Source organism: Lentzea atacamensis (assembly GCF_003269295.1).
GTDB lineage: Bacteria > Actinomycetota > Actinomycetes > Mycobacteriales > Pseudonocardiaceae > Lentzea > Lentzea atacamensis.
Map to the genome: position 1 here is coordinate 57958 of NZ_QLTT01000010.1, position 54103 is coordinate 112060.

Here is a 54103-nt window from a genome sequence, read left to right on the forward strand (position 1 = left end):
CTTCGCGTCCCTGATCAACGACGTGGAGGACCGCCTGTTCGCCGTCCTGCCCGACGACACCTGGTTCTACCCGGGCCACGGCGACGACTCGACGCTGGGCAAGGAACGCCCGTCGCTCGCGGAGTGGCGCGCCCGCGGCTGGTGAGCTCGGCCGACCGAGGGGGCCGGTCACCGCGGGCTTCCTCGGTCACAATCAGACTTCGATGATCGTGACCATGCCGTCGAGCCCTTTGAAGTCATCGGCGTTACGCGTGTAGAGCGGTATTCCTCGCGATGACGCGACGGCGGCGATCATCAGGTCCATCCGCCGGGGTTTCGGATTTCGATTCGCCGCCATCGTCAGCGCCACCAGCGTGCCGTACCGGGCGGCCGCTTGAGCATCGAATGGCAGTGGTTCGAAGTCGACGATCGCTGCACCGAGTTTCTCGGTGCGAGCAGCCCTGGATGCGGTGTCCTTGGCCATCGCCACACTTTGATGCAACTCAGCCATCGTGATCGCTGTGAGCTCCGGCACCTCCGGCAGCGCCGCCGGATCCAACAGGCCGAGGTCGATGTACGCACACGTGTCGAGCACTCCAGACTCGGGGCGCTCAGTCACGACTGCGCTCCCACGGGTCGAAGTCACCCACGCGGTCTTCATCGCCGAAGAACTCATCGGCTTCCCGACGCATGCGAGCATGGTCGACCCGAGGCAGAGTCCTGTGGCGTTCGACAAGCTCTTCGGCCGTCAGCCGACGACGACGAGGCAAGGGCCGAAGTTCGGCAATCTCAACACCATTGCGCGTCACGTGGTATGTCTCGCCCGCCTCCACCGCGTCCATGACGGCGGCGGAGTGGTTGCGGAACTCCCGCTGACTGATGACCTTCACATCCCAAGTGTAGCCCCGCGTAGCACACCACGCTACAGCAGCTGGACTTGTTCACCGCTGGCGTGATTCACTCTTTCCGGGGGGAGTGGGAAAGACCACGTCCCCGGACAATTTCGCGTCCCTGATCAACGACGTGGAGGACCGCCTGTTCGCCGTCCTGCCCGACGACACCTGGTTCTACCCGGGCCACGGCGACGACTCGACGCTGGGCGCAAGGAACGCCCGTCGCTCGCGGAGTGGCGCGCCCGCGGCTGGTGAGCTCGGCCGAGCGGGGCCTTCTGCCGACGACGTGGGCCGCTCCTCGGTGAACGTTTCCGCGCTAGGCGTGAGCCTGTGCGTCCAGCAGGTCGAGGTAGCCGGTGGTCGTGCGCCACAGCGCGTCCGAGTACGGGGTGAGCTTGCCGGGACTCCAGCGTCGGTCGGTGTAGTCCTGGTTCGCCCGCCGCAACGCCCGCAAGCTCACCTCCAGCTCGTCCTCGACCCGCCGTCGGAGCTCCTCCGGCGACGGCGCGGCCTGACGCACGAGCTCGGCCGTGCCGTCACTCACCGCCACAAGGGCTTCCTCGTCGATGCCGTCCGCGGCACTCCAGATCAGCGCGGGCCGCTCGACGCGGTGGTTCCACACCGGTGCGTCCTTCGACCGCCACACCGCCTCGAACGGGTTGCGCGACAACCGCGTGGAGTTGGCCCAGTGCTCGGCCCCGACCGGCTCGCTGAGCCACGGCACCTCGTCCACCGGCAGGTCCGTCACCAGGGCGACCTCGATGACGTCGAGATCTTTCGGCACGTCGAGCAGGCCACCGAAGACCCACAGCTCGACCACCTGGAACCGGAAGAACGAGGCAGGCAGCTCACCGCACTTCTCCGCGAGCTCAGCCAGGTGGTGCACAGCGCGAGTCCATTTCACGAGGTGGATCATGCCTGACCTGGTTCGTGCGGCCTTGGCCCGGCTGGATCGCGTGGAACCGGCGCTGTGTGCATTCCACGAGGTCTTCCGCTCCTTCGCTCCGGTGGATCCCTCGTTGCCGCTGGCCGGCCTGCCCATCGCGGTGAAGCGCGGCGAGCGCCGCAGCCACCGCGAGTCGTTGATGGCTCTCGGTTGCGTCCCCATCGGCCTGACAACCACGCCCGATGGCAGCACCCCGTGGCAGACGTGGGGCCGCAACTCTCGCGGCGTCACACGCAACCCGTGGAACCTCGACCGGACGCCGGGAGGCTCGTCCGCCGGGTCTGCCGTGGCTGTGGCTTCAGGGGTCGTGCCGCTGGCCACGGGCGTCGACGGGGCGGGCTCGATCCGCATCCCGGCGGCGTGGTGCGGGGTGTTCGGCCTGAAGACCACTTCCGCGGAAAGGGCTGCGGTCGGGGTGTTCACCCGCGACCCCGACCTGCTCGCGGCCTACCTGGGCACGTCGGAAGTCGGCTCGCCGACCGCGGTCTGGTCACCTGACCTCGGTTTCGCCTCGGTGGACGCGGAGCAGGCCGAGATCGCCTGGCGGGCGGCGGCGAAGCTGCGTCCGCGCCCCGTGGACCTGGTGCTGCCGAACCCCGCCGAGGACTGGTTCGCGAACCGCTGCGGCCCGAATCCCGCGCTGGACGAGCTGTTCGGGAGCACCGACCTGCTGCTCACCCCGGCAACGCCCGGTCCGCCGCACGGGCACGACGGGCCGGGTACGCGGATCAACACCTCACTGACGTGGGCGTTCAACCTCAGCGGGCATCCGGCGATCAGCATCCCGGCGGGTTTCGACTCCTGCGGCCTGCCGGTCGGGCTGCAGGCCGTGGCGCGGCGCGGACGGGAAGCCGACCTGGTGGCGGCGGCGCGCTTGATCTCCGGTGCGGTCGGGGTCGCACCCTTCGCGAACTGAGCCGATCGGGTGGTTTGACCCCGATCCACCTCGCGCGCCACACCACGTGCGGTCTCCTCGTCGCTCGAGGAGGCCACGGATGGCGCGACGAATCGGCGGCAAGGGCGGCGGATCGGATCCCGGCGCGGGCAAGGCGGGCGCGGTGGTGGCGGCGGGCGTGCTGGCGGTGTCCGTCGCGGCGGGCAGCGGAGGTCTGTCGGCCGGAGGTGGTGCGACTGCCGTGGACGCCGTCGGGACGAACCTGACGAGAGCGAAGTCCGAGGGCGGGAAGGCCGCCCGCAAAGGGGACGCGGACGGCGCGTGGCGGCAGCTGAACATGCGCACCCTGAAACGCACCGCCAAGCCGGCGCTGGAGTGCGTGTCGCATTCGTTCGGCCAGGTGCGGGACCACTTCGTGCGCAACCCGTGCCGGTCGCTCGACCGCACGCTGTTCGCGATCGGCGACGACCGGGGCAACGTCGCGGTCGTGTCCGTGGCCCACGTCGGCTTCCGGAACCGCCGCGACGCCGGCGAGTTCAAGAAGCTGATCGACGTGCACGGCACCGGTGACATCACCCCGCTCGGGGCCCCTCTGCTCGGCCTGGCGGACATCCGCTTCACCGGCCTGCACTACCAGTCCCGGCCGTCCGGCAGCACCGTGGTGATCGCCGAGGCCGAGACCGCGTCCGGGCAGGTCAGCGGCGAGACGCTGGACGCGGTGGCCGACATGGCCAGCTGGCTGCCGCGCTAGGCCTTCCGGCACCATGTAGAGAACCGACGACCGGCTGCGACACAGGGCTATGAGCACCGATCCGTGCGTTGACGACTACATCGCCGGGCTGCCGGACTGGCAACAGCACATCTGCTGCGAGGTCCGCAGGCTCGTCCACGAGGCCGACCCCGGCGTCGAGGAGACGATCAAGTTCACCAACCGGCCGTACTTCGTGCTGGACGGCAACATCTGCGCGTTGCTCGGCACCAAGGACCACGTGAACGTGTTCCTCTACGACAAGGCGATCGTGCCGGACCCGGAGAACATCATCACGAGCGGCCACGCGAACAAGACGGCGCGCATGATCTCCGTGTACCGCGACCAGCCCATCAACGGGCCGGCTCTGGTCGAGATGTTCCGCCGCATCATCGCCAACAACCGTCGGCGGAGGAGTGTCGGACCCCGTCGGTAATCTCCTGGCGCATGGAGGTCGAGATCTACACCGACGGTGCGTGCAGCCCCAATCCCGGTCCGGGTGGCTGGGGTGCCGTGTTGCGCTACGGCGAGCACGAGAAGGACATGTACGGCGGTGACATCGGCCCTACGACGAACAACCGCATGGAACTGATGGCGCCCATCGTGGCGTTGGAGAGCCTCACGCGACCATCCACCGTGAGGCTCTACACGGACAGCACGTACGTCCGCAACGGCATCACCTCATGGGTGCACGGGTGGAAGGCGAACGGCTGGCTCACGAAGGCACGTGAGCCGGTCAAGAACGTCGACCTGTGGCGCCGCCTGGAAGAAGCTGCCAACAGGCACGAGGTGGAGTGGCATTGGGTGAAAGGCCATGCGGGCCATCCGGAGAACGAGCGCGCGGACAGGCTGGCCGTGCGCGGAGTGGAGGAGGTGACGGGGCGGGAGATCACGCAGCCCCAGGCAAAACCGAAGAAAGCTGCCAAGCAGAAGCAACCGCGCGAGCTGAGCGGCGAACCGTGTGGCGCGGCCACGAAGAAGGGCACGCCGTGTCCGATCACCGCTGGGGCGAACGGACTGTGTCACGTGCACGACCCGGCGTTGCAGTGCGGTGCCGTCACGAAGAAGGGCACGCCCTGCACGATCGCGACCGGCGGCGGCCGGTGCGAGTACCACCAGGACGCACTGGAGCTGTTCACGTGACGGCGAGAGAAGCCAGTAGCCGCAACGCTTCCTCCGACGGGCTACCAGGCGCGGCCACGTAGGTCACCAACGCCTGCCCCGCGTCCGAGGTCAGCGTCTCCACGGCCAGTTCGAGCGGCCCCAGCTGCGGGTGGTTCATGCGCTTGAACATGGGCTCTCGCGCGCGCACCGGATGCTCCGCCCACAGCGCGCGGAACAACGGCGACGCCTCGGACATCTCCTCGACCAGCGCCAGCAGCGCCGGGTCGTCCGGGTGGATGCCGTAGTCCGCCCGCAGGTAGCCGACGTTCTCACGCGCGCAGTCCGTCCAGCCGGGGTAGAGCTCCCGCGCGGCCGGGTCGGTGAACATGTACCGCACCATGTTCGGCTGCTCGCGGAAGTCCGTCACGAGCGCCGCGGCCAGCGGGTTCCAGGCGAGCACGTCGAGCCGCCGCCCGAGGACCATCGCGGGCACGCCCTGCAGCGCGTCGAGCAACCACCGCAACGCCGGCCGCACCTCCTCCGACGGCGCCTCCACCCGAGCGGGCCGCGCCAGCCGGTAAAGATGCGCGCGCTCAGCGCTGTCCAGCCCGAGCGCCTGGGCCAGCGCGTCCAGGATCGAGTCGGACGCGTTGGACGCGCGTCCCTGCTCCATGCGCGTGTAGTAGTCGACGCTGATCCCGGCCAGCTGCGCCAGCTCCTCACGCCGCAGGCCCGGCACCCGCCTCCGCGAAGCCCGCTCGGGCGGGTCCAGCGCCGCACGACGAGCCCGCAGGAACTCCCCCAACTCGCTCACGGCTCCCATCATGCCGGGATCGCTCCGACCAGTCCGCCGTCCACGACGAAGTCCTGCCCCGTCACATATCCCGCACGCTCCGACAGCAGGAACGCCACGACGTGCGCCACGTCCTCCGGCTCCCCCAGCCGCCCCATCGCCACCTGCCGCCGGTACGGCTCGTCGTCGACGACGTTGTCGCGGAACATGTCCGTCGCGATGTACCCGGGACTCACCGTGTTGACCCGAACCCCGGGCAGCTCGGCCCCGAGCGTCCGCGCCAGGCTGTGCACCGCAGCCTTGCTGGCCGTGTAGAGCGACGCGCCGGTCAGCCCGCGATGCACCGTCCACGACGCGTTGATCACCACCGACGCCCCCGGCTTCAACCGCGCCCGCTGCACCGTGAAGTACACGCCCTTGAAGTTCGTGGCGAGGACCAGGTCCACGTCCTCCTCGGTGACCTTCCCGAACTCCCGGAACACCCCGATCCCCGCGTTCGCGAAGACCCCGTCCACCTCCCCGGCCTGCTCCATCAACGCCTCGACGTCGGCCGCCTTCGACACGTCCGCGACACGGTCTCAACACCGAGCTCCTGACGCGCCACCGCCAACCGCTCCGGCGAACGCCCGGCCACCACGACCCGCGCACCGTCCTCGACCAGCACCCGCGCCGTCGCCAGGCCGATGCCGCTACCGCCACCCGTGATCAGAAACGTCTTCACGGCTCCGAGACTCCAGCCCGCAGCGTCCTCCAACCAGACCCGCCGTTTCCTGGGTCTGCCAAGACCAGGCTGACCCGCGCGAACCGGCGTAGCGTCGCCGGCATGCTTCCCGAATCCGCCGGGGCGGTGCTCGAGTCCAACGCGCTCGCCCACCTCGTGACGCTGGGCCAGGACGGCGCACCACAGGTCACCATCGTCTGGGTGGGCCTGGACGGCGACGAGATCGTCTCCGGTCACCTCTCCGAACACCAGAAGGTCCGCAACATCCGCAACGACAGCCGCGTGGTGCTCTCCCTGGAAACCCCGAACATCAACGACATGGGCCTGCAGGAGTACCTGGTCATCTACGGCACCGCCCGCATCACCGAGGGCGGGGCGCCGGAGCTGCTCCAACGCCTCGCGCACACCTACCTCGGCCCGGACGTGAAGTTCCCGCCCTTCGACAACCCGCCGCCCGGCTTCATCACGCGCATCAAGGTCGACCGCGTGACCGGCGTCGGCCCCTGGGCCTCCTAGACCTCGTCGTGCAGGAGTGGACGGCGGTAGCTCGCCAGGCCTCGGTCCCGGTTCATCCAGCAGTTCGCGACAACCGGGGAACGCCACAGCGTCTCGTCGTCCAGCAGGCTCACCGGAACACCTTCGCCAGGCGAGCCATGCCCTCCGCGATCTCGTCCGGTGTGTTGGTGGTGAACGACATTCGGAACGTCGCGTGGTCCGGCGTGGTGGCGAAGAACGGCGCCCCCGGCACGAACGCGACGTCGTGCCGCAGCGCCTCCTGCAACAGCTCGGCAGTGTCCACGTCACCCGGCAACCGCAGCCACACGAACATGCCACCGTCCGGATCGGTCCACGTCGTGTCAACGGGAACCGTGCCCGGCAGCGCCTCGATCATCGCATCGCGGCGCGCCCCGTACTCGACGCACAGCCTGGCGACGTGCGCGTCGAGGTCGTTGTCCTTCAGGTAAACCGCGGCGGCGGCTTGGTCCACTGTGGACGTGTGCAGATCTGCGGCCTGCTTCACGATCACCAACGTCCGGAGCAGGTCCTCTGGCGCCCGCAGCCAGCCGAGCCGCATCCCGGGGGCGCCGATCTTCGAGAAGCTGCCCAGGTAGACGGTTCGATCGCTGATGGATGCGAGCGGCGCGACAGCGGAACCCCGATACCGCAGCTCTCCGTAAGGATCGTCCTCGACGACCCAGAACGAGTGCTCCTCGGCCAGAGCGGCGATCTCCGCGCGACGTGCGGCGGACAACGTCCGGCCGGTCGGGTTCGCGAACGTCGGCACGAGGTACAGCATCGCCGGGCGTTCGGCTTCCACAACGGATCGCAGTGCCGCGGGATCCAGGCCGTCGGCATCACCGGCAACGGGCACGATGCGGGCACCGGCCATCTGGAAACACTGCAGCGCGGCCAAATACGTCGGCTCCTCCACGGCCACGACGGCGCCCGGTTCCAGCAGCGCGGTGGCCACGAGGGTCAGCGCCTGCTGCGAGCCGGTGGTGATCAGGACGTCCGAAGTGGGCAGACCGCGACCCGTCAGACGTGCGGCGACCAGCGATCGCAGGGCGCGGTTTCCTTCTGTGGGAGCGTATTGCAGCACTGAGCGGTCCCGCAACGCGACGTCGTAGGCGGCGCGCACACCGTCCAGGTCGAACAGTTCGGGGGCGGGAAGTCCACCCGCGAAGGAAATCACCTCGGGACGCGAGGTCAGCGCGAGCAGGTCGCGCACCGGAGAGCTGGCCACGGAGAGGGTGCGGTGCATGAACGCACGCTAATCGGCGTGGTCTCCAGCCGGACTCGGATTTTCTGTCGGTGGTCGTGGCCAGCGTGGCGGGCATGGACATCGAGACCCGCGGCCGCCGGCGAGGTGTTCACGGCCACGCTGCCCGGCGGTCAGTACGCGGTGGAGGTGCACGAGGGCCACCCGGACGGGCTGATCGCCGTCACCGGGCGCATCCTCGCCGACGAGAGCCTGCGGTTCGACCGCGCCGGCGACGGCTGGGGTGCCCGGCTGGCGACGTTCTTCACCGACCCCGAGGTCGAGCCCGACCCGGCCAAGTGGACGACGGAGGTGGCCATCCGGCTCGCGGACCGAGTTCGTGCTTATATGCCGTATGAGCTATATTGCTGGCATGGCATCAACGTTCGCCGTGCTGGCCGACCCGAGTCGCCGGGAGATCCTCGACCTGCTGCGTGAACGCGAGCGGCCGGTCGGCGACCTCGTCGACCGGCTGACACTGACCCAGCCGACCGTCTCGAAGCACCTCAAGGTGCTGCGCGAGGCCGGTCTGGTCGAGGTGCGCACCGACGCCCAGCGGCGCTGGTACCGGCTCGCCCCAGGCCCGCTGGCGGAGGTCGACGCCTGGCTCGCGCCCTACCGGCGGATGTGGGAGCAGAGCCTGGACGCGCTCGAACGACGACTTGACGAGATCGAAGGGGACTGACCCGTGGACGCCGAACTGCAGATGATCGAGGGCAAGCCCGTCCTGCGCTTCGAGCGCAGGCTGCGGCACTCGCCGGAGAAGGTCTGGCGGGTGGTCACGGAGCCGGGCGAGATGAAGCACTGGTTCCCGGCGGAGGTCGAGATCGACGGCCGGACGATGCGCTTCACGTTCCCGGACGCGGCCCCTGTCGACGCCGACGGTGGCGAGGGCGAGCTGCTCGAGTCCGACCCGCCGAAGGTCTTCGCGTTCCGCTGGATCAACGACGTGCTGCGCTTCGAGATCCTGCCGCGCGAGGACGGCTGCCTGCTGGTCTTCACCGCCGTGGTCACCAACAAGCTCTCCGTCGGCCGCGACGCGCCCGGCTGGACCACCTGCCTGGACGCACTGGTCGCCCACGCCGACGGCAGGAAGTTCGAGCCACCGACGGACTGGCTGCCGCGCATCGAGCACTACATCGCCAAGTTCGGCCTGGACGAGGGCACCGACGGGCCCGACGGCGTGCTGTTCGTCCGCGACCTGGTCTGGAAGCCGCTCGACGAGGTCTGGCAGCTGCTCACCGAGGGCACCGAGAACGAGGTTCCGGTGCGCGCCGCCCACCCCGGTCTCACGCCGGGCAGGATCACGCGGTCCGAGGCGCCGCGCCTGCTGGAGTTCGAGTGGCTCCAGGACGGTGCACCGAAGGGCGTCGTGCGCTGGGAGTTCGAGCACATCCCGTTGCAGGGCACCACTGTCACGCTGTTCCAGGAGAACGCCCACGGTCCAGAGGCCCTCGCCGCGTGGCACGTGCACCTGGAGTTGTTCTTCGCCGCCACGCAGGGCGAGATCCGCTGCCCGTGGCCGAAGGGAGCGGGAGGACGAACTGACGAAGCGCTACGCCGAGCGCTGAAGAGCGAAACCGGCGCGGCCGCTGGGGAGAACGGCCGCGCCAACAGGTGTCACTCGTGCTGCACGCGATCGACGAGCCGGGCCCAATCCGGCGCAGAGCGGCCCAGCCGCCTCGGCGCCGTCGACTCGTGCTCGAGCACCGCACGCCGCCGATCCCCCGGATCCGGCGCGAGGGCTTCGAGCTGACCGAGGTCGGCGGCGGTGAGGGGAACGTCGGTCACCTGCGAGGCGTCGTACTTCGCGATCGTCCACCAGCACATGTCGGCGGCGTAGTCGCAGCCGAGCCTGCGGAACGACTCCTCCGCGGCGATGAGATCGCGCACCGCCGCGGCTCTCTTCCTGGTGGCGAGCATGAGGTCGGCCCGCACCTGCCGGGCCCTCGCCACAACCTCGGGGAAGTCCGCCGTGGCGATAACGGCCGTGGCCAGCTTCTTGCCCTCGTCGTACCTCTTGTCCGCGAGGCACAGCCGGGCCTGGAGCACGGTGACCCAGTGGTACGGCTCCGTACCAGGAGTCAGCAGTTTCTCGGCCTCCTGGGCTCGTCGCACCGCTGCGTCGAGCAGGTCGCGTTCACCCGTCTCGTCGTACCGCAGCAACTGCATCTCGGCGTGCAGCGAGGCGCACACCCCGAGCTCCTCGCTCGCCGGCCCACCGATCGAGCGGAACAGCGTCTTGGCGACCATGAGCAGGTGTTCGCACTTGGCCAGGTAGTGCGCGCGGTCCTGCCCCCGCCCCGCTGCCGCGATGTGCAGCGCAACCCGTGCCTGGGCACGTTTCCCGCGCGCGACCGTCTTCAGATCGCGGCATTTCTCCGCGATCAGCGTCCCGTCCTCGGCCACCGAGACCGCCAGGCTGAAGCGGCGCTCGCGGAGCAGGTGCCAGGACTGCCCGGCGATGAGCACTTTCGCCTCAAGCTCCCCCTTGCCCTTCAGCGGCGGCATCGACGACAACGTCCGCAGGCACAGCTCGGACAAACGCCGGACCAGCCGCACGTCCCCGTGTGCCTTGGCCACGGCCACCACCGACTCGAACGCCCAGACCAGTTCGAAATCGCCAGTGCCGCGCTCCGCCAGTTCCTGCGCCAGCGCGTGGGCATGATCTGAGAAGGGCGGCAGGGCCTGCAGGGCGCTCAGGATCGTGCGGGTGTGCCGTACCCCCTCACCTTCCGTCACCGCGGACGGTGCGTCTCCGTTCTGCCCCTCGAGTGCTCTGAGACTCCGCACCAGTTCCTCCTCACCGCTGCGAGTGCCCGGATCGAACGAGTGAGCCACCAGCTGCTGGAGCACGGCCGGCAGTGAGTTCATCTCGATACCCGGCGGCACGACCACCACAACGCCACACCCGTTCGCGCTGTCGTGGTGGTAGAGCTTCTGGCGAATCAGGCCCAACTCGTAGCGCACCCCGCGGCGCTCAACGAAGTCGTTGGACAGCAACGCTTTCAGGTAGGCTGGCGACACGATGACCACCACGATCCGGTCCCGGACAGCGGTTTCCATCCAGGCCTGAATGGACATCGGGTGGATGGCGCTCAGATCAGCGTCCCAGAGCACGTCGAAAGTGTGCTCTCGCAACACGTCGACCACCGCGGCCGCGGCGGGACGTCCATCGCTACAGCTGTAGCTAACGAATATGGCCATCGCAGCGGCCTCTCCCGTCACAGGCACGGGGAACGAGGGGCTGGATGAGCTTTCTGGTGCTGTTGAACATGGTGCGCCTCCAGGGGTGGGGTCGGCGAACAGATCCGGCTGGATCGGTGCGGCGAGGACCACAGGACCAATCACCTGAACGGGACCTGGATGGCGGCACTCATCAGGGGTCGAACGTCATACGCTGACGGACGGCGACATCGCCTCGCCTCACTGGACTTGGGGTTCGGTTGCGGTTGCCACCGGGCGGGCGGCTGTTGGCGCAGCCACCCGCCCTGTCACATCGGTCAATGTCCTCCCAGTTCTGCCAGTCGTCGGTCGATCACGTTCGGGGTCTCGTTCGCGGGCAGAGCGAACTTCTCCAGCTGGTAGAAGTAGTTCAGGAACTCCTTGAGCTCCGGCCCCGCGGTGAGCAGCGCGTCCTTGTACGGCTGCTCGATCAGCAGAGCGAAGTCCTCCTCGCCCTCGGAAAATTCGAGGATGGAGAACGAGCTCTTCATCGCCGGGTGGAAGCCCGCGGAGAACGGCAGGATCTGGATCGTCACGTGCGGCAGTGCGGCGACCTCCTTGATCCTCAGCAGCTGGCGCCGCATGATGTCCTCGCTGCCGATCACCCGGTGCAGCACGGCTTCGTCCATGATGATGAAGATCTCGGGACCATCCGGCTCCAAGACCACCTGGCGGTGCAGGCGGATCTCGACGCCGCGCGCGACGCTCTCCTCGCTTTGGGCGTTGGCCCCGACCAGGACGCGTGCGTAGTCCGAGATCTGGACCAAACCGGGGATGACGTTCAGCTGACACTGCCGGACTCGAATGGCCGAGGTCTCCAGCTCCACGAACTTCGCGAACTGCTCGGTGAAGAAGCCCTTGTACTTGTCCATCCACGCCGAACGCGAGCGTTTGATGGCTCTGGCCAGGCCGACGAGCTCGTCAACGCGCTCTTTGTCCGTCACCCCGTAGTGCAGCAGGAGGGCTTGGACGTCGGTGACCGAGATCTTGTTCTCGCCCTTCTCGACCCTGATGAGCTTCGACACGGACCAGTCAAGCGCGTCCGCGACCGCCTGCTGGGTGAGGCCAAGATCGTCCCTCGTCTGCTTCAGCTCGCCGAGCAGGCGTTTCTGCAGAACAACGGGACTGTCCACGGTGGGCAACACGTCTCCCTTCATTCTGCTACATAGCAGAATGGTACCTGCACATAGCGTAGTCGCGTAGTGCAGTCAACTGTTTGGCGGATAGCAGAAGGAGAGCTATCAAAGACGGGGTCAAATGAAGAGATGACACGCCGGTGATCGAGACATCACCCGTCGATCGGGTAATGCCGTCAGACCAGGGTGGCCAAGAACGCGAGCCAGCTCACGAGCGGCACCGCGAGCCGGGTACCGGCATCCTTGGAGTCTCGAACCCACACGGTGGTGCCGTCACTCGCACACTCAAGGCAATTCGAACCGGTCGAACCGCTGTACGAACTGCGGATCCACCTGAACTCTGCCGCCATCGTCGTCCTCCTCGCACGGTCCCCGACCACAACCGCCGCGTTCGGCCCGGTTCCCCCGTGCGCCCCGGAAGAGGGGCGGAGGGAACGCCTCCGGCCCGACGAGGCCCACATCTGAGGGTAAATCGGCGAAGTTGATCCCCACACCGCCAGAGGTGCGCCACCCAGTAGACAGAAAGGGGTCATTTCGATGACATAGCAGGCCCAAAACCTGTTGGCATCACATGGAATCAGAGCGTGGCGAGCCGGTCAACGCCGAGACCGGTGATCAGCAGCCGCTCCTTGCGGTTGCCCGTCAGCCGTTGCGTCCAGTCGGCGAACCCGCCGTCGCCGATCTCCACGCCGTCGCGGAAAACCTTGTAGCACAAGCCTTTGTAGTACCCGGTGCGCCGCGACGGGTCCGCGGGCAGGTCACCGCGCACCACCTCGAACCGGGGATCCAGCACCGTCACCCGCACCTCGACGTCCCCGCACGCCTCACGCAGGAACTCGACGTGTTCCTGAAAGTGCTGTCGCTCAAAGGCGAGCGACCCCCGGTCACGTCCGGCGGACACCGCGGCGAACAACGTGAAGTGCGCGAACCGGCCCGCGCCCTCGAACAGCTGCGCGCGCACCACCCGCTGCACCGCGGCGAGCCGCACGTCCTCACCCGAAGCCTGCCTGCGCACCGCGGCTTCAAGCGCCAGCGCGTTGGTCGTGTCGGCCGCGACCTCGGTGCCGCGGATCGTCGTCAGGACGTTGTTCTGGTCCATCTCGGCGACCGCGGAACACGTCCCGAGCGGCACCACCGGCGCGAGTCCCAGCACCTCGAACGACGAGGGCAGCGCGTCCAGCAGCCGGTCCTCCGCCGCCCGCAGCACGCCGAACGGCACCGCGGCCGGCGCCACGAAGCGGTCGGACCGGTACTGCCGCAGCACATTCGGCCCGGACAACGCACTCGCACGACGCCGCATCAGTTCGAGCAGCACGCTGGTGAGGTCGCTACCGCGCAACCGCGCCAGCCGCTCCAACGCCTCCTCGCCACCCAACGACCGCAGCACCCGCGTCAAGAGAGCCATGTTCACCATGATCCGCACAACGGCCAGTGGATTTCGCAAGCGCCGCGGTGGATCACCTGACTAGGGTCGCGGGCATGACCCGCGATCTCGGCGACGCCACCCGTTTCCTGCCCGGCGAGCTCGTCGTGGGCACGGACGCACGGATCCGGTTCGCCGACCGCGTCGAGATGATCCACCCGTGGGACGGCAGGGTGTTCTTCTCGGTCGAGATCACCGCTCCCCGGTTCGGCGCACGCCTCGACCGCGTCACCACCTTCGCGGACGGGCAGGCGCTCGCGGACTTCCTGGCCTGCCGCGAGGACGGGGAGTGGGTCAGCCCGAACCGCGACCTCGCCGTCACGGCCGGCCGCGACGAGCTGACGTGGCGGATCCAGACCGCCGGGTGCCGGGCGGAGGTCACCACGATCTGGCCGGCGGACCTCGCCGATCAGCTGCGCGAGTTCCTGATCGACACCGGCACCGTGGACACCACGTCGATCAGCGAGGGCGGGCTGTGGGGACGGCGGGCGGCGCAACGGGCCGCGCTCGGCGCGAAGATGTCCCTGCCCGCCTGGCGAACCGCCGTCGCGCGCACGAAGATCAGCGAAGGCACGACAGTGCTCGACCTGGCGTGCGGCAGCGGTGAGTTCTGCGCTCTGGCAACGGAAGCAGGCGCGAGAGCAACCGGGATCGACGCGTCGCACGAGATGATCGAGCTGGCCCGGCGCACCGCGCCCGAAGCCGAGTTCCACGTGTGGCCACTGGGGCGGTTGCCTTGGGACGACGGCACGTTCGACGTCGTCACGGCGTTCAACGCGCTGTTCTTCGCGGCGGACCCCGAAACCGCGTTCGCCGAGGCCGTCAGGGTCAGCAGGGACCACGTGGTCGTGTGCGACTGGCACCCGGAGCACCCGAGCGACATCCTCACCGTCGGGCGGGCCGTCCTGGGATCAGGCGGACGCAGGCGCGCGAAGATGCCGGAACCACAGGAAGAACTCGCGATCGACATTCCTCAGGATCATCCCGACGAGGACACGATGCTGCGTGCCTTCCTGAGCACAGGCGGCTACCAGCGGCTCATCGAGAGCGAAGGTGAAGAAAGTGTCGCGGAGAAGATCAGGATTGCGGCTGAACCGTTCCGGACCGCGGACGGCGGTTATCGGTTCGCGAACAAGTACCTGATGTCCATCTTCTGCAAGAACCCCAGAATGTGAATCAAGCCGCGGCGAGGACCTCGTAGCCGGCTGTGGTGAGCGCTGCCGGCCCTGGACGTGCGCTGATCAGGCCCGCTGAGGTCAGGCGCAGGCCGACGAACTGGTCGGCGCAGCACAGGCCGTCGACGAGCAGTGAGCTTCCGGCGATCTCGCAACGGCCGTCGGCAACGGCTCTGAGAACCGCGCGGTCGCGGTGTGTGAGCGATGAGGCGGTCATCTTCTTCTCCTAGCGGTAAAGCTTCTGCTTACTGATACGTCGAAGAAGAAGGCTTCGGTTCGACATCATCGCCGGAGAATTCCGCGCGTACCCCCAAAAGACGTACCGCACGGCCGTGTTCGAAGCGGTCCAGCACGGTCAGCGCGGCCTCCGCCAGATCGTCCGCGGACGACGTCGGCGCAGGCAGCTTCATCAAACGCACCTTCGTGAAGAAGGGCACGAAGCGCACCTTCACCCCCACCCGCACGACCGGGCGGCCCTCGGCGGCCACGTCCGCGGCCACCTGGCGGGCCAGCGCCACGACCTCGCGCCGGATGTCGTCGAGCGAGACGAGGTCCTGCTGATAGGTCTTCTCGCGGCTGCGGGACTTCACCACCCACGGCGTCGCGCTCACGACCGTGTCGCCCGCTCCCAGCGCCAGGGTCCGGTAGTACGGGCCCATCCGCGGGCCGAACCGCGCGGCCAGGGCGTCCGGTGACGCGGCTGCCAGGTCCGTCACCGTCGAGAAGCCGAGCTCGGCCAGCTTGCGCTCGGTCTTCGCGCCGATGCCCCACAACGCGGACGTCGGCCGGTGCCCCATCACCTCGACCCAGTTCGCACGGGTCAGCTGGAACACGCCGGCGGGCTTGCCGAAGTCGGTCGCGAGCTTGGCGCGCAGCTTGTTGTCGCCGATGCCGACCGAGCAGTGCAGCCCGGTCGACTCGAGCACCGCGGCCTGCAGCGACCGGGCCAGTTCGAAGGGATCGTCGACGCAGGCACCGACGAACGCCTCGTCCCAGCCCATCACCTCGACGACGACCGGGAACGACCTCAGCACGGCCATCACGTCCGCCGACGCCGCCTCGTACAGGGCGTGGTCGGCAGGCAGGAACACAGCGTCGGGCAGCTTCTTGAACGCGGTCCGCAACGGCATCCCGGAGCGCACGCCGAACTCGCGCGCCTCGTAGGAGGCGGTGGCGACGACCGCGCGCTCGGTCGGATCGCCGTTGCCGCCGACGACCACGGGCCTGCCGCGCAGCGACGGATCGCGGAGGACCTCCACCGCCGCGATGAACTGGTCGAGGTCCACGTGCAGGACCCAGTCCGCCATGCTGGACAGTATGAAACGGTCGGCGGGAATCCTGCTCTTCAGGCGAAACGAGCAGCTGGAGGTCCTTCTCGGGCACATGGGCGGCCCGTTCTGGGCCCGCAAGGACGCCGGCGCGTGGTCGGTGCCGAAGGGCGAGTACACCGACGACGAGACGCCGGAGGCGGCGGCGAGGCGAGAGTTCGAGGAAGAGCTCGGGCTCCCGGTGCCCGAGGGCGAGCTGATCCCGCTCGGCGAGGCCAAGGGCTCCGGCAAGGTCATCACGGTGTGGGCACTGGAGGGCGACCTGGATCCGGAGGCCGTCACGCCGGGCACGTTCGAGCTGGAGTGGCCGCCGAAGTCGGGTCAGCGCAAGACGTTCCCCGAGGTGGACCGGGTGCGGTGGTTCAGCGTGGAAGAGGCGAGCGCGAAGATCGTCTCCGCGCAACGCCCCTTCCTCGACCGGCTCAGCTCCAGATGAGGCTCGCCCACTCCGGGTGATCGATGAACGGGTTGCGGTTGCGCTGGTAGTTCTCGTAGATCATCTTGTTGCGCCGCTGCTCGAACGCGTCCACCGGGTCCTCGGCGTGCCACTGCAGCAGCACCGACAGCTTGCCGTGGTAGGGCGCGGTGCCGTTGGACACGGAGTTGTTGAGTTCCAGGTTCGCGAAGCCGTCCGTGCCCTCGTAGCGCACAGCCATGTAGAACAGCATGCGTGCGACGTCGCCCTTCACGGCGTCACGCGGCTCGAACGAGTCGCCGTCGGCGAAGCTGCCCGATGCCTCGCTGACCGCCGAACCGCCGTTGTCGAAGTCCAGGTTGCCGCGCGCCGCGTTCACGGACACGTCCTCAGGGCGCAGGTGGTGGATGTCGGTGCCCGGACCGGTGGCCGTGCCGAAGTCACCGTGCGACTTGGCCCAGACGTGCTCGCGGTTCCAGTCGTCGGCGCCGCCTCCGTTGGTCGACTTCGGCTGCGAACGGCCGCTGTACAGCAGGATCACGTTGTTCGAGTTGTTCGGATCCTCGTCCGTCACCTTCAGCGCGTCCCAGACCGCCTCGTAGCTCAGCTTGGTCTGGTCGCGGATGATGCTGTTCAGAGCGTTCTTCAACGCCGAGCCGGTCTTGTTGCAGGCCGCCGCGTAGTAGCCGGCGCAGGCCGGTGGTGTTGTTGTCGACGAGGTGGGCGGGGCCGACGAGGTGGGTGTCGCGCTGGTGAACGCGAACGCCGTGGACGAGACCAGGCCGGGATGCGAGAAGTACGAGCTCAACGAGCCCGTGACGTCGATCCGCCTGCCCAGCAACGACGGGTTGGACCTGAGCCCCCACGAAGCGCGGAACGCCGTCGGGATCTGCACGTAGATCATGCGCGACGTGCCGGTCTCGGACGCCGAGTCGGCCAGCGCGAGCGCGTAGTCGCTGGGGTAGTTCGAACGAACGACCGTGTTCGTGGCCGTGGGCTGACCGACGACGTACCCGCTCACGGTCGCCGACGACCCGTTCTGCTGACTGATCGCCTGAGCAACGGTGAGCGGAGCTGCTGCGGAAGCGGCGGTCGACCCGTACAGGCCGACCGCCGCCAACAAACCGATGATCAACGCCAGTGGACTCCACCGCGCCATTTGCTCTCCCCGATCGTGTGAATGTTTCGCACACAATCAGGTGCAATGGTCAACGCGCGGTAAACGCAGTGTCACGGCACCAGGACGACCTTGCCCGTGGTCCTCTTCGACTCGACGAGCTCGTGCGCCTTCGCGGCGTCCGCGAGCGGCACCACGTGGTCGAGCTGCACCTTGACCTGCGGCAACGCCTCCAGATCGGCGCCGGAGGCGGACACGCTGCCGAAGAGCTCGAACCGGATGCCGAGGTCGGCAGCTCGGTCAACGTCAAAACCCGGGTTGCCGGGAATGGTCGACACGAGCACGCCGCCGGGCTTCAGCACCTTGGCGGACCGCTCGGCGTACTCACCGCCGACGAGGTCGAACACCACGTCGACCGGCTCGATCTCGGTGAAGTCCTGGTGCCGGTAGTCGACGACCTCGTCGGCGCCGAGCGAGCGCACGAAGTCGTGCTTGGCCGCGGAGGCCGTGCCGATCACGTACGCGCCGCGCGCCTTGGCGAGCTGCACCGCCACGTGCCCGACGCCACCGGCCGCCGCGTGGATCAACACGCGCTGACCGGCGGAGACACCGCCCCGCCCGAGAAGCGCCTGCCACGCCGTGAGCGCCACCAACGGCAGCGCGCCCGCTTCCTCGACGGTCAGCCACGAGGGCCGGCGGGCGAGGTCGGACTCGTCCGCCACGACGTACTCGGCGTAGCCACCGCCCGTGCCGGGGAAGGGAAGCATCCCGTACGCGTCGTCGCCGGCCGCGAACCCCCGCACGCCCTCACCGGCCTGCTCCACGGTGCCCGCAACGTCCCAGCCCAGCGTGAACGGCGGCTCCCCGAGCGCCGGGAACCCGCCGGCCCGGATGTAGGTGTCGACCGGGTTCACACCGGCCGCGCCCACCTTGACCAGCACCTGACCCGGTCCTGGCACGGGCTTCGCGACTTCCGCGACCTCCAGCACGGACGCGCCCCCGACGGTCTTCTGCGTGATGACTCGCATCTTGATCCCCTTCGATGTTCTCGATGCGGATCATCTTGCAGTTAGCGCCAACTTCTAGAAAGTAGGCACTTCTGAGTAACTAACTCTCCCTCAGGTAGAGATCACGAAGCAGGGCGATCTCCGCGCCGTGGTGGATCACCTCCCGGTTGATGTGCAGCACCAGCGTGGCCATCGGCTCCTCGGCGAACGGCCCTTCCGCCGGACCGACAGCAAGCGAGAGATCCGCCTTGCGCGCACCGTCCATCCACGCCGCATAGGCGTCGTCCAACTGCTTCAACGCCTCGTCCGCGCTCAGCGCGTACTGCCACGTCCTGTAGTCGGCGGACGGGCCACCGAAGTGTGAGGCCGTGCGCATGTTGAACACGCCCACGATGATGTGCGCCATTCGCCACGCGATCGTGGTCACCGGCTCCGGCGAGGGCAGCGGGAGCTCCCAGTCGATCGAGCCGTCCCGCCGCACCGTCCACACGTCGGACACGGGCTCCCAGAAGTACTCGTCGTCGGTCAGGCCCTCCAGCCGCGGCCGCAACTGCATCTGCCAATGCCAGTCGAGCTGGTCCGTCAACTGCTTGTTCCAGTCCATGCCGGCGACGGTAGGCCCGACTGCGGACAACCACTGTCCTGAAACTAATAAACCGAGCGCTCGGTCTAGTATTGAGCACATGACGACTGTGCAGGAGACCGCGGCGGTCCGGTACGGCATCTGGGTGTTGTGCCCGGTGCTGGGAGCGGCTGTGGTGTGGGGGCTCAAGCTGGCAGCCGTGTGGATCACGACGTTGAGGTGGTTCCCGTTTCAGGGCGTGTTCGAGCTGGTCACGGACATCCCGGAGCCGTGGGTGACGATCGCGGCGCTCGCCGTGGGCGCACTCGGCGGCGGGGTGCTCGCTCTGTTGTGGGCCGCCGAGATGATGTCGGTCGAGGTCTCACACGACCGCGTCAGGCTGAAGAAGGACGACAAGATCTTCGACTTCGGCCGCAACCAGATCGAGTCGGTGTTCACCGAAGGCAAGCAACTCGTGCTGCTGTCACCCAGCGGAGCCGAGCTCGCCCGCGAGAGTTCGGACCTGAGCAGGGCCAGGCTCGAACAGGCCTTCACCGGCCAGGGCTACCGGTGGCTCGACGCGGACCCGTTCGCGGACGACTACCGCATGTGGGTCGAGCACGCGCCCGATCTTCCGGCGGACGTGAACGCCCTGTTCACGGCGCGGCGGAAGGCCATCTCGAAGTACGAGCACGAGGAGGCCGCAGAATTGGCGCGGGAGATCCGCAAGCGCGGAGTCTGCGTCAAGGACGAGAAGAAGAGGCAGTACTACAGGTGCGAACGGTAGATCCGGTCAAGCACGCCGCGAAGAAGCGCCACATCACCGACACGGCCGCGGGCCTGTTCGCGGAGAAGGGCTTCGATCGGACGACCGTCGCGGACATCTGCAAGGCCGCCGACATCAGCACCGGCAGCCTGTTCCACTACTTCCCCACCAAGCGGGCGATCTTCCGCGAGATCTTCGAGCAGGACGGCAAGGACAACGCGGAGATCCTGGCGCGGGCCGGGGAGCTGAGCCCGTGGGACGGCGTGCTGATGGTGATCGACCACCTGTGCGTGCCCGCGCTCGACCGGTCCGTGGCCGGGCTGGTGCTGGAGGTCGTGGCGCAGGCGAGCCGTGATCCAGAGCTGTGGGAGCTGGTCGCCCGCAACGAACAGGCGGTGCGCGACGAACTGGCCGTCCTGCTGCAGCGGGCGCACGACGCGGGCCAGATCAAGCTCCCGGTGAGCGCTCGGACGGCCGCGACCTGGGCGCAGGGTCTGGTCGACGGCCTGTACGGCAGGCTCGTCGACCCGGACTTCGACGCGACCGCTCAGGTGAGCACCCTCCGGTTGATCCTTTCCCGGTTCGTGGGTGCTCAAGCACCATGAGGACATGGCCTACGACGTCGCCGCGGTCCGCGCCCACTTCCCCGCGTTGCGCGAGGGTGCCGCGCACTTCGACGGACCCGGCGGCTCGCAGACGCCGGACGTCGTCGCCGACGCGGTCAGGGAAACCCTGACCTCGGCGATCGCCAACCGCGGCAGCGTCACTGCCGCCGAGCGCAGGGCCGAGGAGATCGTCCGGACCGCGCGCCGCACGATGAGCGAGTTCCTCAACGCGGGCAGCATCGTGTTCGGGCGCAGCATGACCCAGCTGACCTACGACATCTCCCGCACGCTCGCGAAGAACTGGCGGCCCGGCGACGAGATCATCGTGACCAGGCTCGACCACGACGCCAACGTACGGCCGTGGGTGCAGGCGGCCGAGTCGGCACGGGCCACGGTGCGCTGGGCGCCGTTCGACCGCACCACCGGCGAACTGCCCGTCGAAGCGGTGACGAACCTGCTGTCCGACCGCACCCGCGTCGTCGCGATCACGGCGGCGTCGAACCTGCTCGGCACGCGTCCGGACGTGGCGGCGATCGCGGCGGCGGCGCACGAGATGGCGGCGTTCGTGTACGTCGACGGCGTGCACTACACACCACATCTACCGGTCGACGTCGAGGCGATGGACGCGGACTTCTTCGTGTGCTCGCCGTACAAGTTCCTCGGCCCGCACCTCGGCGTGCTGGCGGCCGCGCCGGAACTGCTGGAGACGCTGCGGCCGGACAAGCTGCTGCCGTCGACGAACGCCGTGCCGGAACGGTTCGAGCTGGGCACGCTGCCGTACGAGCTGCTGGCGGGCACAACCGCGGCGGTGGAGTTCATGCGCGGCCTCGACGGGCTGGAGGAGCACGAGTCCGGGCTGCGCGACCAGCTCGAGGCGGGCCTGCGCGAGCTCGGCGTGCGGATCTACAGCAAGGCGTCCGCGCGCACTCCGACCGTGCTGTTCTCGGTCGACGGGCTGGAGCCGGCCGAGGTGTACCGCAGGCTCGGAGCCGAGGGTGTCAACGCGCCCGCTGGCCACTTCTACGCGATCGAGTGCTCGCGGTGGCTCGGCCTCGGCGACAAGGGCGCCGTGCGGGCCGGCATCGGGCCGTACAACGACGAGTCCGATGTGGACCGTCTGCTCAAGGCCGTCGCGAAACTCAGATGAACAGGATCAACCCGACGTAGGCGATCCCGACGAGCACGCTGATGTTGAGCTTGCGGCCGACGCGCTCGCCGGGGTGGTCGGCGATCAACGACCGTGCACGGGCCCACATCAGCTTCTCGCCCGCCTGCCGGTCCGGCAGGTGCGGTGTTGTGATCACGTCGCCGTGCGGGCCGAACGCGAGCATGAGCTGCGGACCGGCGCGACGGACCCCGTGCAGCTGCGCCCACGGCACGCGGTAGGTCCAGATGCCGGTGTACAGCACGACCGAGCGGTGGTCGAAGCGCAGCAGCGGCTGGAACCGTGTCACCGCGGCCAGCACGCACTGCACGCCGATCAGGCCGACGACGAACAGGTCCGGGTACTGCTTCAGCACGATCAGCGCGCCGGCCGCGCCCAGCAGCAGCAACACGCCCTCGGTCCGTCGCCGGTCACCCGGCCACATCGCGTGCGGCAGCTCGACGGGCGTACCGGCGGTGACCGGCTCCCCCGGAAGATGTGCACTGTGGACGGTGTGGCGCGGGCGCACCCGGCTGAGGGTGCTGGTGGCCACGACCTCCCCCTCGACCAGGAGCGCGACCTGACCGCCGTGGTGCCACTCACCCGCGACGAGGATCTCCGCGGGCTCGAGCCTCACCGGCGGGTCCTCCTCACCGCGCCACACCCGGCCGAACTGCTCGGTGTCGTGGTAGAGCGGCGACTCAAGCCCGAGGTCGGCGAACGTGGTGACGGTCGCGATGTCGTCCTTGTTGTGCCGCAACAGGATTCGCCGCTGGCCGACGGGGTGGGCCTGCAGCCGGACCGCCTTCACCGGACCGGTCCACAACGCGCGGCGGCGACGTTCCCGCGCGGCCAGCAGGATCGCGAGGAACACGGCCGCGCCGCCCAGCGCCAGCCACCAGGTGAAGTCCTCGGGCTCGCTCACCATCTGCACCCACGCGCCGTCCTCCAGCATCGGGACCTTGTCGCCGACCTGGTACTCCTCCGGCGCGAGCGGATGGAGCTCGATCCGCCGGTGGCCGGGCAGTTCCACCCACACGTCGTAGGTGTCCTTGACCTCGACGACCTCGGCATCAACCCGGCTGGCGTTCGCGACGTGCTGCGCGACCTCGTCGTTCCTGAGGTCGTACTGCACGAACGTCAGGAACCCGAACACCACTAGCAGCACGGCGACGATGCGTAGAACTCCGCGTTGTGGCGGCATGTCCGGCAACGACACGAGGGCGTCGCCCGCCGCCGCGTGCTGGTCCGCGCGTGACCTGATCGTCCATGCCGCAACGATCCCGCACGCGACGGCGTACAGCCCGAACGGAACGTTGGTGGGTGCCGAGGGGTCGAACACGATGTCCAGCACACCGAAAGTCACGCCCATCGCGCAGCCGGTGAGCACACGGCCGAACAACAACAGCAGCGGTGTGGCCAGCCACGGCACCATGGCGATCGAGAAGAACGGGTTGGGCTCGCAGGGCTGCGCGACCGTGCACGGCGCACCGCTCCCGCTCAGGGCGAAGTAGAAGGCGACGACCCAGCCGCCGACGAGCCCGACCTTGGTCACCCACCACGGAACCGCGGCCGCCTGCCACCGCTGGACATCCATAGCGCGGATCATGACACGCCCATTGCTCCGAACGGTGTGATTCCGGCACAACAAAACGGGTATCCGCAGCTCAGAACCTAGGAGGTGGACACATGCTGGCCATCATCGCCGCAGTGGCATTCGGGCTCGCCCTGATCCTCGACCTGGCGAAGGCAGCGCTCGGTGGAGTGATCACCGTCAACACGCTGGTGGTGCTCGGGCTGCTGCTCCTAGCCCTGCACCTCGCCGGTGTTGGTTCCAGCACGCGTTCCTGGAGCTGGCGCCGTGCCCGCAGGTAAGACTGTCGACCGCCCCACCAGGCTGCCGAAAGGCGCCTGGTGGGGCGTTCTCAAACGGACGGTCAAAGAGTTCAACGACGACAACCTGACGGACTGGGCGGCTGCGCTCACCTACTACGCGGTGCTGTCGTTGTTCCCGGGCCTGATCGTCCTGACGTCCGTGCTCGCACTGCTCGGCGAAACGACCACGCAAGAGCTGATGAAGTACGTCGACCAGGTCGCGCCGGGCGAGGCCGGTGAGCTGGTGAAGACCTCCATCGAAGAGCTGCAGAGGGGCCAGGGCGCCGCCGGGCTGCTGGGCATCATCGGTCTGCTGACGGCGTTCTGGACCGCGTCGGGCTACCTCGGCGCGTTCATGCGCGCGTGCAACGCCGTCTACGACGTCGAGGAGGGCAGGCCGTTCTGGAAGACGGTGCCGCTGCGTCTCCTGCTGACGCTGGGCTCGGTGGTGGTGATCTCACTGACGCTCGGGGCGCTCGTGCTGACGGGTGGCGTCGCGGACGCGGTGGGCAATCTGCTGGGACTGGGCGACACCGTCGTCACCGTGTGGGACATCGCGAAGTGGCCGGTCATCCTGCTGCTGGTGGCGCTCGCGTTCGCGGTGCTCTACTGGGCCGCGCCGAACGTGCGGCAGCCCGCCTTCCGCTGGGTCACGCCCGGCAGCCTGCTCGCGATCGCGCTGTGGGCGCTTGCGACCGTCGGTTTCGCGATCTACGTGGCGAACTTCGCGTCCTACAACAAGACCTACGGCTCGCTCGGTGGTGTGATCGTCTTCCTGGTGTGGCTGTGGATCTCCAACATCGCCGTGCTGCTCGGCGCCGAGTTCGACGCGGAGCTGGAGCGCGGCCGCCGACTCGCGCAGGGCGAGAAGGACGCCTCAGCCGAGCCGCGTGATCTCCCCGGGTAGTTCGGCCTCGACCGCCGTCCACACCCCGTCCGGTCCCGGCTCGATGCGCTCGCTCATGCGCCCGCCGGGTACGAGCACCCACAGCTGGTCCTTGGTGGACAGCCACACCACGCCGATGCCGTCGGCGCGGTAGCTGGTGGCGTATTCGTACGACTTCTGGAAGATGTCACCGCCGTCGTGATCGGTGATCCGCACACCGCTGGAACCCTCGGCGTGCGCGATGAACTTCCCGCTCGGCGAAGCCTTGGGCGCGCCGGGGCGGGCGAACCGGTCCTCACCGTCGCCGCCGCAGCCGGTGAGGACGAGCAGGAGGGCGACGACCGCCGCCAGGAGCCTCATGCCGGCTCAGAACGGAAACTGCGGTGCGTCATGTCCCCAACGGTAGCTAGCGTGATCGTCCGTGTGGGACGTTCTCGAACAGTTTTACGACTCCGTGCCCCGACCGGGATCTCGCGTTGAGGATCACGGCGAGCTGGTGCTCTTCGTCCAGGCCGGCGAGGGCTATCCGTACTACGCGCGGCCGCGGTTCCCCGGCGGGCGACCGACGGTCGCGGACGTGGTGAAGATGCGCGAACGCCAGCGCGAGCTCGGCGTGCCCGAGGCCCTCGAGTGGGTGCACGAGACCACGCCGGACCTGTACGACGCGGCGATCACGGCCGGTCTGGAGGTGCTCCGGGCGCCGCTGATGGTGCTCGACCCGGAGCAGCTGCCGGAACCGCACCCGCACGTGCGCGTGCTCGGCACGCGGCCGGCCGAGGTGTCGGTGGTGGCGGAGCTGGCGTTCTCGTCGCCGGGCACCGCGCCGGGTGACGTCGGTGCCGCGGAACGGGACGCGGCGCTCGCGGAGGCCGTCCCGCTGAGCACCCGGCACCGCCACGCGGTGGCCGACCTGCCAGGCGAGGGCGTGCTGGCGGTGGGCACCGCGCAACGGGCGGGTGATGTAGTGGAGATCGCGGGAATCGGCACGTTGCCGGCGGCACGGCGACGTGGCCTCGGTGGTGCGGTCACTGCGGAGCTCGCGCGGGATGCCCTGGCACGGGGCGCGAAGCTCGTGTTCCTGTCGGCGGGAAGCCCGGAGATCGCGCGGGTCTACGAGCGTGTCGGGTTCAGGCACGCCGGAACGGCCTGCATCGCGTCACCAGTCGTGGGCTAGTTCGCCGTCTCTGGGCATCGGTACGCGAAACAGGCAGCCAACGCACGGCATTCCGGACGGCTGGGCGAGCAGTTCGGCCTCGCCGCGGTGGATGAGCTCGCCGCAGTACGCGGTCATCGCGAGCGGTGTGCTGTCGTCGTCGGGCATGGGAACGAGGTGGCACGTGCGTTGTGTCTCGCCTACGACACCCGCACGCTTGCGGACCAGCAACACAGGCATGCGCGCTTCCGTTCGCCCTTGAGTGCTCATGCCTTCACCTCGACATCGTCGACCACACACACGACGGCGTGCGTGGTCGCGTAGAACTTGAGCCGGTACGGGCCCGCGTTCCGCTCTGCCACTGCCGCGCAGAACTTCTCGGCGCTGACCTCGTCCGAGCGCGGCGTTCGTTCGGCTAGGTCGATCACACCTAGATCGTGCGGGGAGCGCCCGGAAATGAGGAGGGTCGCAGACCAATTGCGGGTCGCGTATGCGGAACTCGCATACGCCTTACCGCAGCTGGGTGACCTCGGCGGTGAGTTCGGCGATCGCGGGCGTCTCGTGCCACGGGCCGAGCTTGGCCAGCTCGGTCACGATCAGCTGGGAGCCTGTCGCACGGGCGAGGTCCAGTGCCGTGAACCCGAAGCCGACCGCCTGCTCCACGTCACCGCTGGCGGCGTACGCGTAGGCGAGCTTGGCCGTGTGCACTCCCTGCTCCCACTGGCAGATGCGGCCCCACCTGGGCATGAGCTGCGTGTACGCGGTGATCGCCCGGCGGTGGTCGGCGAGGTCGACCATGCTGGCGGCGCGCTGGATCTCCACGTGCAGGTCGGTGAAGCAGTAACCGATGGAGTACTCGTCGCTCTGCGGCCGTTCCGCGCTCAACGCCAGTGACTGCGCGAGGTCGAACCGCGGCATGCACGCGTCGTAGCCCGCACGTGCGAGACCTCGTGCTTCCTGCCGCAACGCCATCGCGCGCACGATCGGGCTCACGCCGGTCTCGCGCTGGGCGGCGCGCGCCAGGCCGATGACGCGGTCGTCGTCGCCGTCGACCTCGGCGAGCTGGCTCATCCGCACGTAGCAGTACGCGACGACATCCCTGTCGTCCGCGGCCTGACCCTGCTCGAGAGCCCTGGACGTCCACGCCCCCGCGCCGCGCAGGTCGCCGATCTCCTCGTGCAACCAGCCGTAGAACTCCGCGTACATCGCACCCGTGCCGAGCAACCGCCGACGGACCTCCCCGCGCGCGTTGCGGCGCAGTGCGTCGATGAAGTCGTACATGTTGCGGACGGCGGGCATGAGCGCGCCGGTGCCACGCCAGTTGTGCGCGTCGTTGACGATCCGTCGCAGCACGAGCAGCTGGCTCACGGCGTCGTTGGCCAGCACGCCGTCGCCGTTCGCACCGAAGGCAGCGGAGGCGCACAACGCCATCAGCGCCTTGCCCTCCATGCCCACGACCAGGTCTTTCGCCACGGCCTCCAGCCCGCCGGCGCCCAGGCTCCTGGCCTCACCCGACCGCATCGGCACGGTGCGGTCGGTCAGGCCGAGCAGGTGGGCGGGGATGCCGAGCAACCGCTGCATCGTCCTGAGCACGCGCAGGTCGTAGGCGATGTTGCTGCCGGCTTCCAGGCGCGAGATCGCCGACTGCGAGAACCCGGCGAGCGTGCCCAGCTCGTCCTGACGCAGGCCGTGCGCCTTGCGCGCGATCGCGACCACGGCGCCGGGTGACTCCGCGGCGACCGCGTCCCGCACTTCCTTCGACTCCCAGATGGCGGGCGGCAGCACCGGCAGCGGCCCGTCCGGGACGACGACGGCGTTCTTAGCTGGGTTGCTCAACCTCAACGCCTCCCGCGTTCACCACGCATCATGCCGGTCTTGCCGAAATCGCGCTTCCTCCATCTCAACTGGGCCGGCACCGACTATTCTGCGCGCGTGATCAAGGACTTCGGGGCTGGTGTCGCACTGCTGCTGCGCGGGTTCAGGCTGGTGTTCAGCTCGCCGAAGCGCGTGCTCGTCGGGGCGTTGCCCGCGGTCATCACCGCTGTGCTGATGATCACCGGCTGGGTGCTGCTCCTCACCCACATCGACTCGATCTCCGGGTGGCTGACGGGTTTCGCGGACTCGTGGAGCGAGACCTGGCGCAACGTCGTCGAGGTCGCCGTCGGAATTTCGGTGATCGCGGCGACCCTCGGCCTGAGCGTGCTGCTGTTCACCGCGATCACGATCATGATCGGCGGCCCGTTCTACGAGTACATCGCAGAAGAGGTCGAGGACGAGCTCGGCGGCGTGCCCGGTACCGAGCAGGTCGGCTGGTGGCGCGGGTTCCTGGTCGGGCTGCGCAGCACGATCCTGCTGGTCGGCACGTCGATCCTGTTCGCGATCCCGCTGTTCTTCTGCGGGTTCATCCCCGTCGTCGGGCAGACCGTGGTGCCGGTGCTCGCCGTGTGCATCAACGGCTACCTGCTGGGCATCGAGCTGACCGGCATCCCGTTCACGCGGCGCGGCAAGTCGTTCAAGCAGCGCAGGCAGGTCCTCGCGACGCGGCGGGCGATGGTGCTCGGGTTCGCCGTCCCCGCGTACCTGCTGTGCCTGGTCCCGCTGGCCGCGATCGTCGTGCTCCCGGCGGCGATGGCAGGCGGCACGGTGTTGTCGCACCGCCTGCTCACCGGTGACCGCTCGGCCGCCTAGAAGGGCAGCCAGGCCTGCTGCGCCAGGCCGCTGCGGGCGTTGATCTGCACGCCCGACGCGGAGATCGACCACAGCTGGTCGCCGATCACGATCGTGCGCCTGGCTCCGCCGTGGTTCTGCCCGCTCGCCGGCTCGACGATCTTGCCCGTCTCCCGGATCTGGTTGCCCTCGACCCGCAGCACCAGTGACGACGCCTCGAAGTTCGTCTTGTACTGCGTCACCGGGATGACCAGCGTGCCGTCGGGCGGCCAGTACAGGAACGCGTGCGGGTCGAACTGGGCCTCGGAGTTCGAGCCCGGCAGGTGGTGCTGCGCGAGCCGTTGCGGTGCCGCGGGGTTGCTCACGTCGAACAGCGACACCTGCGTTCCGGTGGTGCGGCCCTGGTCGGTGGCCTCCTGACCGACGCCGATCAGCTTCCCGTCGCCAGCGGGGTGCAGGTAGGCGGAGTAGCCGGTGATCTTCAGCTCGCCCATCACCCTGGGCTGCCTGGGATCGCTCAGGTCCAGCGTGTAGAGCGGGTCGGTCTGCCGGAACGTGACGACGTAGCCCATCTTGCCGATGAAGCGCACGCTGTAGATGCGCTCGCCCTTGCCGAGCCCGCCGATCTGACCTTCCTTGGTCAGCTGGTTCCCGTTGCGGCGCAACGTGGTGACGAAGCTCTCCGACGGCGGCGGTTGCTGCTGTGGCGCGATGTCGCCGGGCATGCGCCAGCAGCAACGGATCTCGGTGCCCGTCGTGGTGGCGACGCGCAGCACTCCGTCGTGTTCGGACAACGAGTACTGGTTCAGCAGCGTGCCGTTGACGTCACCGGACGCGACGTGCTTCGGCGGGCCCGCCTGGCTGATGTCGAACTGGTGGATCGCCGTGGTGATCGGGCGCTGCACCGTTGGCTTGCCGGGGAGTTCCGGCAGCAGGCGGTGGTCGTCGGCGATGTAGAGGTTGCGGTCGGTGCCGTAGACCGTGTCACCGTCGGCCACGATCGACACCGGCTGGCCGGTGCCTAGCTGGCCGGACAGCTCGAACGTGAGCACGGTCAGCATCGACGTCGCCGAGTGCACGGCGGGGTGGCTGATGTTGGGGCAGTCGACCAGGGTTCCGCTGGACTTGGCACCGTTCTGGTCCAGCTCGTAGCGCGGCAGCCACGAGGTGATCGGCTCGCTCTGCAGGATCTCCTTGTTGCGGCGCAACGCTCCCGCTTCGTTGGTCGTCATGTCCGGGTAGACCCACTGCAGCCGCGGCTGCGAGCGGACGACGACGCGGGCGGTGCCGCCGATCTGGCGGGCGTCGAGGTAGAAGCCGTCGGTCTTGAGGCTGCCGATCTGCTTGAGCGCCTTGAGGTCCACGAGCAGGATCTCGGTGGCGCTGTCGAACACCGGCATCGTCGGTTTGCCGCGCTCGAGGGCAATGGCGTCGGTGTGGCCGACGATCACCAGCGCGCGGTCACCGGCGACGAGGAGCTGGGTGGCGTGGCGGTTGCCGATGTCGACCGTGCCCGTGATGGTCCTGCTCGCCACGTCGACCACGCGCAGCTTGCCGTCCGCGACGGAGACGACGCGCTTTCCGTCCGTCTTCACGATGTCCGGCTCGTCGACGCCCTGTTCGTGGACGTTCGTCGTCGAGTGCCCCTGCTGCTGCGTCGGAGGCGTGGCGGCCTTCTGCTCCGCATGGCTCCGCTGCGGGGTGCCTGCGCTCAGGTCCGTCGCCATGCCTTCACCGGCGGCGAAGATGTCGGGGCCGCCCCCGATGCCGTAGGCGGTGACGTACGGGGCCATGGCGCGGCGCAGTTCGGCCACCGCGTTGTCGCACGAGTCGAACGCGACGAGACGCACCGGCCCGTAGTCCACGACCGGTGGTGGTGCGAGGGTTTCGTCCCTCACCGCGGAGCTCACACACACTCCGGCGACGGCCAGCACGGCGGCGCCGGCCAACAGCTTTCTGCCGTTCATGCCACCAGGACGGAAACAAGGCCGGGAAGGGTTGCGCGCCGTCCGCGGCAACCCTTCCCGGAGGTGGTGCTAGGAGTTGATCTGCGCCTGGATCTGCGTCGCGTACGTGGAGACGCGGGCGTAGATGCCGGGCCAGCCGGCGTCCGCGCAGCCCTCGCCCCACGACGTGATGCCGATCAGCTTGCCACCGGCCACGAGCGGGCCACCGGAGTCGCCCTGGCAGGTGTCGGTACCGCCCTGGGCGTACCCGGCGCACACCATGTGGGTGGCGTTGAAGCGGCTGCCGTACGAGCTGGCGCAGCTGGAGTTGCTGGTCAGCGGCACGGTGGCCTTGAGCAGGTAGCGCGAGTCCGTACCGCCGGACGAGGTGTCGCCCCAGCCGAGGATCGTCGAGCTGGTGCCCTCCGCGTACAGCGCGCTGTCCGCGGAGGTGGCGAACTTGATCGGGGTCTGCGGCAGGTTGCGGTCGAGCGTGAGGACCGAGACGTCGTAGCCGCGGGTCACGTCGGTGTAGCTCGGGTGGATCCAGATCCTCGTGACGCGGGCGACGGTGCCCGCGGTGGAGTTCTTGTCGTCGCGGCCGGCCACGACGCGCACGGCGGACGCCGAGTCGCCGACGGTGCAGTGCGCCGCGGTGACGACCTTGTTGGGAGCCACGAGCGTGCCACCGCAGTACTGGAAGCCGCTGCTGGTCGCCAGATAGACGACCCACGGGTAGGTGGACGTGCTCGCACGCGTGCCACCGACGACCTGGACGCCGACTCCGCCGTCGACGGTCGGGGTCGGAGCTGCTTCGGCCACGCTGACGCACGCCATCGGCAGCGTTGCCGCCACCAATGCCGCGCCGAGCCATGACCGGAGGCGGTGCAGGGTTGCCGCCATGATCATTCTCCTTTTTCTGTTGTGTCCCCCCGGTGCAGGGCCGGGAGTTCGTATAGATCAACACGGCCTTTCGAGACCGGGTAGGGCTGGTCTTCGTAGGCCATTCGGCCGCGTCCGCGCTCGCGTGATTGGATCGAGCACGAACAACCCCGTTCCGAGAGGAAGTTGTGATGGCCCCCACGAAGCCCGACGTCGACCCGCACGACGGCCCGGCGCCCGCAGACCTGGTGATCGAGGACATCGCGGTTGGTGACGGCGAGGAGGCCAAGGCCGGTCAGCGCGTTCTCGTGCACTACGTCGGTGTGTCGCACTCGACCGGTGAGCAGTTCGACGCGTCCTGGGACCGCGGCGAGCCGTTCCAGTTCCCGCTCGGTGGCGGCCGCGTCATCCAGGGCTGGGACCAGGGCGTCGCCGGCATGAAGGTCGGCGGTCGCCGCAAGCTGGTCATCCCGCCGCACCTGGGCTACGGCTCGCGCGGTGCCGGTGGCGTGATCAAGCCCAACGAGACCCTGATCTTCGTGGTCGACCTGCTCGGTGTCGCCTAGAACACAGCTCTGACGGCGTTCCACTGGTCCGCCCAGTGGAACGCCGTTGGTCTGTGCGGCCGATTTGCCGTGCGGGCGGAACTGGATCAGGCCCGCCTGCGTCATCCTTTGAGTCCGCTGCCGAAGAGAGGGAACACGCGTGCCCGAGGACATCGCCGGGTCGGAGCAGATGCTCGCGAACTGGAACCAGAACATCCAGGAACGCGCCGCGCGTTACCAGGACATGGCGACGCGCGTGCAGGGCATGACGATCTCCGAGCGGTCCTCCGACGGCGCAGTCGAACTGACCATCGGCTCCAACGGGATCCTGCAGAACCTCGTGATCAACGAGTCGGCCGCGGGACGCCGGATGTCCGAGATCAGCGGCGAGATCATGAAGCTGCTGCAGCGCGCGCAGTCGAAGATCCCCGCGCTGCTGCAGGAGGCGATGGCGGAGACCATCGGCACGCAGGACGAGACGGCCAACGTGCTGTTCAACGAGGCCAAGAAGAACTTCCCGGCGCCGCCGCCGGAGGACCCGCCCGCGCGAGCGCCGTACGACAACAACGAAATGAACTTCCGGGTGGAGGACGACGCGCCGCCACCTCCTCCGCGCGCCACGCCACCTCCCGCGCGCCGCCGTCCGCCGTCGGATGACGACGACGACTTCGGCGGTCAGTCGGTGCTGTCCTGATCTTCTGTCCACTGCTCGAACTTGAGGGGGTTCGATGACTGCCGGCGGTTTCAACGTCACGTCGGACGTGCTGGAAGCGCACGCCAAGGCCCTGGAGGGCCTGCACGGCCGGTTGCAGGGAGCAGTGGACGCGGCGAACACCGTGTCGATGCCGACCGACGCGTACGGGATCATCTGCCAGCCGTTCCGCATGCTGCTCGATCCCGTTGAGCAGTGGGGCCTGGACGCGCTGAAGGGCGTCGCCGAGGCGATGGACTCCACCGCGAAGCGCGTCACCGAGACCGCGAAGCACTACCAGGCCGTCGAGGACCAGATCGCCAACACGCTGAAGGGCTTCTGATGTCCACGCCGAACCCCTTGGTGGCGCAGGCGCCCGCGGAACCGTCCGGATTCTTCAACGCCGGCACCGGTGACAACGGCTGGGCGACCGGTTTCCACATCGCCGACTCCGCGGTCGACGCCTACAAGGGCATCTCCGAGGGCAACTGGATCGAGGGCGGCCTCGGCGTGCTCGGCCTCGCGGCCGACGCGGCCTCGATGGCGATCGACCCGTTCGGCACCCTGCTGTCCTCCGCGGCCTCGTTCCTGATGGAACACATGCAGCCGTTGAAGGAAGCGCTGGACTGGCTGGCCGGCGACCCGCCGGTGATCGAGTCGTACTCGACGACGTGGAAGAACGTCTCGCAGGAGCTCGGCAAGATCTCGGCCGACTACAAGGCCGCCGTCGACCAGACCGCGTCGTGGACCGGTGCCGCCGGCGACGCCTACCGCGCCGCGGCGGGCGAGCAGCTGGACGCGTTGTCCGGCGCGGCTTCCACCGCGGGCTCGGTCGGCACGGTCGTCGGCGTGATGGGCATGGTCGTCGGCTTCGTGCGCGAGATGGTGCGCGACCTGATCGCCGACCTCGTGGCGAAGCTGATCACGTGGGTGCTCGAGGCCGTCTTCACGCTGGGCTTCGGCACTCCGGTCATCGTGGCGCAGGCCGTGACCGCGATCTCGAAGTGGGCGACGCGGATCGGCGAGCTGATCCAGAAGCTCATCAAGACCATCAAGAAGGTCTCGCCGCTGCTGGGCAAGCTCGTCGAGATCTTCACCAAGATCATGAAGGTCGTCGGCAAGCTGGTCGGCAAGGTGACCGGTCTCGACGTGATCTCCACGAAGTCCATCAAGCCGGGCGGCCTGTTCCACCGCACCGACTCACCGGACCTCTCGCCTTCGGGCAGCCCCGGCTCGCCTTCCTCCCCTGACGGCTCACCTTCGTCCACTCCGGACTCTTCGCCGTCGTCGTCCACACCGGACAGTTCGCCGTCGTCGCCGTCGTCGCCTTCTTCACCGTCGTCGCCGTCATCACCGTCGTCGCCTTCTTCGCCTTCTTCGCCTTCTTCGCCTTCGTCGCCGTCGTCGCCTTCTTCTCCGTCCACTTCGTCGACACCGGACGCGCCTTCACCTTCTCGGACGCCGGACAGCTCGTCGCCGTCGTCCGCGTCGTCCCCGTCGCGCACCCCCGACAGCCCGTCGACGCCGGACGCCCCGTCCCGGACCCCGGACAGCTCCTCTCCCAACGCGCCGTCGCGCACCCCGGACAGCTCGTCCCCGGACGCCCCGTCGCGCACCCCGGACACCCCCTCAACCCCGTCGTCCGCCCGCACCCCGGACAGCTCCCCGTCCTCCCCCGCGGGCCCCGGCGCCCCGCACACGTCGTCCACGCCGGACACCCCGTCGCCCAGGAACACGGGCTCGACCGTCCAGTCCTCGGTGGCACCCCCGATCGACGCCCCGACCCGCGCCGACGCTCCGCAAGCCCCGTCGCGCACCCCGGACAGCTCCCCGTCGTCCACTCCCCCGCAGGCCGCCCCGGCAGGCGCCGGCGCCCCGAACGCCGCCGGCAACCCCCCGTCGTCCCCCGCCGCGGGCCGCCCGTCGACCGGCGGCCAGGGCTGGACCGGCACCCCGGGCAGCCGAGGTGATCTGGGCGCGAGCGCCCCGCCCCCGCGCTCTCCCGACATGTCGACGTCGGCCTCCCGAGCCGACGCCCCCGCACGCCCGACGTCGATGCCGCAGTCCCCGTCCGCGCCGTCGATGCCGTCTTCCCCGTCCGTCCCGTCGAGCGGCATGCCCTCAGCCGGCGCCCCGTCCAGCGGAATGCCTTCCGCCGGGGCACCGCACGCTCCGTCGGCAGGGTCCCCGCACGCCCCGTCGGCAGGCAGCCCGTCGGGCTCCCCGAACACCGGCCGCCCCGACGCAACGCCTCCAAGCCGCGCCACGGCCCCATCGACAGCCGCCCCACACGCGCCGTCCACGCCGAACATGCCCCCGGCAGGGGCCCCACACGCCCCGTCGATGGGCGGCGCCCCGCACGCTCCCTCCGCCGGAGCTCCGCACGCCCCGTCGTCAGGCGCCCCACGCACCGACGCGCCAATGCGCCCGCAGTCATCGCCCCCGATGACCCCGAACGCACCCCATACCCCCACACCTTCGGCCCGCACCGACGCCCCTCAGGCCCCGACGCGCCCGAACACGCCGCAGGGCGGCCCGTCCGCCCCACACGGCCCAGGCGCTCCGTCCCACAGCCCGAACACGCCGTTCCGACCGGACTCGCCGCACAGCGGCCCGTCTGCGCCGTCGCGTCCCGACGCACCACACAGCGGGCCCTCCGCGCCGTCGCGAACTGACGCGCCCAACGCACCCTCACGTCCCGACGCACCTCACAACAGTCCTTCCGCGCCGTCGCGTACCGACGCCAACGGTCCCTCCGCTCCGTCACGGCCCGACGCGCCGTCGCGCCCGGACGCGCCGTACAGCAGCACGACGCCGTCCTCGCGTGCCGACGCTCCCCACAGCCCCAACGCACCGCACAACGGCCCGTCTGCGCCGTCGCGACCTGACGCGCCGAACGCTCCGCACGGCGGACCCAACGCCCCGCACGCACCCAACGCTCCGCACGGCGGGCCGAACGCGCCCACCTCCCGTCCGGACGCACCACACGGCGGACCGTCCCGTCCTGACGCCCCGAACCGCCCGGACGCGCCGCACCGGCCCGACTCCCCGTCGCGCCCGGACGGCAGCGGCCCCGGCAACCGTCCCGACGGCACCAGGCCCGACGGCACCAGGCCCGACGGCACCAGGCCCGACGGCACCAGGCCCGACGGCACCAGGCCCGACGGCACCAGGCCCGACGGCTCACGGCCGCACAGCCCGGACGGCGCCCGTTCCCGCGGCACCGACACCGCCGAGGCCCCGCACCGCGCCCCGGACGGCAGCGGTCCAGGCAACCGTCCCGACGCCGACGCGCCCCACCGCCCGGATGCCGACAAGCCGCACGACAGCACCCCGGACAAGCCGCACGACGGTGACTCCGACGCCCCGAACAGCAAGGACCCGGACGCCCCGCCCGCGGATCGCCCGTCCCCGGAAGAGGCACACGCCCGCCACGCCGAGTCCACCCCGGCCGGCGTCTCCCACCACGGCGGCGACCCGGACATGGGCGACCTTCCCCACAAGGTCCCCGACGACCCGCGCTTCTTCACCGCGGACGTCCACATCACCCCGGACGGCAAGGCCCGCATCGGCGGCCACGACTACACCCCCGCCGAGTACGCCGACATGCTCCGCCGCTCCGGCTACGACGGCAGCAAACCCGTCCGTCTGATCGGCTGCGACGCGGGCAGCAACGACTTCGCGCAGCAGCTGTCCAAGCACCTCGACGCCCCGGTGGTCGCCCCGACCAAGCCGGCGTGGACCGACAGCCACGGCCGCGTCTTCACGAGCGACGCCGAGCTCCGGCCCGACGGAACTCGCGAGCCCAAGATCCCGCCGAACGGCGAGTGGGAGACCCACCACCCGGACGGCTCCAAGTCCAAGGCGAGCGACGACGGCTTCGCGCCCGGCACGCACGACAAGGACAAGGATCTCGACCCGGCCGACGCGAAGGACCGCGCGGCCGACGACACCGACACGTCGGGCACCCAACCGGACAACGACCCGCGTCCCAAGGTCACGATCGACGCAGGCCACCCGGACGCGCCGCTCAAGAGCAAGCCGTTCGGCCGCGAACCCGACGGCACGCCCAGCGTGCTGCAGGCGAACACCAGGTACGAGGTGACCGACAAGGCAGGCAGGGAGCGCGGCACGTTCATCACGGGCGACGACGGGCGCATCAAGGAGATCCACACGACCTCCGGCGAGAAGGGCAACTGGCGGCCCGACAGCAGGCAGCCGTTCCCGAACGCCACGTACCACGTCACCGGCCAGAAGGGCAGCGTCTACCAGTTCCACACCGACGCCGAGGGCCGCACCCAGCGCATGGAGGGTGAGCTGGTGCACACCGGCTCGGACGACGCGCGCCGCAGCCCGGACCAGGGCCCGGTCGGCCACGAGGGCCGCGACGAGTACCGCGAGCACAACAAGAAGACCATCGAGGAGTTCCGCAACCAGCACGGCCGCGACCCGGAGCCGCACGAGGTCACGCTCTACGAGGACGTCGGCTGGAACGGCGGCCACCTCGCGGGCACCGAGTTCGACGGTCCCGGCGAGTACATCAACATGGTCCCGATGCTGGAGGACCTCAACCAGCGCCAGGCCGGGACGACGCTGGCCAACAACTTCCGCGCGCTCGAAGAGCACTGGGGTGACCTGCTCAACCAGACGCCGAAGCCGAAGCTGGACGTCCAGATCGACATGACGTACCCCGATGGTAAGAAGACGCCTACCAAGATTCGAGTGCAGTACTGGGTCGACGGGGTACCGGAGCCACCTCTGGTCTACAAGAACATCCCGCCCCGGAAGATGTAGTCAACCGGAAGGAACTGTTTCGTCATGTCGGAACCCGGTCCGCTCTCTCCGCCCGAGCAGGAGGAAGTAGTCCAGAACGCCTGCGCGGCCCTCGTGCGGGAAGCCCCAAACGGCTGGCAGCAGATCCGGTTCGAGTTCTACTCGACGGTCGGCATCGACAGCGCCAGGTTCGAGGTCACGGCGCAGGACGGGAGCGAGGTCAAGCTCGCCCCTCCGATGAGCGCCATGGACCCGCTCGGCGACCTGCGGACAGAAATGTACGAAGAGGGCAAGGGCAGTTGGTTCACGGCCAGGATCGTGATCAACCCACCCGGCAGCTACTCCGTCGAGTACGACTACGACGGCGAGCCGGCCTTCAAGCCGCCGCTGCAGGCCGACGTGTACGCCCTCGACTTCGAGCACTTCCCGCGCTCGGAGGAGAACACGCCCGACTGGCTTCGCGCGAAACTCGCCGAAGCGGCCAAGACCGAGTAACGGAACCGAGCCACCCGGACGCGCCCACGCCTCACCCCGATCGCTTCGCCACGCCGCCCGCTGTGCGAATGCTCCTGGCCACCTGGCTCGTGACCACGTGAACGGGTGGAGGTGCCCGACCGGCCCGCGCGCGCGACGGCCGCCCGATAAGATCAGCGGGCGTTTTACGGGGAGAGGGGCGAGAACCACATGAGCCAGCCGGCGACACCGCTGAGCGAGCAGGACCAGCAGCAGCTGGTGCGGCAGATCGGCCGTGCCATGCTGCCGGCCGTACCGCAGGGCTGGCAGCGCATCCGGGCCGAGTACCGGGCGGCGGGCAGGCACATCGAGGTCGACCTGGCGTTCGCGGGTCCCGACGGCCAGCTGCGGCCGGTGCGGCCGCCGATGGACGTGGTGCAGATGTTCGGCCAGCTGCGCGCGGGCATGTACCACCCGGACCGCGGCACGTGGCTGAGCGCGACCTACGAGATCGAGGCGCCCGCGGCGTTCACGGTCGACTTCAACGCCGAGGACGAGCCGCGCTGGCGCAACATGCCGCCGCCCATCGGCTTCCGCGACGAGCTGCAGACGTTCCCTCGCCCGGACCGGCTGATCCCGGACTGGTGGCGTCAGCGCGTCGGCCTGCCGCCGCTGCCCGCGCCCGAGCCGGAACCGCAGCAGGAGTACCAGGTTCCGCCGCCGAGCCAGGCGGCGCCGCAGCCGGACCAGCAGCAGCCGGGCGAGCTGCGGACCGCGAAGGTGTACGACGGCAAGAACGACGACGGCCGCATCATCGTCAACCGCCAGCCGATCGACCCGCAGCTGGTGGACAGCCTGCTCAACTACCTCGAGTCGGCGCCGGTCGTGCTGGCCGCGCGCAGCTACGACCTCGACGAGTTCTCGCAGAGCGGTGAGCAGGACGTGCCGCTCAACTTCCGCACCGACGGCACCTGGATCTGGGCCGGCGCCGTGCCGCACTACCTGCGCAAGTACGGCCTCCCGCCGGAGCCGGAGCTGGTCGCGCACGCGGCGGCGCGCGGTTTCCAGGTCGGCGAGGTCAGCAACCAGACGCAGGACCGCGCGGTGTCGATCATCACGGGCCAGAGTTAGTGGTGTGGCCGGAACGTTGCCGGGGGGATTCGCGGTCAGACGGGTGCATCGCGCCCTGCTGAGCGTGAATCACCTCGCCAACGTTCCGGGACGCGCCACTAGGTATCAAGCGTTCGCAGGTACGCCTCTCCCCGCGGGGAGAGGCGATAGCCCACCTCCAGCGACTCGGTGAGCCCCTTCGCCTTGAGCTTGCGGACGTCCGCCTTGAACGGCAGCTTCTCCCTGCCCACCGACGCGGCCAGGTCAGCGGCCCGCACACCGGGGTTCGCCGCGATCAGGCGCAGCAACGCCACCGCGGCCTCGGACAGCTCAAGCCCGTCCACATCGGACGATGAGCGCAACGCGATCCGCGGATCGTCACCCACGAAACGCAGGCGGATCCGGTAAAGCGAACCCTCACGTCCCTCCACAGAGGACATGAGTGCCGCGACCGTGGGAAACCCGGCGGCAACGGCCTCGGCACGGGAGACCCGCGACACGACGTCCACGGCGTCGATCGCCAGCACGCCCAGCGACGTCCGCAAGGTCCCGCCCGCGCGCACCGTCGGCCGCTTCCACCGCCGGAACTGCAGCGTGACCTCACCGGAACGGATCCGCTGCCAGTCAGCCACCCGGATCAGCACCGGACGAGGGTCTCAGGTTGCGGGCCCCACCGACAGCCGAGACGATCCGGAACCATGCAACGCTGGTGGCTCTTCACGGTGCGCGGAGTGTTCGCTGTCCTCTTCGGTCTGGCCGCCCTCATCTGGCCAGGCCTCACCCTGCTCGCCCTGATCATCCTGTGGGGCGCCTACGCGTTCGTCGACGGCGCGACGATGCTGTACCTGACCCTCACCCACAAGGAGTGGCCCGCCCGCTGGGCACTCGGCCTGATCGGCGTGCTGGGCCTGGTCACGGGCTTGGTCGCGTTGTTCTGGCCGGGCATCACCGCGGGCGCGTTGCTGCTGCTGATCGCGGCGTGGGCGCTGGTCACCGGTGTGCTGCAGATCGTCGACGCCATCCGCCTGCGCAAGGTGATGACGAACGAGTGGTTCTACATCATCACCGGCGCGCTGACGGTGCTGCTCGGCATCATCCTGATCGCGAACCCGGCTGCGGGCGTGATGGCGCTCGTGATCACCATCGGGGTGTTCGCGATCCTGTGGGGCGTGGTGCTGGTGCTGTTCAGCCTGCGGTTGAAGCAGCACGACGGCGGTCTCGTACAACCCGTACCGCGAGCGTGACCAGCACGGCGACCCCGACGAACACGTAGAGGTTGCCGATCACCTGCTGCCACCACGCCCACTGCTGCTCGACGTCGTTGTCGCGAGGGAACAGCCAGTGCGGCCCGACGGCGAACACCGCCACGACCGCCCACGGCGCCCAGTGGCGGCGCAACGAGGCGCGCGACAGCAGCACGAGCGCGGGCGCGATCCAGATCCAGTGGTGTCCCCACGACACCGGCGAGATCAACAGCCCGCCGATCGCGACCACGAAGAACGCCTCGACGTCGCCCAGCCGTGAGGCCAGCCACCACACGGTGGCCACGACCAGCAGTGACAGCACGACCCACACCGCGACCTGGGCACCGCTATCCAGCCCGAAACGCGCCAGCGTGCCGCGCATGGCCTGGTTCGACGCGTAGGTGAGGCGCCCGACGCGGCTCGGGTCGAGCAACGCGTGCGTCCAGTACTCCTTCGCGTCGCCGAACGCGATCACGAACCCGAGCAGCCCGAAGAAGAAGAACGACGCGATCGACACGAACACGGGCTTCCACTGCCGCCGCGCCACGAAGTACAACGCGAAGAACGCCGGCGTCAGCTTGATCGCGGCCGCCAGCCCGATGAGCGCGCCCCGCGGCCACCACCGGGTGCGTTCCAGCAGGCAGTCGGCCATCACGAGCACGGCGAGCAACAGGTTGATCTGGCCGAACCAAAGCGTCTCGCGCAGCGGGTCGAAGATCGACGACACCGCGGCCGCGCCCAGGCCCCACTTCACGGCCTGAGGCCCCCAGCCGAGCACGCGCTGCGCCGCGATCAGGCACAGCGCCGTGAGCATCGCGAGGTTCGCCACCGCCACCGCGAAGATCGCGACGACCAGCGGCACGAGCGCCAGCAGGCTGAACAGCGCCGCGGCGATCGGCGGGTACGTGAACGGCAGGTCAGGACCACCGAGAGGCTTCGCGAAACCCTCGGCGTAGAGCGGGAGGCCCTGCAGCAGCGCGTCGCCACCGTTGCGGTAGACCCGCAGGTCGAGCGACCAACCCGGCGGGCGGGACAGCACGTACGCGAGCGTGGCGACCATGACGGCGGCCCACGCGACGATGGCCCGCTTGGCGCCCCGGTCCAGCTGCATCGGGGAATCGTAGCGATGCGTCAGATGAGGTCCACGTCACCGCTCCGCACCGGGAAATCTCACGTAGCGTCGTTGCGTGAACGCGCAACGTCGAACGTTTAGGGTCAATGCCCTGACAAGGCGCACAAATGCGCACGCGCGAGATATTCTGTGCGCATGAGTCCCGCGCTGGAGACGGTGCTGGCCAAGGCCGGCCTGCAGGTGACCCCCGACGAGTTCATGGCCCTCGTGACCGACGCGGCGCGCCGGCTCGCCCCACCGCACCCGGAACCGGCCACCTACTTCACGCCGGACCAGCAGGCGGCGCTCACCGACGTGGGTCTCGACCTGTCCCCGGCGGGCGCGTCCGACGCCCTCCCGCGCACCCGCACCGTCGTCGCACACGCCGTGCTGCGCGACTCGGCGCTGACCGTCGCCGAGGCGGCGCGCCAGCTTCAGGTGGACACGAGCCGCATCCGGCACCGGCTCGGCGTCGGCAGGCTCGTGGGCTGGAAGGACAGGGGCAGCTGGCGGCTGCCCGCGTGGCAGTTCGCGGGCACCGGCGTCCTGCCGGGCCTGGAAACCGTGCTGGCGGCGGTCCCGTCGGACCAACCGGCGCTGGTCGTCGCCGCGTTCATGACCACCCTCCAGGAGGACCTGCCCGTCGACGGCAAGCCCGCGACCCCGCGCGACTGGCTCCTCGCCGGAGGAGACCCGCGCCGCGTCGCCGATCTGGTCTCCGTGCTCGGCACCCCCGCCTGAGCGCTCCCGAACACCCGACAGGACCCGAATGTCACGGCTTCCGCAGCCGCCTGCCCCTGCCGTGCTGCAAGCACACCTGCGCCGCACCGAGGACGTGGTGGCGGTGCACCGGGCAACCCGCCTGGTCCGCGTCTTCACGGCCAAGGGCTCCCACCCGCAGCGCTGGAACACGTTCCGCTACACGGGCCCGCTCCCCCACGCCCGCTTCGACGCGCAACAGCCGGCCGCCGACGGCAGTCCGGTCCAGGACCACGAGAACGGCGTCCTCTACTTCGGGTTGTCCGTGCGCACCTCCATCGCCGAGGTCTTCCAGGCCACCTCGATCGTCGACCGCCGCACCCGCAGCCCGTTCCTCGTCGTCCTGCGGCCGCGCCGGACGTTGAGGTTGCTGGACCTCGGCGGCCTCTGGCCCACCCGCGTCGGCGCCTCGCAGGAGATCTCGACGGGTCCCAAGCTCGTGACGCAGGCCTGGTCGCGCGCGATCCGTGCCGCCTACCCGGAACTGGACGGTCTCTGGTACCGCTCTTCCATGGATTCCGGTGACCCGGCCATCTGCCTGTGGGATCCTCCCGGGGCATCAGGCCTCCCAGCGGCACCGGACGTGCTGCTGCCGCTGGACCACCCCGGCCTCGACCTGCCGCTGGCGCGGGTGTGCGAGGAGCTCAACTACACGCTGCTGGGGTGACGAAGTGCGGGACGACCTGCCGGAGACCGTGCCGAGCGCGCACCGCCTCGAAGCCTGGACCACCGCCGGTGACCTGCTCGGCTGCTGGGACGGCACCGAGGCGGCGGCGGTTCTCGAGCTCGTCGCCACCTTCCCCGGCGAGGAAGGGATGCGGTGCTTCAACCCCGGCTACGCGATCTGGGCGTACTCGGCCGACGGGGAGTTCCTGTTCGACCTGGAGTTCTGCTACCGGTGCCACTGGGTGGGCGTGCGGGAGCAGGGGCAACGGCAGCGCCTCGTGCCGTTCGACCCGGAGTCCGTGCCGGCAAAGGAACTCCTGGCCCGCTTCCTGGCCTTCGAGCCGTCCACTCGGGACTGACAGGGCCTGACGACCCTGTCCGCCGTCAGGGCGCGTACCTAGCCTGAACGGATGCGCTTCGCGATCGCCGGGGGTGGTGTCGCCGGGCTGGCCGCCGGCCTGGCGGTGGCGCGTGCCGGGCACTCGGCCGTCGTGGTCGAGCGCGACCACGTGACTTCCCAGGACGACCCGGAGGGCGCGTTCGACGTCGTGCGCAAGGGCATCCCGCACTTCCAGCAGCCGCACACCTTCCTGCCGCGCGGCCGCCGGGTCCTGCGCGACCTCGCCCCCGACGTCATCGCCACCCTGCTCGACGCCGGCGCCGAAGAACAGGACGTGGCCGCCAAGCTGTCAGGCCCGCGGCAGCCGGGCGACGAGGACCTGGTCTACCTCTGGGTGCGCCGCCCGATGATCGAATGGGCCCTGCGCCGCGCCGCCGCGGCCGAACCCGCGGTGCGCCTGGTCGCGGGCAGGCAGATCGCCGGCCTGATGCCCGGTGCGAGCGGCCTGCACCTCGACGACGGGCAGGAGATCCGCGCCGACGTCGTGGTCGACGCGCTGGGCCGGTACCGCTGCCCTCCCGGCTGGCCACGCGCCTCCGCCCAGCCGAGCGAGTGCGGCGCGATCTACTACTGCCGCTACTTCGAACTCGCTCCCGGCGCCAAGCACCTCGACGGCCCCTGGCTGCTGAACCCCCGCGGCGACCTCGGCTACATGGGCTTCAACACCTTCCGCGGCGACAACAACACCTTCGCGGTGATCTTCCTGGTGCCCAGCGCGGACCACGACCTCCGAGTGCTGCGCGACGACCACGCGTGGATGGCCGCGGCCAGAGCCATCACCCCGCTGGACGTGATGACCTCTCCCGACCACGCCCGCCCCATCACCGGCGTGATGCCGATGGGCGGCCTGGCCAACATCGACCGCACCGCGGGCCCCGGCGTGCCGGGGCTCATCCCCGTCGGCGACGCCTTGTGCCACACCGATCCCGCGTTCGCCTACGGACTGTCGTTCGCCCTGGTGCACGCCCAGGTGCTGGGCCGCGCCAGCACCACGCACACCACCCCGGCCGACCTCACGGAGGCCTACCTCGCCGACGTCGGCCCGGAAGCCCGCGAACGCCACACCTTCGCGCTGGAGACCGACGCGGCGCGCACCCTCGCGTGGAGCGGCACACCGGTCGACATCAGCCGGCGCGACGGCTGCTATCCGTTGTTCGCCTTCGGTGCGGCGCTGGCCGCGGCACCACACGACGACCACGTGCTGCGCCGGATCATCGGCCGCATCGGGCTGCTCGACCGGGTCTCCGTCTTCGACACCGACAGCGACCTGCACGACCGCATCGAACGGATCTGGGCGGGCCTGCCCCGCACGCGACCGGGACCGCCTCGGGAGGAGCTGCTCCGGGCGGTCACGGCCGAACGGGTCAGCTCTTGAGGTAGCGGCCCCACCACTCCAGCACCGCGTCGAAGCGCTGCTTGCGGTGCCGCGGCTGCCCGGAGCGCGTCAGCTCGTGCCCCTCGCCCGGGAAGATCAGCATCTCGGCCTCGACGCCACGCCGCTTCAGTGCCACGAACATGCGTTGGGCCTGTTCGAGCGGGCAACGCCAGTCCTGCTCGGAGTGGACGACGGCGAACGGGAGGTTGATCTTCTCGACGTAGGTCAGCGGCGACATCACGCGGTGGGCCTCGGGGTCGGTGCCGCAGTAGGCGTCGGTGAAGAAGTAGCCGATGTCCGACGAGCCCGAGAACGAGTCCCAGGCGTTGACGGCGCGTTCGCTCCACGCCGCCTTGAAGCGCTCGCCGTGGTGAGCGGAGAGCCACGACGTCATGAAGCCGCCGTAGGAGCCACCCATCACGCCGACGCGTTCGGCATCGCAGTCGGCGCGGGCGAGCGCAACGTCCAGAACGGACAGGACGTCGTCGACGTCGACGGTGCCGAACCTGCCGATGACCGCCTGGCCGTGGGACTGGCCATAGCCCGCCGAGCCGCGCGGGTTCGGCAGCACGACGGCGTAGCCCGCGGTGGCGTAGACCTGGGCCTCGTCGAAGAAGCCCCAGCTGTGGTACATGAACGGGCCGCCGTGCACCGCCAGGACGACCGGGTGCGGGCCCTCGCCGTCCGGCAGCACGAGCCAGCCGTGCACCGGGTAGCCGTCGGAGGCCGAACCGGAGAGTTCGACGACGCGGCGGGCCGGCACCGACGAGAACGCCGTGCGCACACCGGTTCCGACGAACTCCACCTGACCGGGGCTGTCCGGAGTGGACACCACGGCGACCACAGTGGACCCGTCCGTGGCGAACGAGCGAACCGCGGCCTCGGAGCCCGTGAGCACCTCGCCGGGGCCGCCGTCGAACGGGATCCGCCGCAGCTCCAGCGCGCCGCGGTTGCGCACGACGAGCAGCACACCCTCGGCGTCCGCCACGGGCTGGCCGGAAAGCCGTTCCACGTCAACGGTTTCGACGTCGGTCAGCCGGACCGGGGAAGCGGAGCCGTCCAGCGGCGCCTTCCACAGACCGTGGTTGCGCGCCACCGCGTCGATCCCGGTGAAGTCGGTGCCCAGCCAGTACAGCGAAGTCCCCGCCACGAACGGCATCGAGGTCTCGCCGGCACCGCGCACCAGCAAGGACACCTCGCCACCGGCAGCGGGAACCGTGTACAGGTCGGAGTGCAGCGTCTCGACCGCGCCGAGGTCGCGCGGCGCCACGAACACCAGGGTCGAGTCGTCGAGCCACGCCGGGTCGGACACGTCGTGCGAGCCGTCGGTCAGCTCGGAAACCGTGCCGTCCAGGTCCACCACGTGCAGGCGCGAGCGGCGGTCGGCGAGGAAGCCGACGTCGTCGACGCGGTAGTCGAGGCGCGTGATGCGGCGCGGCGCCTCGGCCTCGGGGCCGTCGTCGGTCGTGCCGTAGCGGCCGGCCTCAGGCACGCGCGCCACGAAGGCGATCCGCGTGGAGTCCGGCGACCACACCGGGGCACCGGCGCCCAGCGGCAGATCGGTCAGCCGGCGGGGCTCACCGCCGTCCACCGGCATGACGTACAGCTGCGGCTTGGACTTTCCGGTGACACGCAGGAACGCGACCGAACGACCGTCCGGGGAAATGCGCTGCGCATTGTCGCGATCACCGTGTGTCCACGGCATTGTCGTGCCGTCGGGGAACACCCGGTGCAGACCGCCCCGGTAGGTGTTCGAGTCGAGATCGGGCGTGGCGATGCTGACCAGCACCAGGTCTCCCGACACGGCGACGGTGCCGGGTGTGGTGAGCAGCGACAGGTCTTCGGGGCGCACGGCCAGGACGTTAACAGAGCTTGTTAGCAAAGCTCATAACCGTTTGTTGACCGATCACAAAAATTGACTCGCCGCATAGATTTCCGCGTATGACGCGCATCGTGTTCTCTGGGGGCAGGGTCTTCACCGGCTCGACGGCCGAGCCCGGCGACGTGGTGGTCGAGGACGGCCGCATCGTCGACGTGGGCATCGGACTCGACGGCGACACCGTGGTCGACGCGACCGGCCACACGGTCCTGCCGGGGCTGTTCGACTGCCACGTGCACTTCATGTTCAGCGGCGCCGACCTGGTGCGGTCGCTGAACACGCCGTTCTCGCTGCCGTTCTACGAGGCGATCGGGAACATGAAAGCAACGCTGCAGTGCGGCATCACCACGGTCCGTGACGCGCTCGGCGCGGACCTCGGTGTGGCGGAGGCGGTCCGGCGCGGCCTGATCCAGGGGCCGCGCATGCAGATCGCGGTCAACATGGTGTCGCAGACCGGCGGCCACAACGACGACTGGATGCAGTGCGGCGCGCACATCTCGCCACCGCTGCACCCCGGCCTGCCGAACACCGTCGCCGACGGTCCCGAGGAGCTGCGCAAGGTCGTCCGCACGCTGGTGCGCCACGGCGCGGACATCATCAAGATCGCTTCCAGCGGTGGCGTGATGTCGCCGCGCAGCAACCCTCGTCACGCGCACTTCCGCGACGAGGAGATCGCGATGATCGTGCAGGAGGCGAACGCCGCGGGCATCGCGGTCATGTCGCACGCCATGAGCGGTGACGGCATCCTCACGGCCGTGCGCAACGGTGTCAGGTCCATCGAGCACGGCGTGTTCCTCACCGACGAGGGCGTCGAGGAGATGATCAAGCACGGGACGTGGCTGGTGCCGACGCTGATGGCGCCGCGCATGGTGCTGGACCAGGCCGCGGCCGGCATGGCGATCTCGGACGTCATCCTGGACAAGGCGAAGTCCGTTGTCGCGCAACACTTCCAGGCGTTCCAGAAGGCGCACCAGGCCGGAGTGAAGATCGCGATGGGCACCGACTCCGGCGTCGGGCCGCACGGCGACAACCTCAACGAGCTCACGCTGATGGTCGAGTACGGCATGTCGCCCGCCGAGGCGATCCAGGCGACCACCACGTCCGCCGCCGAGCTGATGCGCCTCGGAAACGAACTCGGCGAGCTCGCCCCTGGCAAGCTCGCCGATCTCGTACTCGTGGAGGGTGACGCCGAGCAGCACGTGAAGGCCGGAACGCTGAAGCAGGCCATCCGCGCCGTCTACCAGAACGGCGTCCCCGTGATCTAGTGGTTGGCGCCCACGTGCTTCTGGGCTTCCGGGTCGCGCCTCACCTTGAGCAGGCTGGCGATCGTCGTGATCGCCAGCACGCCGATGATCACCGACAGCGAGACCTCGATGCCGATCGTCGGCACGTGGAACGGCTCGCCGCCGTTGAGGAACGACAGGCTGTTGGTGTGCAGCGCCTCGAGGATCAGCTTCACGCCGATGAAGCCGAGGATCACCGAGAGGCCGATCGAGAGGTAGACGAGCTTCGACAGCAGGCCACCGAGCAGGAAGTACAGCTGGCGCAGGCCCATCAGCGCGAACGCGTTGGCCGTGAACACCAGGAACGGCTCCTTGGTGAGGCCGAAGATCGCGGGGATCGAGTCGAGCGCGAAGAGCAGGTCGGTGGAGCCGATCGCGACCATCACGATGAACATCGGGGTCACGAAGCGCTTGCCGTCGATCTTGATGAACGACTTGGAGCCGTGGTAGTCGGGCGTCACCGGGAAAACCTTGCGCACCATGCGCAGCATCAGGTTCTCCTTGAACTCCTCTTCCTCTTCCTCGTGGTTCTCCCGCGCCAGCTTCCAGCCGGTGTAGATGAGGAACGCGCCGAAGATGTAGAAGACCCAGCTGAACTGGCTGATCAGCGCCGCGCCGGCCGCAATGAAGATGCCGCGCATGATGAGGGCGAGCAGGATGCCGATCAGCAGCACCTTGTGCTGGTGGATCGCGGGCACCTTGAACGTCGTCATGATGATCAAGAAGATGAACAGGTTGTCGACGCTCAACGAGTACTCGGTGATGTACCCGGCGAAGAACTCGCCCGCGTAGACGCCACCGGAGAAGTACCAGATCCCGAGGCCGAACAGCACGGCCATCGCGATGTAGAAGATGACCCAGCGGGCGGCTTCCCCGATCGTCACCTCATGGGGTTTTCGATCGACGATGACGAGGTCGACGGCGAGCAGAACGAGCAGACCCACGATCGTCGCGATCCACATCCATGCGGGGACGTTCACAATCCAACCTCCGGGATAATCAGCGCACGCCAAATGACCCGGAGGTCTCCTCCGCCGCTGAGACGATCTCTCGAACGCGACCGACGGCACCGGAAGCTCCACGCTGAGCTTCGTACTGACGACACCGCCGCTTAGGGAGTACTCCCCTCCATCCTGCGTGAATATTGTGCTCTACAAGGTCCGGTTAGCGCCACACAGGGTGAGCATGCCCACGCAACCTGGAGCAATGGGAATACGGAGCGTGTCGTTCGGGCCGGAACCTGTCGTTACCTGAAGCCCTGCTGAAGATCGACTCTTGCTGAGACCGGGGGCGGATCCCGACAGGCCGTTCTCAGCAAAACTCGCATATCGTCATCAACGTGTCCCGCCTCTCCCGCCTTCGCGGCAGGTGGACGATCCCCGCATTGATCGTGGTCCTCGCCCTCGTCGCAGGCGGCGTGTACTTCACTCGATCCGGGGACGACCCCGTGGCCGTTCCCTACAAAGAAGCGAACATCGACGCACCTGAGAGCCCTGACAGCACTCAGACGGTGACGATCGAGACGCGTCTTTACCTCCCCCAGCAGACACCCGCGCCCGCGATCATGCTCGCGCACGGTTTCGGCGGCAGCCTCCGCAGCGTGCACACCCAGGCCGAGGAGTTCGCTCGCCGCGGCTTCGTGGTCCTGACGTGGTCCGCTCGCGGTTTCGGCCGCAGCACCGGCCAGATCGCGCTCAACTCGCTCGACCGCGAGGTCCGCGACGCCCAGAAGCTCCTCGACTTCCTCGGCACCCGTGACGAGGTGCAGAAGGACACCGGCGGCGACCCGCGCGTCGGCGTGACGGGCGCGTCGTACGGCGGCGCTCTCTCGTTGCTGCTCGCAGGTGTCGACAAGCGCGTCGACACGCTCGTCCCCGTCATCACCTACAACGACCTCGCCCAGGCGCTGCTGCCGAACTCCTCTTCGGCGACGCAGCGTCCGGACGTCACCCCTGCCGCCACCGCGTTCGGCGAGGACGGCGTCTTCAAGCGCTCGTGGGCGGGCATCTTCTTCTCGGCGGGCATGACGTCGATCGACCTCTCGTCGCCCACCGGCGAGGCGCCCGAAATGGGCCAGACGGAGTCGAACCAGCCCGCCACGCAGCAACAGCCGGGCGGGAACTCGGGTGCCGCCGGTCAGCCGCCGACGCCTTCACTGGGCGCGTGCGGGCGCTTCACCCCCGAGGTGTGCGCCGCGTACACGGAGGTCGCCACGACGGGCCGCGCCTCGCAGCAGACCCTGGAGCTGCTGCGCAGGTCGTCCCCGGTCGCCGTGACCGACCAGATCAAGCAGCCGGCGATGCTGGTGCAGGGCGAGCAGGACACCCTGTTCGGCCTCGACCAGTCCGACGCGACCGCGCGTCAGATCACCGCGGCCGGCGGCAAGGTGAAGATGGTCTGGTACGCGGGCGGCCACGACGGCGGCAACCCCGGCACCGCACTGCGCGGCGAGATCGCCGACTGGATGGCGTTCCACCTGCAGGGCAAGGGAACCGATCCCGGCACGGGCTTCGAGTACACGGTGCAGGGCGCGTTCCGCTCGTCGGGCACGCCGTCGCTGCGCACCGTCGTCGCACCCTCCTACCCCGGTCTCTCCGGCGCCGCCACCGAGCGCCGCACGGTGAAGCTGAGCGGGCGGGAGCAGGTCGCGGTGAACCCGGCGGGCGGCAACCCGGCGGCGATCAGCAACCTGCCCGGCCTCGGTTCCGCTCTGGCGCGCTCGTCGTCGATCTCCTCGCGGTTGTCGATCGACCTGCCCGGCCAGGCCGCGGTGTTCACGTCGGACGCGCTGGACTCGCAGCTGCTGCTGACCGGTTCGTCGACGGTCCGTCTGCGCGTCGCGCGCGGCGACCAGTCGTCCGGCGAAGCGATCCTGTTCGCGAAGCTCTACGACGTGTCGGGCGACGGAACTCGGGTCCTGCCCGGCTCCGCTGTCGCGCCGTTCCGCGTGGCGCTGCCTCCGGACGGTTCCGCCGCCGAGGTGACCGTGACGCTGCCGCCGGCCGTGCGTCCCGTCGAGAGTGAGCACAAGCTCGCGCTGGTCGTCTCGACGACGGACCAGGCGTTCGCGAACGCCGAGCAGCCGGCCGCGTACCGGATCTCGCTGGCGTCCGACGAGCTCTCGGTGCCCGTCGTGCCCGGCCGCAACGTGACGACGGGCTTCCCGACGAGTGCCCTGTGGGGCATCTTGATCACGCTGCTGGTGCTCATCGGCGCCGGTGTCATCGCGATGTTCCGTCGCCGCCTGGCCCACGACTCCGATCCTTCGCTGTCCGACGTGCCGCTGGTGATCTCAAACCTGACGAAGTCCTACCCCGGCGGCCTGACCGCGGTGAAGGATCTGTCGTTCCGCGTGGAGCACGGCCAGGTGCTGGGTCTGCTGGGTCCCAACGGCGCCGGCAAGACCACGACCCTGCGGATGGTGATGGGCCTGATCCACCCGTCCGAGGGCAACATCCGGGTCTTCGGCCACAAGGTGACGCCGGGCGCGCCCGTGCTGTCGCGCATCGGTTCCTTCGTCGAGGGTTCCGGCTTCCTGCCGCACCTGTCCGGCGCGGCAAACCTGCGCCTGTACTGGGCGGCGACGGGCAGGCCGCTGGAAGAGGCGCACATCGAGGAGGCGCTGGAGATCGCCGGCCTCGGCGACGCCGTGCACCGCCGCGTGCGCACGTACAGCCAGGGGATGCGCCAGCGGCTCGCGATCGCCCAGGCGATGCTCGGTCTCCCGGACCTGCTGATCCTGGACGAACCGACCAACGGACTCGACCCGCCCCAGATCCACCAGATGCGCGAGGTCCTGCGCCGCTACGCCGCGGCGGGCCGCACGGTGCTGGTGTCGTCGCACCTGCTGGCCGAGGTGGAGCAGACCTGTTCGCACGTGGTCGTGATGCACAAGGGCCAGCTCGTCGCCGCGGGCGAGGTGGCCGACATCGCGGCGGGAGGCGGCGAGGCGACGTTCCGCGTCGACTCCCCCTCGAAGGCGGCCGATGTCCTGCGGGGCCTCGAAGGCGTGCACGACGTGCACGAGGACGAGGGTGCCGTGCACGCGTCGATGAACGGCGTCCCGCGCGCCGCGGCACTGTCTGCTCTCGTGGCAGCCGGTGTGGCCGTGGACCAGGCGGGTCCGCGGCGAAGGCTGGAAGACGCGTTCTTGGAGCTGGTCGGTGAATGACTTCCTGATGGCAGCGGCGTCCGCCACGGCGGGCGCCCCGAACCCCGGCGCGCTCGAGGTGCTGGCGGAGGCCGGCCTCGACGTGGCCGGCGAGGTGGCGGAAACGCACGACGAGGAGGGCACCGAATGAACGCCGCGCAAGCTCCCGCAGGCGTCCCCTCCCCGAATGCGCACACGCCGCCCACCGGGCAAGGGGGACCCCTGATTCCATTCTCCCAGCCGGCACCGACAGTTCCGGGCCGGGCGCGTCGCGAACGGACCGTTCACAACAGCGGTTCGCGCACGGCCGAATCCATCCTCACCGCGAACCCGAACCGCACGAAGGCGCCAGCCCGGCAGGAGTTGGACCGGTGAACGAACACGACGTCCACACCGACCCCGGCGCGATCACCGAGCTGACCGACGCGGCCGCCAACCAGCACACCGAGGTGGCACCGGACGGTTCCTCGAAGGGCTACAGGGCGCGCAGAACGCTCCGCATCCGGGTGGAGCTGCAACGGCAGATCCGCCGCCGCAGGACCCAGCTCGTGCTGGGCTTCCTGGTGCTGCTGCCGTTCATCCTCGCGCTGAGCTTCGAAATCGGTCAGTCCGACCCGAACCGCCGCTCCGGCGGCTTCGTGGACCTCGCGACGGCCAGCGGCATCAACTTCGTGGTGCTCACGCTGTTCGTGAGCGGCAGCTTCCTGCTGCCGATGATCGTGGCGCTGTTCTTCGGCGACACGATCGCGTCCGAGGCCTCCTGGTCGAGCCTCAAGTACCTGCTGGCGGCGCCGATCCCCCGGCACCGCCTGCTCCGGCAGAAGGCGATCAGCAGCGGCATCCTCAGCTTCTTCGCGCTGGCACTCCTACCGGCGGTCGCCCTCGCCGTGGGCGTCGTCTGGTACGGCGCGGGCGAGGTCGTGAGCCCGACCGGCGAGGCGGCACCGTTCGCCGACGGCGTCCTCGGTGTCGCCCTCGCCGTCTGCTACATCGCGATCAACCTGTTCTGGGTAGCCGGACTGGCGCTGTTCCTGTCCGTGTCCACCGACGCGCCGCTCGGTGCGGTCGGCGGCACGGTGCTCGTGTCGATCCTGTCGCAGATCCTCGACCAGATCGAACCGCTCGGGGACCTGCGCAACTACCTGCCGACGCACTACGCGATGTCGTGGGCCGACCTGCTCTCGACCGATGTGGACTGGTCGGAGATGACGCGCGGGACGTTCTCGGCGCTCGTCTACGGCGGCATCTTCACGCTGCTCGCGGCGCGCCGGTTCAAGACCAAGGACATCACGAGCTAGCTCACTGCACGCAGAACTCGTTGCCCTCGGGGTCGAGCATGGTCACCCAGTGGCCCTTGCCGTCCTTGAACTCCTGGACCTTCGTCGCGCCGAGGGCAACGAGACGATCAACAGCGTCGAGACCCGCGTTCACATCGAGGTGGACGCGGTTCTTGGCCGTCTTGCCCTCCGGCACCCGCTGGAAGAAGAACCGCGGCCCCTCGCCCTCCGGGTCGATGATCGCCGAGTAGTCGTTCAGCGACTCGTAGGGGATGTTGTTCTTGACGGCGAAGTCCTCCCACGACTCGAAGCCGGGCGGTGGCGGCTGCACCACGTAACCGAGTGCCTCCGCCCAGAACTCAGCCAGCTTCCCGGGGTCCGCCGCGTCCATCGTCACCTGGATTCCGATTGCCATGAAGCAACCGTAGGACCCAATGCGGACAACCACTGTCCGGAGTAGCGTCCCGTCTCATGTCACGTCCTGTGCACTTCGAGATCCACGCCGCAGATCCCGATCGCGCGCGGCGCTTCTACTCCGCCGTCTTCGGCTGGAAGATCGAGAAGTGGGGCGACATCCCCTACTGGGTCATCACGACCGGCAACGACGACCAGCCGGGCGTCAACGGCGGCCTGCTGCCGCGCAGGGGCCCCGACCCGGCGCCCGACGCGCCCGTCCACGGCTACGTCATGACGATCAGCGTCACCGACATCGACGCCACGATCGCCGCCATCGACCTCAACAACGGCACGGTGGCGCTGCCCAAGGACAAGGTGCCCGGTGTCGGCCTGCTCGCCTACTACAAGGACACCGAGGGCAACATCTTCGGCATCCTGCAGCCGGAAGAACGTTAGGCCGGCCGCTTCCGCTTCGGCAGCCGCGCGACGACAGCCTCGTAGGAGCCGTCGACCAGCTCCAGCAGGTCGTCGTCCGGCACCGATCCCTTGAGCGCGATGGTGTTCCAGCCGTAGCGCCCGACGTACCCGCTGACCGTGATGTCGTCGGGAAAGCGCTCCCGCCACGGCGCGGCGGCCTCGGCGTCGACCCCGCACTTGAGCCCCACGGTGTGCACATCGAGGCCGATGAACGCGAATGCTTTGCCTCCCACCTTGCACACCAGCTCTGCCTCGCCCCACGGATACGTCTCCTCCGCGCCCGGCTTGCCGGCGCAGTAGGCGATCAGTTCGTCCAGTGTCACAACGGGATTATCGCGCGCCGAACACCGAGACGAAACGTGTG

61 protein-coding genes and 4 pseudogenes (1 of these 65 cut by a window edge) are annotated in these 54103 nt (G+C 69.3%); 35 read left to right on the forward strand and 30 right to left on the reverse strand.

Going from position 1 to position 54103, the window contains the following annotated elements; genetic code table 11:
* Nucleotides 1–145 (forward strand): annotated as a pseudogene (locus C8D87_RS48210) (MBL fold metallo-hydrolase); the annotation flags it as partial.
* A 48-nt stretch (nucleotides 146–193) separates the two neighbouring features.
* On the opposite strand, the gene C8D87_RS35515 reads toward C8D87_RS48210, so the two are convergent.
* On the reverse strand, nucleotides 194–598 hold the full coding sequence (locus C8D87_RS35515; protein WP_112230170.1) for a type II toxin-antitoxin system VapC family toxin: 405 nt from the start codon (nucleotides 596–598) through the stop codon (nucleotides 194–196).
* Nucleotides 591–869: a type II toxin-antitoxin system Phd/YefM family antitoxin gene (locus C8D87_RS35520; RefSeq protein ID WP_112230172.1), complete on the reverse strand. Its 279-nt coding sequence runs from the start codon at nucleotides 867–869 to the stop codon at nucleotides 591–593. The genes C8D87_RS35515 and C8D87_RS35520 overlap by 8 nt, the downstream gene beginning before the upstream one ends.
* 64 nt (nucleotides 870–933) lie before the next feature.
* Here C8D87_RS35520 and C8D87_RS48215 point away from each other — a divergent pair.
* A pseudogene (locus C8D87_RS48215) lies at nucleotides 934–1127 on the forward strand (MBL fold metallo-hydrolase); the annotation flags it as partial.
* Between the two features lie 61 nt (nucleotides 1128–1188).
* On the opposite strand, the gene C8D87_RS35530 reads toward C8D87_RS48215, so the two are convergent.
* Entirely contained in the window at nucleotides 1189–1776 is a 588-nt protein-coding gene (locus C8D87_RS35530; RefSeq protein WP_146771959.1) for a DUF7711 family protein, read from the reverse strand.
* 10 nt (nucleotides 1777–1786) lie between these two features.
* Between C8D87_RS35530 and C8D87_RS49305 the strand changes: the two genes are divergently transcribed.
* The 4 genes and pseudogenes from C8D87_RS49305 to rnhA all read left to right on the forward strand — a co-directional run.
* Nucleotides 1787–2734: an amidase gene (locus C8D87_RS49305; RefSeq protein ID WP_112230176.1), complete on the forward strand. Its 948-nt coding sequence runs from the start codon at nucleotides 1787–1789 to the stop codon at nucleotides 2732–2734.
* Between the two features lie 79 nt (nucleotides 2735–2813).
* Nucleotides 2814–3464 (forward strand): hypothetical protein, encoded by a 651-nt coding sequence (locus tag C8D87_RS48230; RefSeq protein WP_233440147.1) that lies wholly within the window; start codon nucleotides 2814–2816, stop codon nucleotides 3462–3464.
* A 49-nt stretch (nucleotides 3465–3513) separates the two neighbouring features.
* Nucleotides 3514–3897, forward strand: a complete 384-nt coding sequence (locus tag C8D87_RS35545; protein ID WP_112230179.1) for a DUF1801 domain-containing protein — start codon at nucleotides 3514–3516, stop codon at nucleotides 3895–3897.
* 11 nt (nucleotides 3898–3908) lie between these two features.
* Nucleotides 3909–4346 (forward strand): annotated as a pseudogene (rnhA, locus tag C8D87_RS35550) (ribonuclease HI); the annotation flags it as partial.
* 250 nt (nucleotides 4347–4596) lie between these two features.
* On the opposite strand, the gene C8D87_RS35555 reads toward rnhA, so the two are convergent.
* Genes C8D87_RS35555 through C8D87_RS48750 form a run of 3 tightly spaced genes read right to left on the reverse strand, consistent with a single transcriptional unit; the run spans nucleotide 4597 to nucleotide 6079 of the window.
* Nucleotides 4597–5388 (reverse strand): helix-turn-helix transcriptional regulator, encoded by a 792-nt coding sequence (locus C8D87_RS35555; RefSeq protein ID WP_109640950.1) that lies wholly within the window; start codon nucleotides 5386–5388, stop codon nucleotides 4597–4599.
* On the reverse strand, nucleotides 5388–5921 hold the full coding sequence (locus C8D87_RS35560) for an SDR family NAD(P)-dependent oxidoreductase (protein ID WP_267899910.1): 534 nt from the start codon (nucleotides 5919–5921) through the stop codon (nucleotides 5388–5390). Before C8D87_RS35560 ends, C8D87_RS35555 begins: the two co-directional genes overlap by 1 nt.
* A complete protein-coding gene (locus C8D87_RS48750; RefSeq protein WP_267899911.1) occupies nucleotides 5891–6079 on the reverse strand; it encodes an SDR family NAD(P)-dependent oxidoreductase in 189 nt (62 codons plus the stop codon). The genes C8D87_RS35560 and C8D87_RS48750 overlap by 31 nt, the downstream gene beginning before the upstream one ends.
* A gap of 102 nt (nucleotides 6080–6181) precedes the next feature.
* Between C8D87_RS48750 and C8D87_RS35565 the strand changes: the two genes are divergently transcribed.
* Complete coding sequence (locus C8D87_RS35565) at nucleotides 6182–6595, forward strand: PPOX class F420-dependent oxidoreductase (protein ID WP_112230180.1); 414 nt, start codon at nucleotides 6182–6184, stop codon at nucleotides 6593–6595.
* A 109-nt stretch (nucleotides 6596–6704) separates the two neighbouring features.
* On the opposite strand, the gene C8D87_RS35570 is transcribed toward C8D87_RS35565, so the two are convergent.
* Nucleotides 6705–7841: an aminotransferase-like domain-containing protein gene (locus C8D87_RS35570; protein ID WP_112230182.1), complete on the reverse strand. Its 1137-nt coding sequence runs from the start codon at nucleotides 7839–7841 to the stop codon at nucleotides 6705–6707.
* A gap of 105 nt (nucleotides 7842–7946) precedes the next feature.
* Between C8D87_RS35570 and C8D87_RS45400 the strand changes: the two genes are divergently transcribed.
* The 3 genes and pseudogenes from C8D87_RS45400 to C8D87_RS48990 all read left to right on the forward strand — a co-directional run.
* A complete protein-coding gene (locus tag C8D87_RS45400) occupies nucleotides 7947–8276 on the forward strand; it encodes a hypothetical protein (protein ID WP_146771960.1) in 330 nt (109 codons plus the stop codon).
* Nucleotides 8212–8523: an ArsR/SmtB family transcription factor gene (locus tag C8D87_RS35580; RefSeq protein WP_112230186.1), complete on the forward strand. Its 312-nt coding sequence runs from the start codon at nucleotides 8212–8214 to the stop codon at nucleotides 8521–8523. Before C8D87_RS45400 ends, C8D87_RS35580 begins: the two co-directional genes overlap by 65 nt.
* Before the next feature lie 111 nt (nucleotides 8524–8634).
* A pseudogene (locus tag C8D87_RS48990) lies at nucleotides 8635–8859 on the forward strand (SRPBCC family protein); the annotation flags it as partial.
* A gap of 599 nt (nucleotides 8860–9458) precedes the next feature.
* Here the strand turns inward: C8D87_RS48990 and C8D87_RS48235 are convergent.
* The 4 genes from C8D87_RS48235 to C8D87_RS35605 all read right to left on the reverse strand — a co-directional run bounded on the left by C8D87_RS48235 (nucleotide 9459) and on the right by C8D87_RS35605 (nucleotide 13604).
* Entirely contained in the window at nucleotides 9459–11045 is a 1587-nt protein-coding gene (locus tag C8D87_RS48235; protein ID WP_112230188.1) for a TIR domain-containing protein, read from the reverse strand.
* Nucleotides 11046–11341: 296 nt separating this feature from the next.
* Nucleotides 11342–12220: a helix-turn-helix domain-containing protein gene (locus C8D87_RS35595; protein ID WP_112230190.1), complete on the reverse strand. Its 879-nt coding sequence runs from the start codon at nucleotides 12218–12220 to the stop codon at nucleotides 11342–11344.
* 155 nt (nucleotides 12221–12375) lie between these two features.
* On the reverse strand, nucleotides 12376–12732 hold the full coding sequence (locus C8D87_RS48995) for a DUF397 domain-containing protein (protein ID WP_325049746.1): 357 nt from the start codon (nucleotides 12730–12732) through the stop codon (nucleotides 12376–12378).
* Nucleotides 12733–12776: 44 nt separating this feature from the next.
* Nucleotides 12777–13604, reverse strand: coding sequence for a hypothetical protein (locus C8D87_RS35605; RefSeq protein WP_146771961.1), 828 nt, complete (start codon nucleotides 13602–13604; stop codon nucleotides 12777–12779).
* A gap of 74 nt (nucleotides 13605–13678) precedes the next feature.
* On the opposite strand from C8D87_RS35605, the gene C8D87_RS35610 reads away from it, so the two are divergent.
* Nucleotides 13679–14797 carry a DUF6228 family protein gene (locus C8D87_RS35610; RefSeq protein ID WP_112230196.1) on the forward strand — a complete coding sequence of 373 codons (1119 nt, stop codon included), beginning with the start codon at nucleotides 13679–13681 and terminating at the stop codon, nucleotides 14795–14797.
* Between the two features lies 1 nt (nucleotide 14798).
* Here the strand turns inward: C8D87_RS35610 and C8D87_RS35615 are convergent, their stop codons facing one another.
* Nucleotides 14799–15014, reverse strand: coding sequence for a hypothetical protein (locus tag C8D87_RS35615; protein ID WP_109640961.1), 216 nt, complete (start codon nucleotides 15012–15014; stop codon nucleotides 14799–14801).
* 28 nt (nucleotides 15015–15042) lie between these two features.
* Nucleotides 15043–16104, reverse strand: a complete 1062-nt coding sequence (locus C8D87_RS35620) for a DNA polymerase IV (RefSeq protein WP_109640962.1) — start codon at nucleotides 16102–16104, stop codon at nucleotides 15043–15045.
* A gap of 10 nt (nucleotides 16105–16114) precedes the next feature.
* On the opposite strand from C8D87_RS35620, the gene C8D87_RS35625 reads away from it, so the two are divergent.
* Nucleotides 16115–16561, forward strand: coding sequence for an NUDIX domain-containing protein (locus C8D87_RS35625; protein WP_233440149.1), 447 nt, complete (start codon nucleotides 16115–16117; stop codon nucleotides 16559–16561).
* Here C8D87_RS35625 and C8D87_RS49310 read toward each other — a convergent pair.
* From C8D87_RS49310 to C8D87_RS35640, 3 genes are all read right to left on the reverse strand, one after another.
* Entirely contained in the window at nucleotides 16548–17699 is a 1152-nt protein-coding gene (locus tag C8D87_RS49310) for an endonuclease (RefSeq protein WP_112230199.1), read from the reverse strand. The genes C8D87_RS35625 and C8D87_RS49310 overlap by 14 nt on opposite strands.
* A gap of 71 nt (nucleotides 17700–17770) precedes the next feature.
* Nucleotides 17771–18685 carry an NADP-dependent oxidoreductase gene (locus C8D87_RS35635; RefSeq protein ID WP_112230201.1) on the reverse strand — a complete coding sequence of 305 codons (915 nt, stop codon included), beginning with the start codon at nucleotides 18683–18685 and terminating at the stop codon, nucleotides 17771–17773.
* A gap of 79 nt (nucleotides 18686–18764) precedes the next feature.
* Nucleotides 18765–19268 carry a DinB family protein gene (locus C8D87_RS35640; RefSeq protein WP_112230203.1) on the reverse strand — a complete coding sequence of 168 codons (504 nt, stop codon included), beginning with the start codon at nucleotides 19266–19268 and terminating at the stop codon, nucleotides 18765–18767.
* 79 nt (nucleotides 19269–19347) lie between these two features.
* Between C8D87_RS35640 and C8D87_RS35645 the strand changes: the two genes are divergently transcribed.
* From C8D87_RS35645 to C8D87_RS35655, 3 genes are read left to right on the forward strand one after another with little or no spacing between them, the layout of a single operon-like run.
* Nucleotides 19348–20013, forward strand: a complete 666-nt coding sequence (locus tag C8D87_RS35645) for a YqeB family protein (protein ID WP_112230205.1) — start codon at nucleotides 19348–19350, stop codon at nucleotides 20011–20013.
* Nucleotides 20001–20597, forward strand: coding sequence for a TetR/AcrR family transcriptional regulator (locus C8D87_RS35650; RefSeq protein WP_112230207.1), 597 nt, complete (start codon nucleotides 20001–20003; stop codon nucleotides 20595–20597). Before C8D87_RS35645 ends, C8D87_RS35650 begins: the two co-directional genes overlap by 13 nt.
* Before the next feature lie 4 nt (nucleotides 20598–20601).
* Nucleotides 20602–21744, forward strand: a complete 1143-nt coding sequence (locus tag C8D87_RS35655; protein WP_112230539.1) for a cysteine desulfurase-like protein — start codon at nucleotides 20602–20604, stop codon at nucleotides 21742–21744.
* Here C8D87_RS35655 and C8D87_RS35660 read toward each other — a convergent pair.
* Nucleotides 21737–23338 carry a hypothetical protein gene (locus C8D87_RS35660; RefSeq protein ID WP_112230209.1) on the reverse strand — a complete coding sequence of 534 codons (1602 nt, stop codon included), beginning with the start codon at nucleotides 23336–23338 and terminating at the stop codon, nucleotides 21737–21739. The two genes, C8D87_RS35655 and C8D87_RS35660, sit on opposite strands and share 8 nt — an antisense overlap.
* 92 nt (nucleotides 23339–23430) lie before the next feature.
* Here C8D87_RS35660 and C8D87_RS35665 point away from each other — a divergent pair, with 92 nt between their 5' ends.
* Both C8D87_RS35665 and C8D87_RS35670 read left to right on the forward strand, forming a co-directional pair.
* Entirely contained in the window at nucleotides 23431–23616 is a 186-nt protein-coding gene (locus C8D87_RS35665) for a hypothetical protein (protein ID WP_109640971.1), read from the forward strand.
* Nucleotides 23603–24523, forward strand: a complete 921-nt coding sequence (locus C8D87_RS35670; RefSeq protein WP_233442453.1) for a YihY/virulence factor BrkB family protein — start codon at nucleotides 23603–23605, stop codon at nucleotides 24521–24523. The genes C8D87_RS35665 and C8D87_RS35670 overlap by 14 nt, the downstream gene beginning before the upstream one ends.
* On the opposite strand, the gene C8D87_RS35675 is transcribed toward C8D87_RS35670, so the two are convergent.
* Nucleotides 24494–24862 (reverse strand): hypothetical protein, encoded by a 369-nt coding sequence (locus tag C8D87_RS35675; protein ID WP_112230213.1) that lies wholly within the window; start codon nucleotides 24860–24862, stop codon nucleotides 24494–24496. The two genes, C8D87_RS35670 and C8D87_RS35675, sit on opposite strands and share 30 nt — an antisense overlap.
* A gap of 136 nt (nucleotides 24863–24998) precedes the next feature.
* Here C8D87_RS35675 and C8D87_RS35680 point away from each other — a divergent pair, with 136 nt between their 5' ends.
* Nucleotides 24999–25676 (forward strand): GNAT family N-acetyltransferase, encoded by a 678-nt coding sequence (locus C8D87_RS35680; RefSeq protein WP_215732583.1) that lies wholly within the window; start codon nucleotides 24999–25001, stop codon nucleotides 25674–25676.
* On the opposite strand, the gene C8D87_RS35685 is transcribed toward C8D87_RS35680, so the two are convergent.
* The 3 genes from C8D87_RS35685 to C8D87_RS35690 all read right to left on the reverse strand — a co-directional run bounded on the left by C8D87_RS35685 (nucleotide 25659) and on the right by C8D87_RS35690 (nucleotide 27491).
* Complete coding sequence (locus tag C8D87_RS35685; RefSeq protein ID WP_211337679.1) at nucleotides 25659–25895, reverse strand: hypothetical protein; 237 nt, start codon at nucleotides 25893–25895, stop codon at nucleotides 25659–25661. The genes C8D87_RS35680 and C8D87_RS35685 overlap by 18 nt on opposite strands.
* A 26-nt stretch (nucleotides 25896–25921) precedes the next feature.
* Nucleotides 25922–26083 carry a hypothetical protein gene (locus C8D87_RS46400; RefSeq protein WP_170155268.1) on the reverse strand — a complete coding sequence of 54 codons (162 nt, stop codon included), beginning with the start codon at nucleotides 26081–26083 and terminating at the stop codon, nucleotides 25922–25924.
* 82 nt (nucleotides 26084–26165) lie between these two features.
* Nucleotides 26166–27491 carry a helix-turn-helix domain-containing protein gene (locus tag C8D87_RS35690; protein WP_170155269.1) on the reverse strand — a complete coding sequence of 442 codons (1326 nt, stop codon included), beginning with the start codon at nucleotides 27489–27491 and terminating at the stop codon, nucleotides 26166–26168.
* A 96-nt stretch (nucleotides 27492–27587) separates the two neighbouring features.
* Here C8D87_RS35690 and C8D87_RS35695 point away from each other — a divergent pair, with 96 nt between their 5' ends.
* Nucleotides 27588–28343, forward strand: coding sequence for an EI24 domain-containing protein (locus tag C8D87_RS35695; protein ID WP_109641073.1), 756 nt, complete (start codon nucleotides 27588–27590; stop codon nucleotides 28341–28343).
* On the opposite strand, the gene C8D87_RS35700 is transcribed toward C8D87_RS35695, so the two are convergent.
* Together C8D87_RS35700 and C8D87_RS35705 are read right to left on the reverse strand one after the other, a co-directional pair.
* Nucleotides 28340–30289: a beta-propeller domain-containing protein gene (locus C8D87_RS35700; RefSeq protein WP_112230215.1), complete on the reverse strand. Its 1950-nt coding sequence runs from the start codon at nucleotides 30287–30289 to the stop codon at nucleotides 28340–28342. The two genes, C8D87_RS35695 and C8D87_RS35700, sit on opposite strands and share 4 nt — an antisense overlap.
* A 69-nt stretch (nucleotides 30290–30358) precedes the next feature.
* Nucleotides 30359–31171 (reverse strand): S1 family peptidase, encoded by an 813-nt coding sequence (locus tag C8D87_RS35705; protein WP_112230543.1) that lies wholly within the window; start codon nucleotides 31169–31171, stop codon nucleotides 30359–30361.
* Between the two features lie 170 nt (nucleotides 31172–31341).
* Between C8D87_RS35705 and C8D87_RS35710 the strand changes: the two genes are divergently transcribed.
* From C8D87_RS35710 to C8D87_RS35750, 6 genes are all read left to right on the forward strand, one after another.
* Nucleotides 31342–31716, forward strand: a complete 375-nt coding sequence (locus tag C8D87_RS35710; protein ID WP_112230217.1) for an FKBP-type peptidyl-prolyl cis-trans isomerase — start codon at nucleotides 31342–31344, stop codon at nucleotides 31714–31716.
* 139 nt (nucleotides 31717–31855) lie between these two features.
* Nucleotides 31856–32389 carry a YbaB/EbfC family nucleoid-associated protein gene (locus C8D87_RS35715; protein ID WP_109640977.1) on the forward strand — a complete coding sequence of 178 codons (534 nt, stop codon included), beginning with the start codon at nucleotides 31856–31858 and terminating at the stop codon, nucleotides 32387–32389.
* A gap of 34 nt (nucleotides 32390–32423) precedes the next feature.
* Nucleotides 32424–32729 (forward strand): type VII secretion target, encoded by a 306-nt coding sequence (locus C8D87_RS35720; RefSeq protein ID WP_109640978.1) that lies wholly within the window; start codon nucleotides 32424–32426, stop codon nucleotides 32727–32729.
* A complete protein-coding gene (locus C8D87_RS48755) occupies nucleotides 32729–37180 on the forward strand; it encodes a DNA/RNA non-specific endonuclease (protein ID WP_146771962.1) in 4452 nt (1483 codons plus the stop codon). Before C8D87_RS35720 ends, C8D87_RS48755 begins: the two co-directional genes overlap by 1 nt.
* A 24-nt stretch (nucleotides 37181–37204) precedes the next feature.
* On the forward strand, nucleotides 37205–37654 hold the full coding sequence (locus C8D87_RS35745; protein WP_112230229.1) for a hypothetical protein: 450 nt from the start codon (nucleotides 37205–37207) through the stop codon (nucleotides 37652–37654).
* A 189-nt stretch (nucleotides 37655–37843) separates the two neighbouring features.
* The gene (locus C8D87_RS35750) at nucleotides 37844–38743 is read left to right on the forward strand and encodes a hypothetical protein (RefSeq protein WP_112230231.1); all 900 of its coding nucleotides are present in this window, start codon (nucleotides 37844–37846) and stop codon (nucleotides 38741–38743) included.
* A gap of 98 nt (nucleotides 38744–38841) precedes the next feature.
* Here the strand turns inward: C8D87_RS35750 and C8D87_RS35755 are convergent, their stop codons facing one another.
* Nucleotides 38842–39366, reverse strand: coding sequence for a hypothetical protein (locus C8D87_RS35755; protein WP_112230233.1), 525 nt, complete (start codon nucleotides 39364–39366; stop codon nucleotides 38842–38844).
* A gap of 54 nt (nucleotides 39367–39420) precedes the next feature.
* Here C8D87_RS35755 and C8D87_RS35760 point away from each other — a divergent pair, with 54 nt between their 5' ends.
* On the forward strand, nucleotides 39421–39966 hold the full coding sequence (locus C8D87_RS35760) for an HdeD family acid-resistance protein (protein WP_112230235.1): 546 nt from the start codon (nucleotides 39421–39423) through the stop codon (nucleotides 39964–39966).
* On the opposite strand, the gene C8D87_RS35765 is transcribed toward C8D87_RS35760, so the two are convergent.
* Complete coding sequence (locus tag C8D87_RS35765) at nucleotides 39908–41077, reverse strand: glycosyltransferase 87 family protein (RefSeq protein WP_112230237.1); 1170 nt, start codon at nucleotides 41075–41077, stop codon at nucleotides 39908–39910. The two genes, C8D87_RS35760 and C8D87_RS35765, sit on opposite strands and share 59 nt — an antisense overlap.
* A gap of 156 nt (nucleotides 41078–41233) precedes the next feature.
* Between C8D87_RS35765 and C8D87_RS35770 the strand changes: the two genes are divergently transcribed.
* From C8D87_RS35770 to C8D87_RS35785, 4 genes are read left to right on the forward strand one after another with little or no spacing between them, the layout of a single operon-like run.
* Nucleotides 41234–41818, forward strand: a complete 585-nt coding sequence (locus C8D87_RS35770) for a DNA-binding protein (RefSeq protein WP_112230239.1) — start codon at nucleotides 41234–41236, stop codon at nucleotides 41816–41818.
* Nucleotides 41819–41846: 28 nt separating this feature from the next.
* Nucleotides 41847–42503, forward strand: a complete 657-nt coding sequence (locus tag C8D87_RS35775; protein WP_109640988.1) for an RES family NAD+ phosphorylase — start codon at nucleotides 41847–41849, stop codon at nucleotides 42501–42503.
* Nucleotides 42504–42507: 4 nt separating this feature from the next.
* Nucleotides 42508–42861 carry a hypothetical protein gene (locus C8D87_RS35780; protein ID WP_112230241.1) on the forward strand — a complete coding sequence of 118 codons (354 nt, stop codon included), beginning with the start codon at nucleotides 42508–42510 and terminating at the stop codon, nucleotides 42859–42861.
* A 51-nt stretch (nucleotides 42862–42912) separates the two neighbouring features.
* Entirely contained in the window at nucleotides 42913–44277 is a 1365-nt protein-coding gene (locus C8D87_RS35785) for an NAD(P)/FAD-dependent oxidoreductase (protein ID WP_112230243.1), read from the forward strand.
* On the opposite strand, the gene C8D87_RS35790 is transcribed toward C8D87_RS35785, so the two are convergent.
* A complete protein-coding gene (locus tag C8D87_RS35790; RefSeq protein WP_112230245.1) occupies nucleotides 44267–46129 on the reverse strand; it encodes a S9 family peptidase in 1863 nt (620 codons plus the stop codon). The genes C8D87_RS35785 and C8D87_RS35790 overlap by 11 nt on opposite strands.
* Before the next feature lie 89 nt (nucleotides 46130–46218).
* Between C8D87_RS35790 and C8D87_RS35795 the strand changes: the two genes are divergently transcribed.
* A complete protein-coding gene (locus tag C8D87_RS35795) occupies nucleotides 46219–47421 on the forward strand; it encodes a metal-dependent hydrolase family protein (RefSeq protein WP_112230248.1) in 1203 nt (400 codons plus the stop codon).
* Here the strand turns inward: C8D87_RS35795 and C8D87_RS35800 are convergent.
* On the reverse strand, nucleotides 47418–48419 hold the full coding sequence (locus tag C8D87_RS35800; RefSeq protein ID WP_109640993.1) for a TerC family protein: 1002 nt from the start codon (nucleotides 48417–48419) through the stop codon (nucleotides 47418–47420). The genes C8D87_RS35795 and C8D87_RS35800 overlap by 4 nt on opposite strands.
* A 359-nt stretch (nucleotides 48420–48778) precedes the next feature.
* Here C8D87_RS35800 and C8D87_RS35805 point away from each other — a divergent pair, with 359 nt between their 5' ends.
* The 3 genes from C8D87_RS35805 (at nucleotide 48779) to C8D87_RS35810 (ending at nucleotide 52887) form a co-directional block, all read left to right on the forward strand.
* A complete protein-coding gene (locus tag C8D87_RS35805) occupies nucleotides 48779–51610 on the forward strand; it encodes an alpha/beta fold hydrolase (RefSeq protein ID WP_109640994.1) in 2832 nt (943 codons plus the stop codon).
* Entirely contained in the window at nucleotides 51603–51740 is a 138-nt protein-coding gene (locus tag C8D87_RS46405) for a hypothetical protein (protein ID WP_170155271.1), read from the forward strand. Before C8D87_RS35805 ends, C8D87_RS46405 begins: the two co-directional genes overlap by 8 nt.
* 220 nt (nucleotides 51741–51960) lie before the next feature.
* Nucleotides 51961–52887, forward strand: coding sequence for an ABC transporter permease (locus tag C8D87_RS35810; protein ID WP_109640995.1), 927 nt, complete (start codon nucleotides 51961–51963; stop codon nucleotides 52885–52887).
* Between the two features lies 1 nt (nucleotide 52888).
* Here C8D87_RS35810 and C8D87_RS35815 read toward each other — a convergent pair whose 3' ends face one another.
* Nucleotides 52889–53281 (reverse strand): VOC family protein, encoded by a 393-nt coding sequence (locus C8D87_RS35815; RefSeq protein ID WP_109640996.1) that lies wholly within the window; start codon nucleotides 53279–53281, stop codon nucleotides 52889–52891.
* 56 nt (nucleotides 53282–53337) lie between these two features.
* On the opposite strand from C8D87_RS35815, the gene C8D87_RS35820 reads away from it, so the two are divergent.
* Nucleotides 53338–53718 carry a VOC family protein gene (locus tag C8D87_RS35820; protein WP_109640997.1) on the forward strand — a complete coding sequence of 127 codons (381 nt, stop codon included), beginning with the start codon at nucleotides 53338–53340 and terminating at the stop codon, nucleotides 53716–53718.
* Here the strand turns inward: C8D87_RS35820 and C8D87_RS35825 are convergent.
* Complete coding sequence (locus C8D87_RS35825) at nucleotides 53715–54062, reverse strand: MmcQ/YjbR family DNA-binding protein (RefSeq protein WP_109640998.1); 348 nt, start codon at nucleotides 54060–54062, stop codon at nucleotides 53715–53717. The two genes, C8D87_RS35820 and C8D87_RS35825, sit on opposite strands and share 4 nt — an antisense overlap.
* Before the next feature lie 7 nt (nucleotides 54063–54069).
* On the reverse strand, nucleotides 54070–54103 hold the 3' end of the coding sequence (locus C8D87_RS35830; RefSeq protein WP_233440151.1) for a MarR family winged helix-turn-helix transcriptional regulator. 398 nt of this gene lie beyond the right edge of the window; only the last 34 of its 432 coding nucleotides appear in the window; the start codon falls outside the window, past its right edge; its stop codon occupies nucleotides 54070–54072.

Excerpts from the sequence above, each read along its gene's own strand:
- C8D87_RS35815 (WP_109640996.1), bottom strand. The coding sequence starts at position 53,281 with ATGGCAATCGGAATCCAGGTGACGATGGACGCGGCGGACCCCGGGAAG.
- C8D87_RS35595 (WP_112230190.1), bottom strand. The coding sequence starts at position 12,220 with ATGAAGGGAGACGTGTTGCCCACCGTGGACAGTCCCGTTGTTCTGCAG.
- C8D87_RS35745 (WP_112230229.1), top strand. The coding sequence starts at position 37,205 with ATGTCGGAACCCGGTCCGCTCTCTCCGCCCGAGCAGGAGGAAGTAGTC.
- C8D87_RS35795 (WP_112230248.1), top strand. The coding sequence starts at position 46,219 with ATGACGCGCATCGTGTTCTCTGGGGGCAGGGTCTTCACCGGCTCGACG.
- C8D87_RS35710 (WP_112230217.1), top strand. The coding sequence starts at position 31,342 with ATGGCCCCCACGAAGCCCGACGTCGACCCGCACGACGGCCCGGCGCCC.
- C8D87_RS35615 (WP_109640961.1), bottom strand. The coding sequence starts at position 15,014 with ATGACCGCCTCATCGCTCACACACCGCGACCGCGCGGTTCTCAGAGCC.
- C8D87_RS48995 (WP_325049746.1), bottom strand. The coding sequence starts at position 12,732 with ATGACCCCTTTCTGTCTACTGGGTGGCGCACCTCTGGCGGTGTGGGGA.
- C8D87_RS49305 (WP_112230176.1), top strand. The coding sequence starts at position 1,787 with ATGCCTGACCTGGTTCGTGCGGCCTTGGCCCGGCTGGATCGCGTGGAA.
- C8D87_RS35660 (WP_112230209.1), bottom strand. The coding sequence starts at position 23,338 with ATGGATGTCCAGCGGTGGCAGGCGGCCGCGGTTCCGTGGTGGGTGACC.
- C8D87_RS35570 (WP_112230182.1), bottom strand. The coding sequence starts at position 7,841 with ATGCACCGCACCCTCTCCGTGGCCAGCTCTCCGGTGCGCGACCTGCTC.
- C8D87_RS35565 (WP_112230180.1), top strand. The coding sequence starts at position 6,182 with ATGCTTCCCGAATCCGCCGGGGCGGTGCTCGAGTCCAACGCGCTCGCC.
- C8D87_RS35775 (WP_109640988.1), top strand. The coding sequence starts at position 41,847 with ATGTCACGGCTTCCGCAGCCGCCTGCCCCTGCCGTGCTGCAAGCACAC.
- C8D87_RS35640 (WP_112230203.1), bottom strand. The coding sequence starts at position 19,268 with ATGGACTGGAACAAGCAGTTGACGGACCAGCTCGACTGGCATTGGCAG.
- C8D87_RS49310 (WP_112230199.1), bottom strand. The coding sequence starts at position 17,699 with ATGGCGCGGTGGAGTCCACTGGCGTTGATCATCGGTTTGTTGGCGGCG.
- C8D87_RS48755 (WP_146771962.1), top strand. The coding sequence starts at position 32,729 with ATGTCCACGCCGAACCCCTTGGTGGCGCAGGCGCCCGCGGAACCGTCC.
- C8D87_RS35545 (WP_112230179.1), top strand. The coding sequence starts at position 3,514 with ATGAGCACCGATCCGTGCGTTGACGACTACATCGCCGGGCTGCCGGAC.
- C8D87_RS35820 (WP_109640997.1), top strand. The coding sequence starts at position 53,338 with ATGTCACGTCCTGTGCACTTCGAGATCCACGCCGCAGATCCCGATCGC.
- C8D87_RS35720 (WP_109640978.1), top strand. The coding sequence starts at position 32,424 with ATGACTGCCGGCGGTTTCAACGTCACGTCGGACGTGCTGGAAGCGCAC.
- C8D87_RS35605 (WP_146771961.1), bottom strand. The coding sequence starts at position 13,604 with ATGGCTCTCTTGACGCGGGTGCTGCGGTCGTTGGGTGGCGAGGAGGCG.
- C8D87_RS35635 (WP_112230201.1), bottom strand. The coding sequence starts at position 18,685 with ATGCGAGTCATCACGCAGAAGACCGTCGGGGGCGCGTCCGTGCTGGAG.
- C8D87_RS35555 (WP_109640950.1), bottom strand. The coding sequence starts at position 5,388 with ATGGGAGCCGTGAGCGAGTTGGGGGAGTTCCTGCGGGCTCGTCGTGCG.
- C8D87_RS35665 (WP_109640971.1), top strand. The coding sequence starts at position 23,431 with ATGCTGGCCATCATCGCCGCAGTGGCATTCGGGCTCGCCCTGATCCTC.
- C8D87_RS35770 (WP_112230239.1), top strand. The coding sequence starts at position 41,234 with ATGAGTCCCGCGCTGGAGACGGTGCTGGCCAAGGCCGGCCTGCAGGTG.
- C8D87_RS35785 (WP_112230243.1), top strand. The coding sequence starts at position 42,913 with ATGCGCTTCGCGATCGCCGGGGGTGGTGTCGCCGGGCTGGCCGCCGGC.
- C8D87_RS35705 (WP_112230543.1), bottom strand. The coding sequence starts at position 31,171 with ATGGCGGCAACCCTGCACCGCCTCCGGTCATGGCTCGGCGCGGCATTG.
- C8D87_RS48235 (WP_112230188.1), bottom strand. The coding sequence starts at position 11,045 with ATGGCCATATTCGTTAGCTACAGCTGTAGCGATGGACGTCCCGCCGCG.
- C8D87_RS35750 (WP_112230231.1), top strand. The coding sequence starts at position 37,844 with ATGAGCCAGCCGGCGACACCGCTGAGCGAGCAGGACCAGCAGCAGCTG.
- C8D87_RS35675 (WP_112230213.1), bottom strand. The coding sequence starts at position 24,862 with ATGAGGCTCCTGGCGGCGGTCGTCGCCCTCCTGCTCGTCCTCACCGGC.
- C8D87_RS35765 (WP_112230237.1), bottom strand. The coding sequence starts at position 41,077 with ATGCAGCTGGACCGGGGCGCCAAGCGGGCCATCGTCGCGTGGGCCGCC.
- C8D87_RS35760 (WP_112230235.1), top strand. The coding sequence starts at position 39,421 with ATGCAACGCTGGTGGCTCTTCACGGTGCGCGGAGTGTTCGCTGTCCTC.
- C8D87_RS35620 (WP_109640962.1), bottom strand. The coding sequence starts at position 16,104 with ATGGCGGACTGGGTCCTGCACGTGGACCTCGACCAGTTCATCGCGGCG.
- C8D87_RS35610 (WP_112230196.1), top strand. The coding sequence starts at position 13,679 with ATGACCCGCGATCTCGGCGACGCCACCCGTTTCCTGCCCGGCGAGCTC.
- C8D87_RS35700 (WP_112230215.1), bottom strand. The coding sequence starts at position 30,289 with ATGAACGGCAGAAAGCTGTTGGCCGGCGCCGCCGTGCTGGCCGTCGCC.
- C8D87_RS35645 (WP_112230205.1), top strand. The coding sequence starts at position 19,348 with ATGACGACTGTGCAGGAGACCGCGGCGGTCCGGTACGGCATCTGGGTG.
- C8D87_RS35655 (WP_112230539.1), top strand. The coding sequence starts at position 20,602 with ATGGCCTACGACGTCGCCGCGGTCCGCGCCCACTTCCCCGCGTTGCGC.
- C8D87_RS35625 (WP_233440149.1), top strand. The coding sequence starts at position 16,115 with ATGAAACGGTCGGCGGGAATCCTGCTCTTCAGGCGAAACGAGCAGCTG.
- C8D87_RS35580 (WP_112230186.1), top strand. The coding sequence starts at position 8,212 with ATGGCATCAACGTTCGCCGTGCTGGCCGACCCGAGTCGCCGGGAGATC.
- C8D87_RS35685 (WP_211337679.1), bottom strand. The coding sequence starts at position 25,895 with ATGCCTGTGTTGCTGGTCCGCAAGCGTGCGGGTGTCGTAGGCGAGACA.
- C8D87_RS48230 (WP_233440147.1), top strand. The coding sequence starts at position 2,814 with ATGGCGCGACGAATCGGCGGCAAGGGCGGCGGATCGGATCCCGGCGCG.